This window comes from Holdemania sp. Marseille-P2844 (assembly GCF_900120005.1).
In the GTDB taxonomy this organism is placed as follows: Bacteria; Bacillota_I; Bacilli_A; order Erysipelotrichales; family Erysipelotrichaceae; genus Holdemania.
Window position 1 is genome coordinate 403,700 of the sequence record NZ_LT635453.1, and the last position, 49,030, is coordinate 452,729.

Genomic DNA, 49,030 nt, shown 5'->3' on the forward strand with positions numbered 1-49,030 from the left:
TTCCCGGTTGAAGTCCAGGTCGGAGGGGCCACAATCTTCGTGCTAGATGTTGAGAAATTCCTGAAACTGTAATCCTGAATCAAAGAACGGAGGCAACAAGCTTCCGTTTTTTCATTTGGTTGATTCAAAAGACAGGCATTGAAAAAGAAGGCTTGGGAATGCAGTAAAATCCGGAAGATCAAGAGTGGGGAAAAGTTCTCGGGAAACTCTGTTTAAAACAGAAGAAAACGATCCATCCTGAAAGCAGGAGGACGGATCAAAATGAAAAAATGTATGGTGATGTACTCGTCATCGACCGGCAATACAGAACAGATGGCTCAGGCGATTGCGGAACAGGCGCGAAAAGAAGGCGCGGAGGTGGTTCTGTGTCCGGCCTCGGCGTTGCCTGCTGCGGAGCTGCCGACGATCACACATTGGGCGCTGGGCTGTTCGGCCCATGGCGTCGAGGAACTGGATGGCGACGAGTTTCTGCCGGCACTGGCCCAGATAGAACCGTATTTACGGGGCAAACCGGTGTTGTTGTTCGGTTCTTACGGCTGGGGTGCGGGTGCGTACATGAAACCCTGGGAAGAACGGACAAGGCTGACGGGCGGCGAGCTGTGCGGCGAGGGTTTTGTGTTTGAGGGCGCACCGGCGGAAGCGGCGTTGGAAGAAGGAAAGCAACGGGCGAAGATCCTGCTGGCGCAGTGAATCTTCGCTTTTCTTATGGTGTCAGCCCGCTGCGTTTTGTGATACACTGAAAGCATGAACGGAGGGATCAGCCATGCGCACGATGACGAAAGAACAAGCCTTGCGCCATCAGCGGCACGCTCATCATTTAGATGAGAAACTGCCGCGGGCACAAAGACTTGAAGCGGTTTCGGCCTGCGGAATCGTCAACAGTCCGCCCGGCAGCTGGGAACTGGCGATGGCGGTGCGGGTTGCGGAACTTGAGCGCAGCGATCTGCGGCAGGATTTGATCGAAACGAAATGTCTGATGCAGACGTGGAGTCTGCGCGGTGCGCCGACGATATTTCCGCTTGCGGAAGCGGGAACGTTTTTAAGCGCGCTGGCGGCGCAGCCGGAGGAAGTGCCGATCTACGCGCAGCCGCTGTCCTATACCGCGCAGGCGTTAGGCGCTGACCGCAATGTCTTGCTGGAAGCGCTGCGCCGGGCCTGCGCGGTGCTGGAGCACAACCGGATCGTAAGCAAAGCCCGGCTTGATCATGTTTTAGCCGAAGCCATGAAGCCGTATTTGCCGGATCCCATCCGTGAACGGGCGGATGCACCGTCGCTGGTAGCGGAAAAACAGACGCTGCTGGAAGCGGCCGTGTCGTATTTGCTTCGACAATGTGCTTTGGAAGGCCGCGTGATGATGGGAGAACGTCAGGGGAATCAGCCGTCGTTTACCAGTCCTGCTGCCGAGCTTGGACAAGCTTTGGATTTACAGGCGCAGCCTTCGCGGATTGTGGAAAAGTTTCTGCATTGTTATGGCCCGGCGACGGTGCAGGATTTTGCCCGCTGGAGCGGATGCGGCCTGCCTCATGCAAAACGACTGTGGGCTTTAACTGAAGAGGAGCGGGTGGAAATCGAAGTGGAAGGGCAGCGCGGATGGATGCTGGAAGCGGATCTTGATCTGTTGGTAAGTCTGCCGCCGGAGGAATCCAAGATTCAGCTGCTCGGTCCGCACGATCCGTTTCTGGATCTGCCTCAGCGCAGCTGGATTCTGCCGGACAAAGCGGCGCAGAAGAAAGTCTGGCGGACAGTCGGCAGTCCCGGCGTCCTCCTCAAAGATACGCGGATTGTCGGATTCTGGAATGCGCGCGTTCAACGGGAGAAGGCAGCGGTGCAGGTTACATTGTGGGAATCCCTGAACGAAGCGGAGCATTCCTGCATTCACAGGGAAATGGCCCGGCTGCAGGAGTTTCTCGGCCGGACGCTGGAAACCTGCCGGTTTCTGGAATAAGCCAGACATGCCGGGGAATGGCTGGCTGATACAGCCCGGTTTCCCGGCTCGAAAACAAAGCATATCCAATAGGAGAAAAGGGGGAATCACGATGAGATTCAGGGTGACGAAAGAAGAAGATCTGCCGGCGGTCATGACGATTCTGCATCAAGCTCAGGCATATTTTAAAGCCCACGGAATTGATCAGTGGCAGGATGGCTATCCTGACGAAGCGACCCTGCGTCGGGATATTCAAAACGGAACCGCCTATGTCGCCGAGCTTGACGGCGCGGTAGCTGCCTGCGCGACGATCGCTTTTGCGCCGGACGAAAATTACACGACGATGGTCAGCGGCCAATGGCTGACCGAGAGGCCGTATGCCGTAATCCACCGGATTGCGGTTGACGATAAGCTCAAAGGTCAGGGGATTGCCGGCTGGATTCTGGAACAGGCGGAACAGATGTGCCGGCAGCGTGGGGTAGAGAGTTTGAAAATCGACACGCATCAGGACAATACTTCGATGCGGCGGCTGTTGGAAAAACACCATTATCAATATTGCGGCGTCATTCAGCTGCATCGCGATCTGAGTCTGAGGGTCGCTTATGAAAAGAGGTTAGATGAGAAATGAGCACAACGCAATGGGAATTACTTCAAAAGATCGGCTTTGTAAGAGTCAGCGGCACGGCAGAGGAAAAACGGGCGGCGGAGATTCTGCGGGATGAAATTGAGGAACGCGGGGAAAAAGCCCGGCTGGAAATGTTTGAGGTTCCCGGCTGGAAGATCGAACAAGTCCGCTGCGCTACCGAAAAGAACAGCTATCCGGTCACAGCCTATGGCAACTGCGGGGAAACCGACGAAAGCGGCCTGACCGCGCCGTTCTATTATATGGAAATCCCCGGGCCTGTCAGTCTCCAGCAGGCCAGCGGGAAGATCGTGCTGGTCAACGGTTATCTGAACTATAAGCTGTATCAGGCGTTGATTGAAAGCGGCGCGGTGGGGTTTATCACTTATAACGGCGAAGCCCGCGATGAGGAGGAAGCCACGGATATCGCCCATCGCGAGCTGCGGGAAAAGCTGGCACAGCTGGGGAAACTGCCGGGCGTGAACATGTCGATACACGACGCGATGCGGCTGGTTCAGGAAAACCCGAAAATGGTCACGCTGGTCGTGCGTCAGAAATCTGCACCGGCGGTTTCGCAGAACGTCATTGCGGAGATTCAGGGCTTAACCCGGCCGGAGGATGTGATCGTGCTGACGGCGCATTATGATTCAGTCGAATACAGCACCGGCGTGTACGACAACGGGGCGGGCAGCGTGATCCTGATGGCGCTGCTTCAGCACTACCACGACCATCATCCCAACCGCACGCTGCGCTTTATCTGGTGCGGCAGCGAGGAACGCGGGCTGTTAGGCTCGCATGCTTATGTCGACACCCATGAGGAAGATTTAAAAGCGATCCGCTTCAATCTGAACGTCGACGTGGCCGGTGCAATTCTGGGTCATGACAGCGCCTGGTGCTTAGGCCCGCAGTCGTTGGAAGCGATGGTGCAAACCTATGCCGCCCAGACCGGGATTCAGCTGGAAGTCAAAAGCGACGTGTATTCCAGCGACGAAGTGCCGTTTTCCGATCAGGGCATTCCGTCGGTCAGCTTTATGCGTTTTGGCGAAAAGGGAGCCAATTATATCCACAACCGTCACGACGTCCTGCGCTATCTCAGCGCTGAAAGTCTGGAAAAAACGACGGAGCTGGTGCTGAATTTTCTGGATCAGCTTGATCAAAGCGCCGTCTTCCCGATTGAACGGACGATCCCGGAGGATCAGAAAAAGAAGATCGACGCGTATCTGAACAAGAAATCGGAAAAGCAATAACAGGATCTGAAAGCGGCTGCCGCAAAGCGCCGCTTTTTCATACGAAGTGGATACCACGTGCTATGCGCGTGGTGCCAGAGCTTAAAGTGTTAAAAAAACAAATACCCTCCGATATAATGAAGAAGGTCTGACAGCCAACAACAAAATAAAGGAGGGTATTTGTCAAATGAATGACAAAAACAGTTTATCACACACAACATGGCGATGCAAATATCACATCATCATCGTTCCAAAATATCGAAGAATGGTGATCTATAACAAATTGAGGTTGGACATCGGAAAGATTTTGAGAATGTTGATCGAAAGAAAACCGGGATGCAAGCTATTGGAAGCGGAAGCGTGTCCAGATCATGTGCATATGTTGATCGAAATACCACCGAAGTATGGCATCTCAGAGTTTATGGGATATTTGAAAAGTAAATCAACATTAATGATCTTTGAACGACATGCCAACATGAAGTACAAATTCGGGAACAGAAAATTCTGGGCAAGAGGGTACTATGTGGATACGGTAGGAAAGAATGAAAAAGTAATCAAAGAGTATATTCAAAACCAGTTGCAGGAAGACAAACTGGCAGATCAAATGAGCATGAAGGAATTTATCGACCCGTTTACGGGTGAGCCGGTGAAATAAAGCAATAGGGAAGCCTCTTTGAGAGGCAGCTGGAGAAAGTGTTGCAGCTGTCAGGCCTCAATGGGCGAAGGCCCAGTGCAACAAAAGGCCCTTATAGGGCCAGAGGATACCACCCGTTTTACGGGTGGTTTTGATGNGACATGCCAACATGAAGTACAAATTCGGGAACAGAAAATTCTGGGCAAGAGGGTACTATGTGGATACGGTAGGAAAGAATGAAAAAGTAATCAAAGAGTATATTCAAAACCAGTTGCAGGAAGACAAACTGGCAGATCAAATGAGCATGAAGGAATTTATCGACCCGTTTACGGGTGAGCCGGTGAAATAAAGCAATAGGGAAGCCTCTTTGAGAGGCAGCTGGAGAAAGTGTTGCAGCTGTCAAGCCTCAATGGGCGAAGGCCCAGTGCAACAAAAGGCCCTTATAGGGCCAGAGGATACCACCCGTTTTACGGGTGGTTTTGATATAAAAACAGCAGTGATGCATCACTTTCCATGAAGACAAAAAGCTCTTCCCGTTTACGCAATTCCTGCCGTGCGGCTGTCGATTTATGGTAAAATAAAGAAAATAAAGGGGACGGGAAGCGCGATGAAGTTCAGCATCCGGCATAAAATCATTTTCTTTTTTTCGCTGGCCAGCCTGCTGGTCTTTTCCGCGCTGGGGGCGTATATCGGCTTTGCGGTGCGTCCCCGGACGATGACCCAGACCCGCTTCGCAATCAGCCAGATGGTCGAATCAAAGGCTAACGAGGTCAGCATGTGGGTGAAGCGCATGGCGGTGGAATACCGCACGATCGCCGCGATTCCGGCATTCAGCTCAATGGACGTGCGCGAGATTACGCCGTTGATCGACCGCTTCACCGAGCTTTACAAGAAGAATGGGGAAACGATGGAAACCTTCTCTTATATCGGAAAAAACGGCTTCTGCTGGATCAACTCCAGCGCTGTGGAAAACCTGATGGATCACACCGACTACCAACAAGCCTATCAGAATGACCGTGAATTTATTCTGTCGCTGCCGGTGACCAATCCTGAACACCGGCAGGTGATGCTGTTTTACTATCCGATTTTAGGCAGCACGGGGATCAAGGAAGCGCTGATCTGCGCCGCGATCCCGACAGTGCGCTTAAAGGAAATCGTCAATCCGGTTCAGATCTACGAAGGCCGCAGCTGGGTCATGACGCGCAACAAAGATCTGATCACGACCGACGAGGAATATTTCGTTGAAAATGTTCTTTCCCGCAGCGCGTTGGATCAGCTGGATATGCGCTCGATTACCAGCTCCGACCAGTTCCGTGTCCGCGACGCCCGGGGAAAGCAGGCGACGTTGTTTGTTTCGCCGGTTACGGAATATGACGACTGGGTATTCTGCACGCTGGTGCAGGACTCCGTGATCGGCCGCTCAACCCATCAGATTTTAATCGGCGTGCTGATTCTGTTCTGCGTGCTGTTGTTGATCAACATCGTGATGGGCGCTTCGTTAGTGCAGTGGGTGCTCAAGCCGATCCGCTCGCTGCAGGGACGGATGAAAAAGGTCGAGGAAGGTACGCTGGACGCCTACTACACGCTGCCGGGCACGCATGATGAAATCGACTCGCTGGGTCAATCCTACAACGCGATGCTTGACGAGATCATTTCGCTGATCGATCGGATTTATCAGGAACAGGCGGAAAAACGCCAGGCTGAGCTGAAGGTGCTGCAGGCGCAGATCAAACCGCATTTCCTCTACAACACGCTGGATAATCTCAAGTGGATGGCGAAGGCTCAGGGCGCCGACGAGGTGGCCAAAGCGATCACCTCGCTGTCGACCTACTTCCGGATCTTTTTAAGTAATGGTCAGGAAAAAATCACGCTGGCGCAGGAATTTAAACATACCGAGGCCTATTTGACGATGCAGAAAATCCGCTATGGTCAGAAGCTGAATTCCACGCTGGAGCTGGCGGAGGACGCACGCGATTTGCCAATGCTGAAAATCCTGATTCAGCCGTTAGTGGAAAACGCAATTAATCACGGGCTGAAACCGAAGGAGAACGGCGGAACAATACAGGTCAGCGCCCGCTTGATCGGGGATCAGCTGGAAATTCAGGTGCGGGACGACGGCGTAGGGATGGATGAAGCCACGCTGACGGCGCTGCGCGAAGCGCTGCAAAAGGAACAGATGGAAGGCCATTACGGATTGCAGAACGTCTTGCGCCGCTGCCGGATTGAATACGGCGAAAAAGCTCGTCTGAGCATTGACAGCACCCCTGGCGTCGGCACGTGCGTGACGCTGACGCTGCCGGTGAAAGGAAAGGAGGAATCGGTATGATCCGCGCTTTGGTCGGGGACGATGAAGAAAATATCCGCAAGGGCTTAATCCGTCAGATCGAATCGCTGGATCTGGGAATTCAGGTGGTCGCGGCTGCGGAAAACGGCCGGCAGGTCATGGAATACTATGAGAAGATGACGCCCGATCTGCTCGTTCTGGATATCAACATGCCGCTGATGAGCGGGCTGGAGTGTATCGAACAAATCCGCGCGCAGGATCCCGACTGCGTGATTCTGATTCTTTCCGGCTACGATCATTTCAGCTATGCCCAGAAAGCGATCCAGCATCACGTCGATTTCTATTTGTTGAAGCCGGTGGAGGATGAGGAGCTGGAAGACGCGCTGCGTCAGTCCGTGGCGCGCTTTCAGCAGCGGATGGAACAACGCAAGCTGATCCGCCAGGCAAAGGAGGCCGAGCCGGAGCCGGCGTCCCTGATCCGTTATTTATATGAACACTTTACCGATCCGGATCTTAACGCCGAGAAGCTGCAGGAACAATTTTCGATCAGCCATTCGACGCTGTTCAAGCTTGTGAAAACCGCGACGGGCAAGACGCTGGTGGAATTGATCACCGACCTGCGGATGGAGCTGGCGCAGAAGCTGTTAGCCCAAAAGGAACTGCCGGTCAAGGAAATTGCCGGACGGTGCGGGTACAGCGATCAGTTTTATTTCTCCCGGATTTTTAAGAAGCAAACCGGTCTTTCGCCCAAAGAATACCGCGGCGAAGTGACGAAGGGGGATTCTGAATGAAGCGGGCATTGACCGCGCTGGCCTTGTGTCTGGCGCTTTCCGGTTGCACTGCCTCCTCAGCCGCAAAGGGGAAGATGGATGAACAGGGCCGCATCAGCGGGACATTTACCGGTACGGGTCAGGGGAAGCAGGGCGAGATCAAGGTCGATGTGATGATCGACCGCAACCAGATCCAGCACATCGAGATTCTCTCGCATAATGAAATCCCGGGCTTCGATACGGCGATGGTGCAGATGAGCGATGAAATTCTGTCGAAGAATTCCCTGCAGGTCGAAGTCGTCAGCGGCGCGACGTACACGTCAAAAGGTTTTCTGGAAGCCGTGCAGGATGCGCTCGATCAGGCCGGGATCCGCGAGGATCAGCTGGGCTGGAGCGACGAGGAAAACGAGGAACAGGAAATTGCATGCGACGTGCTGATCGTCGGCGGCGGGGGCGCGGGTTTCGCAGCGGCAATCGAAGCGCTGACGCAAAGCCATGATGAAGTTTGCATTGTGGAAAAAATGTCCTTTGGCGGCGGCAATACGCGGATGTCGGGCGGGGAATTTGCCGCGCCGGGCAACTGGGTGCAGCTTCAGGAGGGCATCGACAACGACAGTCCTGAATTGTTTTATGAGGATTTAATGAAGGGTGGAAAAAATCTCGGCAATCCGGAGCTGGTGCGGATTCTGGCAGACAATGCTTTAAGCAACGCCGAGTGGCTGCGCGATACCGTCGGCGTGCAGTACCGCGATCATCAGTCGTGGTATGGCGGGCATACCGTAGCGCGCACGCTGTGGCCCATCGGCGATGGTCCGCAGTATGTGGAAACGTTGATCCGCAAAGCGGAATCGTCAGGCGTAAAGGTGGAGTACAACACGCGCGTAGAGCGTTTCCTGCAGGATGAAACAGGCCGGGTGATCGGCGTGGAGGCTACCCGCGGCGGCCGGCCGCTGCGCTTTTACGCGCGCAAAGGCGTCATTTTGACGACCGGCGGCTTCGGCGCGAATGTGGAAATGCGGATGCAGTATGACACGCATTGGAACAAGCTCGACGCGAGCATCCCGACGACCAACTCCCCGGCAATCACCGGGGACGGGCTGCGGATGGCGGAAGCGATCGGCGCGAATCTGGTGGGGATGGAATACATTCAGCTCTATCCGGTCAACAATCCGGCTACCGGCAACTATTATTTTCTTGATTACGCCCGCCTGACCGCCAACGCGCTGTTAGTCAATAAGGAAGGGCAGCGGTTTGTCGACGAAAAGGAAACGCGCGATAATTTATCCGAAGCTGCGCTGAACCAGACCGGTGCGATGATCTACGAACTGATCGAACAGTCGGTTGTCGACGAGATGCAGCTGGATGAAACGATTGAAGCGGAGGTGCAGCGCTGTTATGACCAGGGCGTGTTGGCGATGGGGACGCTGGAAGAATGCGCGGCGTTCTTCGACATTCCGGTTAAGACGCTGCAAGCGACGGTGGATCGCTACAATCAATACGCCGCAGCCGGTCAGGATCCGGATTTCGGCCGGACCGATCAGCTGCAGCCGTTAGGGGAAGGTCCGTATATGATGTTCTCCGCCGTCGTGTCCGTCCATCACACGATGGGCGGTGTGCAGATTGACACCGAAGCCCGCGTCCTTGATACCGAAGGCCACCCGATTCCGGGTCTGTATGCGGCTGGGGAAGTGACGGGCGGGATCCACGGCGCAAACCGTTTGGGCTCCTGTTCAATTCCCGATACCGTGACATTCGGCCGGATCGCAGCCCGCAGCGCGCTGGCGATGAAATAGATCGTTAGCATTGAAAATCAACCCGGCTTTCCGCTACAATAAAGACATTGATTTGAATGAAGGATACAGGAGGAAATCCATGATATTTTTATGCTACCCGAAATGCAGTACATGCATGAAAGCGAAGAAACATCTGAATCAGCTGGGGCTGTCGTTTGAAGAACGGGATATTTCCCGGGAAAATCCGACCGCGGAAGAACTGGAACGGTGGATCGCGCTCAGCCACCTGCCGGTAAAGAAATTCTTCAATACGTCCGGCCGGCTGTATCAGTCGCTGCAGCTGAAGGAAAAACTGCCGCAAATGAGCGAACATGAGATGATTGCGCTGTTGGCCAGCGACGGGATGCTTGTGAAACGTCCGCTGTTAATTAAGGAAGACAAGGTGTTAGTCGGCTATCAGGCCGAGGCCTACGCCGCGTTAATATGAAGATTCTGTTATCGCCAGCCAAAACCTTCCGCAGGCAGCCGCTGCCGGATGTGCCTGCCGGGCAGACTCCGCAGTACATGGAAACGACAGAGCTGCTTCATGAGGAACTGAAAAAACTGACCGTCGATCAATGGCAAAAGCAGTTTAAGCTTTCGGAAAAAGCAGCGCTGGAAAACAGAGCGCGGATGAATCAGCCGCAGCCGGCGGCCGCCGCGCTGGCCGCTTTTCATGGGGAAGCATTCCGCAATTTCCAGGCAGAAACCTTGAGCGCGGAGGACTGGCGCTATTGCGAGGAACACCTGCGGATTTTATCCGCGTATTACGGCTTGTTAAGACCGCTGGATTTCATTCGGCCGTACCGGCTGGATCCGGTCGATAAAGCCGGCACGCTGACACCGTTAACCTTGTGGAAGCCGCTTTTAAGGCAGGCATTAGACGGCGAGGAGGTGCTGATTCTGGCGTCGCAGGAGTACGCCCGGATGGTCGATGTTTCCGATGCGGTGACGGTACAGTTTGTGAAGAACGGCCGGAAGGCGCCGTCGATGGAAGCGAAGAAGCTGCGCGGCAGGATGGCGCGTCAGATCGTCGATCAGCGGATCACGCGGCGCGCGGACGTGCGTTCGCTGGACGTGGCGGGCTATCGTTACCAGAGGGAGCTTTCCACAGCGGAGGTCTGGGTGTTTGCAGAGGGGGAACAGGAATGAAAAACAAAGGGGTTCAGTTTATTTTATTGTCCGCATTTTTCTTCGCGGTCATGAATTTGTTCGTCAAATTATCCGGCGATCTGCCGTCGATTCAGAAAAGCTTTTTCCGCAATCTGGTGGCGGCCGGGGTTGCGGCGGCGATCTTGATCCGCAGTCATCAGGGGTTTGGATTCCAGAAAAAGAATCTGCCGCTGCTGATCCTGCGCTCGACGCTCGGTACGATCGGCATTCTGTGCAATTTTTATGCGGTCGATCATCTGGTGATGTCCGACGCGTCGATGTTAAGCAAGCTTTCGCCGTTTTTTGTGATCATCTTTTCGGCGCTGTTCCTGAAGGAAAAAGCCGATAACGTGCAGAAGCTGAGCGTTGTGGCGGCGTTTGTCGGCAGTCTGTTTATCATTAAACCGGGCTTGCGGATCGAACAGATCGTGCCGTCGTTAGTCGGTTTTGCGGGAGCGATGGCCGCCGGCAGTGCGTATACCTGTGTGCGCGGTTTAAGTCAGCGCGGCGAGCGCGGACCGCTGATCGTCTTCTTCTTTTCCGCTTTTTCCTGTCTGGTGACGCTGCCGTATCTGGTGTTCAGCTTCGCGCCGATGACGCTGTTTCAGCTGATCTCGCTGTTGTTAGCGGGGGTGGCCGCGGCCTGCGCCCAGTTCAGCGTGACGGCGGCATACAGCTATGCCCCGGCCAAGGAAATTTCAGTGTTCGATTATTCCCAGGTCGTCTTCTCGGCAATCCTGGGCTGGATTGTTTTTGGTCAGATCCCGGACGCGCTGTCGTTTGTCGGCTACGCACTGATCATCGCCGTTGCGGTGCTGTTGTACCGGCATAATCAGAAGGTCGGCGGATGATTAAAGAAGGTGCGCTTTATCCCGTGTATATCAGTTCTTTTCCACAATGGCTGCGTCCGTGGATGGAAATCCCCGCAATGAAGCGGCTGAAAGACATTGGCATGAACTGCGGGCTGGAATATACCCGGTACCCGATCTATCGCCATCTGACGAAACCCTATTTCCGTTATGAACACAGCGTTGGAACCGCGTTGATCGTCTGGCATTTCACGCAGGATCGGGCTCAGACAATCGCGGCGCTGCTTCATGATATCAGCACGCCGGTGTTCGCGCATGTGATCGACTTCCTCAACGAGGATCATCTGACGCAGGAATCGACGGAAGGGCCGACGCGCCGGGTGATTGAACAGTCGCCGGAATTGCAGCGGCTGTTAACTCGCGCCGGACTGAGTACGGAACAGGTGTGCGATTATCATCACTATCCGATTGCGGATAACGATTCGCCGCAGCTGTCGGCAGACCGGCTGGAATATACGCTGGGCAACGCGCTGGCGTTTCAAGCCTATCCTTTGGATCGGCTGCGGGCGATCTATGCGGATCTGATCGCCGCTCATGATGAACACGGTCAGCCGGAGCTGGTGTTTCGCTCCTTCAGGCGGGCACGGGAATTCGCTCGGCTGGCTTTGATCAATTCCTGGATTTATGTCGCGGATGAGGATCGCTATGCCATGCAGCGGCTGGCGGATTTAATCCGGTCTGCACTGCATCGCCGCGTGTTGTCGCTGGAGGACTTGATGACGAGTGAACCGCAGGTCATTGCCAGGCTGAAACAAGAGGATCAAAGCTGTAAGGCATGGGACGCCTATTGCCAGCTGCATCAGCTGCGCCGGGCGGTCGTACCGGGGCAAAAGGAAGGTTGGCTGCAGGTCAAAGCGAAGCGGCGCTGGATCGATCCGCTGGTGCTGAATCAGGGGCGGTTAAGCAAGCTTGATCCGTTTTATAAGGCGGAGATCGAAGCGTTTCTGCATCAGGATCAAACGATCTGGCTGAAAGAAATTTCCAACGAAAAATAACGGCAGAAAAAAATCTGCCTTTTTTGTTGACAGAACAGTTATCCTGTGGTAACATTTAATCATAAGTTAGATAATACTAACTTAAATGCAGCTAAAATCTCCTCTTTCCTGCATGTGTATCAAGTTCGCTGCGGTCCCGGATTTTCACTTTCAAAGGAAAGGTGAAAATTCCGCAGCCTCCTCTTATTGATCATCCTCACCCCCTGTATTGCCTAACAATTTCCCCCAGGAAAATCAATCAGGATGATCAAAATCTTAGCTCTCTTTCGCTGGCGGCAGAGAGCTTCTTTTACTTTTGCTTCCCCCTTGCCTGCGGGCAACTTACAACACTGAAGTTGCCTTACGCTAATAAAGTTAGTTAATCTTAACTAAATGCGTTGACATGGCTGGGGACCATGCTAAAATTGTACTGGAACAGTTAGAAAGAAGGAATGGCATGACCTTATTTGATTGTCAGGTCGGCGAAAAAGCGGAGGTTCTCGGCGTCAGCGGGGAACGGGCGATCCGCAAACGTTTGATCGATATGGGAATTACCACAGGCACTGTCCTGTTTATCAGAAAAGTAGCGCCGCTGGGCGATCCGATTGAGATTCGCTGCCGCGGTTATGAATTATCGCTGCGCAAAGACGAGGCGAAAACGATAGAAGTCAGGAGGGTCGGTTAATGAATTTTAAAGTCGCCCTCGCAGGCAATCCGAATTCCGGAAAAACGACGCTGTTTAACCGGCTGACCGGTTCCAGGCAGCATGTCGGCAACTGGCCGGGCGTTACGATTGAGAAAAAAGAAGGTTCCTTTCAGATTGAGGAGCATGAAATCACGCTGGTCGATCTGCCGGGAATTTATTCGATGTCCGTTTACAGCATGGAGGAAATCGTCGCGCGTGATTTCATCATGGACGAACATCCGGATTTGATTTTAAACATCGTTGACGGCACCAACATCGAGCGCAACCTGTACCTGAGCTTACAGCTGAAGGAGCTGGGCATCCCGATGGTCATCGCGGTGAACATGCTTGACGAGCTGAAGGGCAAAGGCATAACGATAGATTTGAAAAAACTGGCAGCGCTGTTAGATACGCCGGTTGTCGCAATCAGCGCGAAAAACGGCAGCGGCATGGAAGAACTGATTCATGAGCTGGTTCACAACACACACAGCTCGGTATTGGACTACGATCCGGCGACAGAAGCGATCCTGAAACAGATCAGCGTGATCCGCGAAGCCTGCCGGCACGATCATGTCCACGACAAGTTCTATGCGATGAAAATGCTGGAAAACGACGAGGTGATCGTCCGCGATCTGCGGATGTCCAAAGCGCAGCTGAACGAACTGGAGTCGCTGCAGAAGCAATTCTGCGCTCAGCGGGGACAACGGGAAATCGACATGGCGGTCGCAGACATGCGCTACGCATTGATCGAAGCGATGATGAAGCAATGCGTAAAAAAGAGCGACAGCGAGACGTCGGTTTCCGACCGCATCGACATGATCGTCACCAACAAGTATTTGGGGATTCCGGTTTTCTTTCTGATCTTATTTTTAATGTTCATCGTGACCTTCGGCCCGATCGGCGAAGGGCTGAAGGGCTGGGTTGAAACGTTGATCAACGACGTGCTCGCAGCAAATCTGTTAGTGGCGCTGACTTCGATGGCCGTGGCGCCGTGGGCGCTGGATCTGGTCAACACGGTGATCGGCGGGGTGGGCAGCGTGCTGTCGTTCATGCCGCAGATCATGCTTCTGTTCTTATTTCTGTCAGTGCTGGAAGACAGCGGTTATATGTCCCGGGCGGCGTTTCTGATGGATGGGATGCTGCGCAAGATCGGTCTGAATGGCAAGGCGTTCATTCCGATGCTGATGGGGTTTGGCTGTACAGTGCCGGCCGTCATGGCTTCGCGGGTGCTGGAACATGAACAGGACCGCAAGATGACGATCCTGTTGATTCCGTTTATGTCCTGCGGCGCGAAGCTGCCGGTCTATGCCCTGTTTGCCGGGATTTTCTTTCCGGAACATTCCGGCGTGGCGATCTTCAGCATGTATGTGCTGGGCATTCTGGTTGCGATTGGCTGCGGCTTCCTGCTTCGCCATACGGTGTTTAAAGAGAATGAATCCACATTTATTTTAGAGCTGCCGCCGTATCGGATTCCGTCGTTTCAGGTCACGATGATCCACATGTGGCAGAAGGCCAAGGGGTTCCTGATCAAAGCCGGAACGATCATCTTCTCGATGACGGTGCTGCTGTGGGTGCTGACCAATTTCAGCTTCACACTGCAGATGGTGGCGGATCCGACTTCGAGTATTCTGGGGACGATCGGCCGGTTGATCGCGCCGCTGCTGATCCCGCTGGGCTTTGGCCACTGGCAGTCGGCGATCGCGCTGATTTCCGGGCTGATCGCGAAGGAGAGCGTCGTCTCGTCGATGGCGGTCATGTACAACGTCGGCAATGTTTCGCAGCTTTCAGGCGTTTTGACCCGCGTCTTCACGCCGGCCTCGGCGATCGCGTTCATGACGTTTGTGCTGCTTTACGCGCCATGCGTCGCGGCCATTTCAGCGATTCACTCGGAGGCGGGCAGCTGGAAATATACGCTCAAGTCGATGGGCTTTCAAATCAGCGTGGCCTATTGCGTTTCCTTTGTCGTGTACCATGTCGTTTCCTTATTTATATAAGTCGATAATTTCTGCTGCCAAGACAATCTCAAAAAAGGGCTGAGGAATCCGATTCGGATTCCTTTTTGCGAGGGGGAATAGCCTGATGAAAACGTTCTGTTTCCATCATAAGAAAAATAAGCACGACGCAGAATGCACTGCGGGCTGCTTACAGCTGATATTGTGGGGGGTTCAGGATCTGAGACCGCCGGACGCAGTTTAACCTGTCCGTCTGGCCGACGCTGTACCCGCGCGAGCAAAGGCTGGGGCTGCCGGTTCAGTTTGGGATTCAAGCTTGGAATTTGCGAAGAAAGAAAGCGGTTTAGTTGTTCTGATTCAAAGGATTTGTTATAATAAAAAGCAGAAAGCGAGGGCAGGATCATTATGGAACGAATTAATGAATCATCAGAGAATTATCTGGAAAGCATATTGATTCTGGAACAGCGCAACCCGAGCGTCAGAATGAGCGACATCGCCGCCATGCTTCACGTCAGCAAGCCCAGCGTCAATAAGGCGATGGGCGTCCTGAAGGATGCCGGCTACATTCATCAGGAAATTTACGGTACGATCCACCTGACCGAATCCGGCCGCCAATATGCCGAAAAAGTTTACAGCCGGCACATTTTGTTTAAACGATTTCTGACGGAAGTGCTGGAAGTCGACGAACCGACAGCGGAGGAAGATGCCTGTCATATGGAACATTGTGTCAGCGATGAAACCATGGACAAACTGCGGATCTTCCTGACTGAGGCGCTGGAACGCAACGCACAGAAAAACAAGTAATTCACGAAAGCGGCGAAGGCCGCTTTTCTGATGGTGCCGCGCAAGATCGGTCGCCGCAAAAAGGCCGCCGCAAAACATTCGGGAGGTCAAATTCAGCCGGGATTGCGCGAACATTGCCGATGACAGAGCAGGCATGTGTCCGATCCTTTTCTGCGGTCCTTTTGTTTTGGATCGTTGAAGGTAAAAACAAAAAACGTCGTTTCTGATAATAGAACGACGTTTTTCGATGAAACATCCGCAATCACTGAGATTGCGATGCGTCTGTTTCGCTGATTCTTATAGAACAGCGGTGCAGGGAAGCTTATTTCACTTCCTGGATTGAAGAAGCGACATGCTGAGCCGCGATTCTTCCAAACGTGATCGCGTTGGAAATGGTATAACCGTTGGAATTGGTCACGGTGGTCACTTCACCCGCGGCATACAAGCCGTCAATGACGCTGCCGTCAATCCGCGTAACCTGAGCGCTGCTGTTTTTCGTGATCCCGCCATGACAAACGCTGGAGAAGAACGTCGTCTTTAACGCATAGTACGGGCCCGTTGAGATCGGGAACCAGAACTGCGCGGTGCGGCCATAATCTTCATCTTCCATCTTTGCCGCAAAGGAGTTCCAGCGATCAACGGTGGCTTTTAACGTTTCCGCGTCGATTCCGGTTTTCTGCGCCAGCTCATCCAGCGTATCCGCAACGACGACGCCTTCATGATCCTTAGCCGCGTCTGCGATCTGCATCATTTCCAGCGATGCTTCGTCGGCAAGACTCCAGAAATAATCGACGCCGGTTCTTCCATACAGATCAACGACGTCATCTTTGATTTCCTGATTCCAGGTCTGCGCCGTTCTTTTCTCATCCATAAAGCGGCGGCCATCCTGACCGACAAAGATCGTAAACATATATGGGAACTGGCTCGTACGGTTTTCAACCTCGCGCAGATAGACCTGAATCTGATCAAGATTCTGAACGCCTGCGCCCACCGCAGCAGCCATCACCAGACCATCGCCGGTCTGATAAGCTAAATTCGACGTCTGAAAATAGCGGTTCTGCTCGGCCACGGCAGCCATCAAATCCCCGTTGGCGCTGTATCCGCCGGTAGCCATGAGCGTCGCCCTGGCTTTAATCCGGATTGTTTCGCCGTTTTCGTTCACACATTCCGCGCCGATGACACGGCCTTCCTCCATGATTAAGGCTTTGGCTTCCGTATTCAGCCGCACGTCGATGGAACGATCCGCAACAGCTTTTTCAAACGGTTCGCGCAAGCCGGAACCTTCGCCTTCGACCAGATGGATGGTCGGGAACGTACCGTAACCGTCTTTAACGATGACCTCCGGCTGAAACGGAACGCCCAGCGTATTGATCATCCAGTCGATCGTTTTGCCGGCGCTTTCAATCGTTAGCCGGGTTAATTCTTCATCCAGAATGTAGTGCTTTTCCCGCTGCTGCTCCGCAATCACATCCTCAACATTCACGTGCAGATCCAGCGCTTTGGTGACTTCCGTTTCCACGCCGCCGAAGATTCCGCCGGAGTAAACGGCCGCGCCGCCCAGCATTCCGGTTTTTTCAACGATCATGATGTTTTCAACGCCCTGATCCGCAGCTTCAACCGCGCTGGCAATGCCTGCCGCGCCGCCGCCGATGATCAGGTAGTCGACTTCCGCATCAAATTTTACAGTTGGGGTCTGCGCTTCTGGCGCTGCGCTGCATCCTGCGAACAGGAGCGCTGCCAGAAGGGGCAGGAAGAACTTCTTCATTCGCATTTCTTTTTCCTCTTTTAACTCATGTTATGATGAGTCTTTCTTTCTGATTTTTAGAATACAACATCCGTCACCGGGACAGTCAAGCCGGATTTTTACTGTCTTTTTTTCGCTTATTTCCGCAACTTGTCCTCATTTCTGAACATTTAATTATTATTTTCACATTCTTCCTTGAAAAAACTGTCCTGTACGGGTATGCTTTGACTGAGGTGATTTTTCATGCGCGTTCATGAAGCCTGCAAGAAAACGGGATTAAGCCGCAAGGCAGTGCATTTTTACATTCAGGAAGGACTGGTCTGTCCGGCCAAAAATGAAAATGGTTATTATGATTTAAGTGAAGTTGATCTGAAAACGCTCAAGATTATTCAGCGGCTGCGCCGGCTGGGACTGCCGATCGAAGTGATCCATGAAGCGTTCCGGTATCCCATTTCGTTAAATTTTTTCCTGCATCGCCATGTTTATCAACAAAAGCAGAAAATCAATGAAATGGCGGCCCAGCTGGAAGTGATCCGTTATCTTCTGGAGAGCATTCCCTGCAACGCGACGCCGGAGCTTCTTTTGAAACTGCCGCGTCAGCACTTTGACGAGCTGCCCAAAAATCGCCTGGCGGATTCGCTGGGGATGGTTTCCGACGCGCGGATGATCGCAATTTTATTATTAGCGCCGTTTCTGGATATCGAGGTTGATCCCTACCGGCAATTTTTGTGGGATCGGATTTCTTCTGAACTGAAGGTGCAGTTTAAAGAAAATCTGACCGTCCTGCAGCAGTTGATTTATCATCTGAGCGCGCAGCAGATTCAGCGGTCGACAGAAGCACAGTACGCGTTGTTTCTGCGGCTGTCGCAGGGGGATTCGCTGGAACCCTTTGAAGCAGAGCTGTTAAACCAGTGTCAGCTTTTAAGTGAAGACGAACATCTGCAGGCGGTCTGGCTGCTGCTGTATGAGCTGATTCTGCGTCCGACTCTGGAATTTTATCAAAGCGCGCTGCTGGGATTGATGATGGAGTTCAGCGATCGTTTCACGCTGTGCATGCAGCGGTTGGAAACGATTCTGGAAAATGTCCGGAAAAATCCGAAGTCGCTGCCGTTAATCGAACGCCTGACGACAACGCTGCATGGAAAATTTCAAATAGGGCAAGGTCTGGACTCCGATTTGTTTCTGGTCTATACCTTCAGCTGCAGCCTGTTTTCTTCCTGCCCGGTCGAACAGCTGCGGGAGTGGCTGAAGCCTTCGCTATATTAAGCAGTTTGCTTTGCGATGGGAAAAGTATGCGAAAGAGTAACCTCGTCTTGGCCGAAGACCGCGGCGCAGCGATTTTTGATAAGCAAAAAGAACGATTGGAATAATAACTTTCAATCGCTTAGACCGGCAAGGAAAACAACGAACGCAGAACAACGCAAACAAAGAAATGTTTGAGGCTCTGGGGGGGGGTTAAAGACTGGGAAATAATTGGGAATCTTCTGGAATTCGTGTCTATCAAAGTATAAAAGAGGGGATTCAGGGTATACAAAAAGAGCTGGAAAACGAAGAAAACCGCAAAATGCAACGCCTGAAACAGTGGATTGCGCGGGAAACCGGAAAAGAAATGCGAAATTTCTAAAAAGGTTGTTCTTTTCTCGTTGACAATTCATTGAATATCCGCTAGAATTAACCTCGCTTAGCTACGAATAAGGGTTTCCTGCGTGGAAACTTATATTTATGCCAAGGAATGGCACGCTTGGAAGTGTGTGCTTGAAAAGATCGAAAGGAGAAAAACCATGCCAACGATTAATCAGTTAGTCCGCAAGGGCCGTGAGAACAAGGTTTGGAAATCGAAGTCCCCGGCTTTAAACAGAGGTTACAACAGCCTGCAGCGTCAGGCCACCACCATCGCATCTCCACAGAAGAGAGGCGTCTGCACCCGTGTCGGTACCATGACACCGAAAAAGCCGAACTCGGCGCTGCGTAAATACGCGCGTGTTCGTCTGAGCAACGGAATGGAAGTTACAGCTTATATCCCAGGAATCGGTCACAACCTGCAGGAGCACAGTGTTGTTCTGATCCGCGGCGGCCGTGTTAAGGACCTCCCAGGTGTCCGTTACCACATCATCCGCGGAACTCTGGACTGCGCCGGCGTTGCCAACCGGAATCAGAGCCGTTCTCTGTACGGGGCAAAGAAGCCGAAAGCTAAGAAATAAGGAGGGAATAACACATGCCAAGAAAAGGTTATATTGCGAAGAGAGATGTATTGGTCGATCCAATTTACAATTCGAAACTGGTCACTCGCTTAATCAACAAGCTGATGCTGGATGGCAAGAAGAACGTCGCTCAGGATATCCTGTACAACGCTTTCGATATCGTCGAAGCGAAGACCGGACGTCAGCCGATGGAAGTCTTTGAACAGGCTCTGTCCAACATCATGCCGCTGCTGGAACTGAAGGTTCGCCGTGTCGGCGGCGCCAACTACCAGGTCCCAATCGAAGTTTCTTCTGAAAGAAGACTGACGCTGGGTCTGCGCTGGCTGGTTAATTACAGCCGTCTGCGCCATGAAAAAACCATGGAACAGCGTCTGGCTGCGGAAATCATGGATGCGGCCAACGGCACCGGGGCTTCCGTCAAGAAGAAGGAAGATACCCACAAGATGGCCGAAGCCAACAAGGCTTTCGCTCATTACCGCTGGTAAGCGGCTGCAGAATCTGCAGAGTTACGAAAGGAGAAATTTATGGCTCGTGAATTTTCGCTAGAAAATACCCGTAATATCGGAATCATGGCTCACATTGATGCTGGCAAGACCACCACAACGGAACGTATCCTTTATTACACCGGAAAAACTCATAAACTGGGAGAAACCCATGACGGCGCCTCTCAGATGGACTGGATGGCGCAGGAACAGGAACGTGGCATCACGATCACTTCTGCGGCCACAACCGCTTCCTGGAAAGGCCACCGCATCAATATCATTGATACTCCGGGTCACGTCGACTTCACGGTTGAAGTTGAACGTTCCCTGCGTGTCTTAGACGGCGCGGTTACCGTTCTGGATGCCAAAGCCGGCGTTGAGCCGCAGACGGAAACTGTCTGGCGTCAGGCGTCGACCTATAAAGTTCCGCGGATCGTTTTCTGTAATAAAATGGATGCGACCGGCGCAGACTTCATGATGTCGGTGCGCAGCATCGGCGATCGCTTAGGCGCGAAAGCGGCGGCGATCCAGCTGCCGATCGGCGCGGAAAACACATTCCGCGGCATCATCGACCTGCTGGAAATGAATGCGATCTTCTACGCTGACGATCTGGGAACCAAGATGGAAGTCAAGGAAATCCCGGCGGATATGCTGGAACAGGCGCAGCAGCTGCGGGCGGAGCTGATCGAAAAAGCAGCCGATTACGATGATGAACTGATGATGAAGGTATTGGAAGGCGAAGAGCCAACGATTCCTGAAATCAAAGCGGCGATCCGTAAGGGCGTCTGCTCGTCGGAATTCTTCCCGGTTCTGTGCGGTTCCGCTTATAAGAACAAAGGCGTACAGCTGATGCTGGATGCTGTTATCGACTACCTGCCGTCCCCGCTGGATATCCCGTCCATCCAGGGTCACCTGGAAGACGGCACGCAGGAAGCCCGTCATGCCAACGACAGCGAACCGTTTGCGGCGCTGGCGTTCAAGGTCATGACCGACCCGTTTGTCGGCCGTCTGACTTACTTCCGCGTTTACTCCGGAACGGCAACGGCAGGCTCTTACGTCCTGAATGCGACGAAGGATACGCGCGAACGTTTCGGCCGTATCGTTCAGATGCACGCGAATCACCGTGCGGAAATCACGGAAGTCTTCGCCGGTGATATTGCGGCGGCGGTCGGCTTAAAGGCCACGACGACCGGCGATACGCTGTGCGATGAAAAAGCCCCGATCATCCTTGAATCGATGGTCTTCCCGGAACCGGTTATCCAGATGTCCGTTGAGCCGAAGACCAAAGCGGACTCCGATAAGATGGGCCTGGCGTTAGCGAAGCTGGCGGAAGAAGACCCGACGTTCAAGACGTACACGGATGAAGAAACAGGCCAGACGATCATCGCCGGTATGGGCGAATTGCATCTGGACATCATCGTCGATCGGATGCGCCGTGAATTTAAGGTTGAATGCAACGTCGGCGCGCCGCAGGTTGCTTATCGTGAAACGATTCGCCAGGCGGCCGAGTGCGAAGGCAAGTTTGTCCGTCAGTCCGGCGGTCGCGGTCAGTATGGCCACGTCTGGATCAAATTTGAACCCAACGAAGAAGGCAAGGGCTTCGAATTTATCGACGCTGTTGTCGGCGGCACCGTTCCGCGCGAATACATCAAGCCGACTCAGGAAGGCCTGGAGGCAGCGCTGAACAACGGTTTAGTCGCAGGCTATCCGGTTGTCGATATCAAGGCTACGCTGTTCGACGGTTCCTACCATGAAGTCGACTCGTCTGAAATGGCGTTTAAGATTGCGGCTTCGATGGCCTTGAAAGAAGCGGCTAAGAAATGTAAGCCGGTGCTGCTGGAACCGATCATGTCGGTTGAAGTCACAGCGCCAAACGAATACCTCGGCAGCGTGATGGGCGACATCACCAAGCGCCGCGGTCAGATCCGCGATCAGGAAGAACGTGCCAACGCAATCGTTGTCCGCGCTTTCGTACCGCTGTCTGAAATGTTCGGTTATTCCACGGATCTGCGTTCGTTTACCCAGGGCCGCGGCAACTATGTAATGCAGATGGACCACTATTCAGAAGTTCCGAAGAGCATTGCTGAAAAAATCGCCAAGAAAAACGCTTCCGCTGAGTAATCTGACCTTGATTTCTTCGGACGTTTATCTTAAAATAGACTTGGCTAATTGAATGGAAAATTAGGAGGAATTTGCAAAATGGCAAAAGCAAAATTTGACAGATCTAAAGAGCATGTCAATATCGGTACCATCGGTCACGTTGACCATGGTAAAACTACACTGACAGCCGCTATTACAAACCACCTGGCAAAGAACGGTATGGCGGAAGCGAAAGCTTACGACCAGATCGACGGTGCACCGGAAGAGAAGCAGCGCGGTATTACAATCAACACAGCTCACGTTGAATACCAGACGGCTACTCGCCACTACGCTCACGTTGACTGCCCGGGCCACGCTGACTACATCAAGAACATGATCACTGGTGCAGCTCAGATGGACGGCGCGATCCTGGTTGTTGCGGCAACTGACGGACCGATGCCTCAGACACGTGAACACATCCTGCTGGCTCGCCAGGTAGGCGTTCCTGCAATCGTTGTATTCCTGAACAAGTGCGACATGGTCGACGATGAAGAACTGATCGACCTGGTTGAAATGGAAGTTCGCGAACTGCTGAGCGAATATGGCTTTGACGGCGAAAACGCTCCGGTTATCCGCGGTTCCGCATTAAAGGCTCTGGAAGGCGATCCGGCTTGGGAAGGCAAGATCGACGAACTGATGGATGCTGTTGACAGCTACATCCCGACTCCGGCACGTGACGCTGACAAGCCGTTCCTGATGGCTGTCGAAGACGTCTTCACCATCACAGGCCGTGGTACTGTTGCGACAGGCCGTGTTGAACGTGGTATCTTGAAGCTGGGCGAAGAAGTTGAAATCGTCGGTATCCATGATTCCAAGAAGACCGTTGTTACCGGTATCGAAATGTTCCGTAAACTGCTGGACTACGCTGAAGCAGGCGATAACATCGGTGCGCTGCTGCGTGGCGTTAACCGTGATGAAGTACAGCGTGGACAGGTCCTGGCGAAGCCGGGAAGCGTTCATCCGCACACGGAATTCAAGGCTCAGGTTTACGTTCTGACGAAGGAAGAAGGCGGACGTCATACACCGTTCGTTTCCAACTACCGTCCTCAGTTCTACTTCCGTACAACGGACGTTACAGGCGTTATCAAACTGCCGGAAGGCGTTGAAATGTGCATGCCGGGCGACAACGTTGAAATGACGGTTGAACTGATCGCTCCGATCGCTGTTGAACAGGGAACAAAGTTCTCTATCCGTGAAGGCGGCCGTACCGTCGGTTCCGGAAACGTTATCGAAATCATTAAATAAGTTTCGGTCATCGTTAAAAAATTCTGAAAAGAGATCCTCTGCGGATCTCTTTTTTGCGTTTGGACAGGGGGAATGCTATAATAAAAAACAGGAGAAAATCGCATGAAACCATTCCGACATGATTACATTACCTCTCAAGTTCTGCGCTTTCATCAGACGGCGCTGCGTTATTCCGACTCCGCTTTGAGTGTTGTCGCCCTTCTGGAGGGTCAGGCCCAGGTGAAGCGGTTCAGCCGGCTGAGTGAAATGAACGCCGGGGATGTTTTTTTTGTCAATGCCGGGGAAGTGTGGGCCATGACATCGCGCGAAGGCTGCACGGCATTGTGTGTGGAGATTGAAACGGCGCTGCTGCCGCAGGTCAGCTATCCCTATGCCGAGCGTCTTCAGCTGGTGGATTCGTTAGTCGATCCCGATCAAACCCGCGAGGTATCGCTGGTTTACCGCGATTGTATTTTTCTGAAGGATATCCTGGAAACCTACGCGTTGTTCAATCAGGAAGAAAAAGTGGCTCAGCGGCCGCTGATGGAAGAAAAGCTGGGCCTGACGCTGGTTATGGAATATAATGTGCAGAACGAAGTTAACCGGCAGTTCCGGGCGGTCAGTGAAGATAAATTCGTGCGGTATTACCGGATCATTGATTATATTGTAACGCATCTGCAAGCGAAGCTGACGCTGCAGCAGGCTGCGGATGCGGAGAAAATGCAGAAGAGCTATTTTGCCCAGCTGTGGAAACAGAATGAACATATGACGTTTCTGGAGTGCGTCAGCCGCTGCCGGCTGCGGGAGGCGGAGCGGCAGCTGTTGTTTACACCGGAAAGCAACGCCGGTATCTGCAAGGCGTGCGGCTTTTCCGATTCCAAGTATTTTTACCGCAATTTCCAGCAGGAGTTTCAGATGACGCCAAGTCAGTGGAAAAGTCAGTGGACGCAGGGGCGCTGTCCGGATGAAGTGGTTCTGCCTGTGGAAGAAGGACTGCGTTATGTCGCGGCGCAGCAATGTCAGCTGGACTATGTGAAGACGGATACCCGTCTGTATCAGCAGTATCTGTGGCTGCGCGAGTGTCCGGCAATGAAATCGTCAACATTGGAGCTGAATCTCGATCTGTATCATCCTGATAATGTGCTGATGCTCGCTCAGCAGCGGGTTTTGACGTGGTATGGCTTCGATCTGCTGATGAACATCGTGCGCCAGCGCCAGCTGCCGGTCACGCTGCAGCTGCGGATGGACTGTCTGCTTGACCTGCAGGATCGGCAGGAATTTGAGGAATTGATCGCTCAGGTCTATGCCCGTCTGGGAACCCGGGTTACGAAAAACTGGAAATTTGAACTGATCTGCCGCTCGGCTCAGGAACTGGATCATGCGGAAAAACTCTGCAGCTGGCTGCAAAAGAAACTGCCTGCCTGCAAGGCGGTCTGTGTTCTTGCGTGAATGGTCAATATATCAAAAAATAAAATGATAAAAATATAAATATACGCTATACAAATCTCAGGCGACTTGTTATAATAATCTCACAAAGGAGAAACGGGGTATGAAGATAGGAATTGCCGAGATCATTGTGATCTGTGTGATCGCGCTGGTGGTCTTAGGACCGGAGAAGCTTCCGATCTATGCTAAAAAGCTGGGGGCGTCGCTGAAAGAAGTCAAGAAAGTGACGGGCGATCTGTCCAAGGACATCCGCGAGAATATCGTCGAACCGCTCGATGAAGCGAGCGCGCCGTTAAAGGAAGCGATCGAACCGATCGTGTCGCTGAAGGAAGACGTCAACAAGTCGATCGACGATGTGACGAAGTCATTCAAGACGATTGGCAAGCCGGCGAAGAAGGAAGAGGCCAAGCCGGAGGTCATCGAAGCGGAAGTGACGGAAACCGCCGCTGCAAAAGCAAAGACAGAAGCGGAAATGCAGCCGGAAGTTTCGGCTGAAGAAAAGCCGACGTTAGCGGAGGCATATACGGGCCGCAAAGCACCGCGCCGTCAGCGTCCAGCAGCTAAAACCGCAGGCCGCCGCTCGCATAACGCGTAATTGATCAATAAAATCAGGAGGGAAAAATTATGTTTGGAAAATTGGGAACTACGGAATTATTAGTCATCTTAGTTATCGTCATCATCGTCTTCGGACCAAAGCAGCTGCCGAAGTTAAGCAAGATGTTTGGCAAGACGATCAAGAACTTCAAGGAAGGCATGTCCGATAATAAGGATTCCGACAAGTCTGACGACGAAGAATAAGCAGTATGGCGAAGCATAAACAGAAACAGGAACAAGAGAATGATGAAGCGGTCATGTCGCTGACCGGTCATCTGAAAGAACTGCGCAACCGGATCCTGGTTGTGATCGCAGTTCTGTTCGCTGGCTTACTGATCTGTTTCAACTACGCGGGGCCGATTGTCAACCTGTTGACCCAACAGGGGACCGAGCTGGGCTATCAGTTCGTTTACCTTTCGCCGCAGGCGCTGTTCATGCAGTATATCAAGGTCGCGCTGATCGGCGCCGTCTGCCTCGGTTCACCGGTGATTCTGTATGAAATCTGGGCGTTTATCCGTCCGGGGCTGGAACGAAAGGAAAACTTCGTGTTCTTCTTCGCGATGGTAGCCGGTTTGTTTTTCTTCATTCTCGGCGCGGGGTTCGCGTATAAGATCGCGCTGCCGTTCATGTTGTATTTCTTCATTCATGTCAACGCGTCGGCGTCGATCATCGCGTCGATTTCGATTGAAAGTTATCTCAGCTTTATCATGACGATCTTTATCACCTTCGGCACGGTGTTTGAAATGCCGGTTGCGACGGTAATTCTGACTCAGCTGGGGCTGATGCGGCCGGAATGGATGGTCAAAGGCCGCTCGGTGGTAATCGTTGTGATCTTCATTGTCGCCGCGATCATTACGCCGCCGGACGTTGTCTCGCAGATCATGATCGCCCTGCCGATGCTGCTGCTGTATCAGCTGAGCATCTGGCTGTGCCGGGTTTTCCGCAAACGCAAAATTGCCGGCAATGAGGACGAAGAGGAAGACTAAGAAGAGGAAAAAGCGAAGGCTAAGGATGAGCCGAAACAGTCATAAGCATGGATTCTCAAACCAGGTCAGGAGCGATCCTGATCTTTTTTTGTTCTCTATTGAACAGTTGTCTGCTTTCTTTCTGGGATTTTTCACAGTCTTCGTGTAAAATGAAATTGGAATGGGGGAGATTATTATGTTTGTACGCGCAGAATTAAAAAGCCGGGCCAAGGCGGTATTGAGCCGAAAGTATTTAAAACTGTTTGTGGCGTGTTTGTTTTTGTACTGGCTGGGGAATGGCGTTGGAAATTTCAAGATCTTTTCGATCAACTTCAACTTCAGCGGGCCGACGACGCAATGGCTGGATGCCATGACGATCACGCTGTTTGGCAAGACGTTTGTTGGATTGAGTTCCTTAATGGGGCTGTTTGGTCCGCTGGTTTTGATGTATACGCTGTTGTCGGCGGCAGTTGCGGTGCTGATCCGGCTGATCGTACTGAATCCGCTGAGCTTCGGTTTGATGAATTATATGAAAAAAGCGTCCACGGATGAGGAAAACGCCAACGATGTGTTTCGCTGCTTCAATCAATGGGAAGAATTGAAACGGGTAGCGCTGACCGGATTCTGGCGGGATCTGATCGTATCTTTGTATTCACTGTTGTTCGTCATTCCGGGGATTGTGAAATCATACAGCTATCGGTTTGTGCCGTATTTGACTGAGGATGAACCGGATCTTGATCCGCAGCAGATTCTGGCGCTTTCCCAGGAAATGACGCAGGGAATCAAACTGGATTTGTTTGTGCTGGATCTTTCCTTCTTTTTATGGTATTTATTAGGGGCGGTGACATTCAATATCGGCACTTATTTCATTCGTCCATACGTCAATCAGACGGATGCAGAGTGCTATTTGGAAGTCAGAAATCAATATTATGGAGGAACGCATGAGGACTGGGATTAAAGGAATTTTGTTTGATTTGGATAATACGCTGATCGACCGGCAGGCGGCGGCGGACGCCAAGATCAGGAAGTTGGTCGACGCACTGTTTCCGCAGCTGCGGGAAGAGCCGGTGGAGCGGGAAAACGTCGTTCAGAAGCTGCTGACCTGGGACGAATATGGCTCGATCGAGAAAATCCACATGTACTCGATGCTGGCAAAGGAATACGGCTTAAGCCAGGAACAGGTCGACGCATTGTGCAAGGACTGGTATGAAACCTTCGGCGATTATACGGTAGTTTTTCCGCAGGCTCGTTCCGTGGTGGAACAGCTGAAGAAAAAATATAAGGTTGGGATTGTGACCAACGGGAATTCACGGATGCAGCGGCGTAAGCTGGAATTGTGCGGCCTGGCGGATCTGTTTGAAGTGATCGTCATTTCCGGAGAATTCAAAGCGCACAAACCGGATGTGGAAATCTTTTTGGAAGGCGCGCGCCAGCTGGAGCTGCCGCCGGAAGAAATCGCGTTTGTCGGCGATACGTTCTTCACCGACATTATCGGGGCTTACCGGGCAGGCATGCAGCCGATCTGGATTTTTGCGAATCCGGGACAGCAGTGTCAGGCGGATTTGCCGCGGATTTACCGGATTGAGGAATTGCTCGATCTGTTGTAGGAGATGAATAAAACAGGCGGGGGAAAGCGGATTCGGAATACAGGAATCAAGGCTGGAACCTGGCCTTTTTCTTTTTTGGGAAAGCTAAAGAGCAAAACCACAGCTCAGGCCATGAAGTAAAAAGCATTTGTCAAGCTGAATGCTCAGAAAAAAGGAAAATCCTTCAAAAAAAGATTGACATAATTGTTAGTCTAAGATAACATATAACCTGTAAGTTAGCTAAAGCTAATTAAACTGATCTTTTTACTTCAAGGAGGGGGGAGGTTGATGCCGTTAACATTCGCACAGGCTGGACAGATCAACGCTGTAAAACGAATCGGCGGGAAGGAAGAAGTTCGGTGTTTCTTAAATTCACTCGGTTTTACCGAAGGCAGCGAGGTCATGCTCGTTTCGCAGAACCAGGGCAACGTCATCGTCAAGGTGAAGGGGTGCCGTGTGGCCATCAGTAAGGAAATGGCCAATAAGATCATGATATAAAAGGGGGGATAGAATGAAAACGTTAAAGGATATCCGGGTCGGAGACACCGTTTCCGTCAAGAAGCTTCATGGCGAAGGCGCGGTTAAGCGCCGAATCATGGACATGGGCATTACGAAGGGTGTCGAAGTCTATGTGCGCAAGGTTGCGCCGCTGGGCGATCCGGTGGAGATCAACGTCCGCGGTTATGAATTATCGCTGCGCAAAGCCGACGCCCAGATGATCGAAGTGGATTAAAGGCCGGAGGGCCTGTCTTTTTTGGGTATATAGTTAGCTTAAGCTAATTTTTAGGAGGGATAGAACATGGCAGTTAAAATTGCGCTGGCCGGCAATCCGAACAGCGGAAAAACAACACTTTTCAACGCTCTGACGGGTTCCAATCAATTTGTGGGCAACTGGCCGGGCGTCACGGTCGAAAAGAAGGAAGGCAGGTTGAAGGATCGGAAGGAAGTCACGATCACCGATCTTCCGGGGATTTATTCCCTTTCCCCATATACGCTGGAAGAAGTCGTCGCCCGGAATTATCTGATTCACGAACGTCCGGAAGCGATTCTGAACATTGTCGACGGCACGAATCTGGAACGCAATCTGTACTTAACCACACAGCTGCTGGAGCTGGGCATTCCGGTCGTCGTTGCCATCAATATGATCGACGTCGTCAACAAGAACGGCGATCAGATCAACACGCAGCTGCTCGCCAGGGCACTGGGATGCGAAGTCGTCACGATTTCGGCGCTGAAACAAACAGGTATTCAGGAAGCCGCAGCGCTGGCCGTCAAATTGGCGAAGCAAGGGCAAGTCTTGCCGCCAGTGCATCGCTTTAGTCCGAAAGTGGAACAGGTGCTCGACGCGATCCTCTCCCAGCTGCCCGCAGAAGTCCCTTCGGCGATGCGGCGTTTCTACGCGATCAAGCTGTTTGAGCGCGACGATAAAATTGCGGCGATGATAAGCGGCGTCCCAGATGTCGAAGCGCTGATTCAAAAAGCGGAAGACGAGCTGGATGACGACGCGGAAAGCATCATCACTAACGAACGATATAATGATATCAGTTCGATCATTCGCACATGTTATACAAAGAAAAATCAATCCCGGATGTCGGTTTCTGATAAAATCGACACGATCGTGACCAACCGCTGGCTGGCGCTGCCGATTTTCATTCTCGTCATGGCGCTGGTCTACGCGATTTCGATGGGCGGTTGGTCAATCTCGATCGGCACGCTGGGTACAGACTGGGCCAACGACGTGTTGTTCGGCGAGTGGGTGCCGGGCACAGTCGACGCTTTCTTACAGATGATGGGCGTCGGCGGCTGGCTCGCCAGTCTGATTCAGGACGGAATTGTCGCGGGGGTCGGCGCGGTCTTGGGCTTCGTGCCGCAGATGCTCGTGTTGTTCTTCCTGCTTTGCATTCTTGAAGATATCGGCTACATGGCGCGAATTGCGTTCATTATGGACCGGATCTTCCGTCGGTTCGGTTTAAGCGGCAAGAGTTTTATCCCGATGTTGGTGGCGACCGGCTGCGGCGTGCCGGGAATTATGGCTTCGCGGACGATCGAACAGGATCGCGACCGGAAAATGACGATCATGACAACCGGTTTCATTCCCTGCGGTGCGAAAATGCCGATCATCGGTCTGTTTGCCGGGGCGTTGTTCAACAATTCCGCCGCAGTTGCGGCATCAGCGTATTTCATCGGCGTGGCCGCGGTGATTATAAGCGGAATCATCCTGAAGAAGTTTAAGATGTTTGCGGGCGATCCGGCGCCATTTGTCATGGAATTGCCGGCCTACCATATTCCCTCGGCATCCAATGTGCTGCGGGGAACATGGGAACGCGGTTGGTCGTTTATCAAGCGGGCCGGTACGGTTATTCTGTTAAGCTCGATTGTCTTGTGGTTCTTACAGGGCTATGGCTTTGTGGACGGCGTCTTCCAGGCGGTTGAAGATAACAACAGCTCGCTGCTGGCGCTGATCGGCAATGCGGTATCCTGGATTTTCTATCCGCTGGGCTGGATCGGCGATATGGCGTGGAAAGCAACAGTGGCAACGGTAACCGGCCTGATCGCCAAGGAAGAAGTTGTCAATACCTTCGGTGTCCTTTACCATTACAGCGGGGAACTGAGCGAAGCGGGCAATGAGATTTGGACGCTGATCGCGGCGGATTTCACAGCCCTCTCGGCGTACAGCTTCATGATTTTCAACCTGTTGTGCGCGCCATGCTTCGCGGCGATGGGTGCGATCAAACGGGAGATGAACAATCCGAAATGGACGCTTGGGGCGATTGGCTACATGTGTGGTTTTGCTTACGCCGCCGCCATGATCGTCTACCAGATCGGCGGCCTGATCACAGGCGAAACGCCGTTTACCGTGTTTACTGGGATCGCGATTGTCCTGCTTGCGGCTTTAGTTTATCTGTTAATCCGGCCATATAAAGAAAGTCGGACACTGGAAGTCGATCTGAAGGAAACCACAAAAATTTAAAAGCCGGAATCGGCGGAAAGGAGAACGAATGCTCGCTGCTATTCAAAGTTATTTTGGCGAAGGCGTTGTATTGTTGATCGTGATCGACGCCTGCCTGTTGGCGATCCGCAGTCTGCGGCGGCAACATCGTCAAGAAGGCTCCTCCTGCGCAGGCGGCTGCGCGGGCTGCGGCATGACGGGAATCTGTCACAGTGAAGGGCCGCAGAACCCGCTGCTCAGCGCTTACCGGCACGATCATCCTTCGGGGCAATCACCGCAATACCCTGGCTCATTTTCCGGCGGCGATTCAGCGTCAGAGCACGGCTGCGAAATTGGAAAACGATAGCTCAGCGTCCAACCTTCCGGTCATTTCCATTCATGCCCTGTTAAAATCCTGATATAATAAAAAAAAGAAAGGCGGGGATGAACAATGGCGACGTTGCTTGTAATATTGATCATCGGAGGCTGGACGGCCTACTGCCTGATCCGGCTGCGCTCCAAAAAGAACCGGGGCTGCGCGGCCTGCGCCAGCTATCAAGCGGGCAGCTGCCGGATGAAATCGGCATTGTGCGATTACCGCAAGGATCACCCGCGTTGCGATCAATAAGAAAATCCCGTCTGTCGCCTGTGACAAACGGGATTCGTTTATTTTTTCGGTGTGTTGAACAACCTCATCTTGCGTTTTAACACCGCCAGATTTTCCTGCAGCGCTTCAATCTGATGCTCAATCTGAGCTTGGTGACGCTCAAATAAGGCAGTTCGCTGTTCCAACGTCGCATCGCCCTTGCGGATCAGCTCGACGAACTCGCGGATTTCTTCGACCGGCATGCCGGTTCGTTTTAAGCACTGGATGATCTGCAGCAGCCGGAGATCGTCTTCGGTAAAGATGCGGACCTGGCCCGCACCGCGCCGCAGCGGACCGATTAACCCGCGCTTTTCATAATACCGCAGCGTGGAAGCGGGGATGCGGAGCCGCTCAGAAATTTCTTTGATCGAATAATCCATACCATTTCTCCTTTTCGGCTTGACTTCAACCTGGGTTTAACTTGTATTATAGAGAAGTCATAAGGGGGATGCAAGCATGACAAAAAAGAAATCAGTGTTCAGAATGCTGGTGATCACGGTCTTGTTGGGAATCGGCATGAATTTCCATCATCCGGTGACGCCGACCTTATATACGGCGATGGGACTGCCGTCGCGGATTTTCGGAACGTCGATGGCGGTGATGTGCTTCTTTTCATTTCTAACGTCTGTATTCTGGGGCGAGTTCAGCAATCATCTCGGCCGCGTGAAGGTCTTTACGATCTCCTGCGTCTGTTATGGGCTGGCGCAGCTGAGTCTGGGCTTCTCATCGAGTGAGCTGATGGTGCTGATCTCACGCGGGGCGGCCGGGGCTTTTTCCGGCGGCGCGATCGTGGCGACGATGGCGTATGTGATCGACGTCAGTGAGCCTGCAAAACAGGCTTCCAATCTGGCGGTCTATACGGCGATGCAGTCCGCTTCGCTGGCGGTGGGCTATCTGCTGGGCGGCGTTCTGGGAACGATTCACTTCCAGCTGGCGTTCAACGTTCAGGCGGTCTGGATGATCGTGCTGGGCGTGGGCGCAATGTTCTTTGTCGAAGATTCGATTGTGGATCCGCAGACTGTTCGTCCGCGCGTGCTGCTGAAAACCGTCAATCCGTTCAACTCCTTTGCCAGCGCCCGCAGTCTGATGAGCACCGTCATGATCCTGTTTCTGACCGTCGTCTTTCTGACCGGCTTCGCCAGCAACTGCCATGAAAATGCGTTTAACTATTTCTTGAAGGCCGAGCTGGATTTTAAACCGGTTTATAATGGATTAATCAAAGCGGTCATCGGTCTTATCGGCCTGATCGCAAATTTCTCCATCAATCTGTGGATCATCCGCCGCACTGAGGTGAAGAAATCACTGATCGCCGTGCTGGCGCTGTGCGCGCTGAGTGCAGCGGGAGCACTGATTCCGGGCAATCTGACGCTGTTCATTGCGATGAACCTGATTTTCTTTACCGCCAATGCCGTTTATCAGCCGATCACGCAGGCTTTATCCGTGGAGGGGCGAAAAAACAGCGAAGTCGGCATCATCACCGGTCTGTTCAACGCGATCAAGTCGATGGGCAATGTGCTCGGCTCACTGGCTGCGGGGATCGTCTACGACCTGAATATGTTGTTTCCGTTTGTGCTGAGCGCCGGAGCGTTCGCACTGTCGGCTGCTGCGGCGCTGGCGTACTGGCGCAGCGCGAAGCGGCCGTCTTGAAATAGAATAAGATCATAAAAAAGCTGTAACGTTTGAAGATAAAAATCAGAAGCGCTGCAGCTTTCCTTTATATAAAGGAAGAACAGAAAAGAACAGAACCGGAAAGGATCAGGTTAAGCAGTCTTGGCCGGTCAGAGCACAAGAACTCCTGGAATGATCAAAAATGGAACTGATCGGCGATGAACGCGGCGATGGTGTTCAACGCCAGCGAAGCGTAGACCGGATCGTCCAGAATCGCATGGCCGACCCCTTCCAACATGATCAGTCCCTTCTGCGCGGCCGGAATTTTTTTGTAGATCTTGCGGCTGGATGAAACGGAAATGGTTTCGTCATCCGTACCGTGGAAGATCAGCACCGGACATTCCACCAGCGCGGCATCCTGCTTCAACAGATCGACGACGTTCATGAACACCGAAGTAAAATCAGCGGGCAGCGGCGGATACGGGTCAGGCTGTTCTTTTTTTCCGGGGCTGCTGAACCAGCCGGTGATGTAATCCGCGGCGTTGGCGACATTGATATAATTGAATGCCGGCGCCAGCAGAATCAACTTCTTTACCGGTTTGACAGCGGCCAGATGCGCGGCGATGACGCCGCCCATCGAGAAGCCGACCAGAATGACTTCCGCGTTCTGGGCTGCCAGCTGATCGACGACTTCCTCAGCCCGCTGGATCCATTTCTGCGGATCGACATCCTGCGGGTTGCGCGGATTAAATAACTCCGGCATGATCAGTTCGATGTTCTTGGCGGCGAGGAAATTTTTTAACGGCAGAAACTCATCGGTCCGCCGCCGTCCAAACCCATGCAGCGCGACAACGACCTGCCGGCGTTCCTGTTTTCTAAACTTCAGAAATTCAAACATGCGCTCACCTCCTGAAAGTATCCTTATTATAATATAAATCAGACCTGCATAGAAACGGAATCCTGCGAAATCTGTCAAAGATTCGTTAATCTTGCCAGATGTAAGCGCTGCCAGACGAAAAATATCGTGAAATTGGGCGAAAAACAGTGAAAATCGCCTGCGGATAGTACCTTATTTTGGGAAGAATTCGGTCAGGAAGATAATAATGGCACACTGATCTTCGTTGCCAGGGAATTGTTGAAATCATTGATTTTCGAAACTTGAAAAGAGCTTGATCTGAAGCCGTATTTCCAAGTTTTTAACTTTTTTGAAAAAAGTGTTGCATTGCCTGTTTTTGAGTGCTATAATAGCGAAGCATTCGCATGGACGTGGGAGGTTGCCGGCACGCTGATCGGCGTTGTCACGATAGCGCCAGCTAAGCGTGAAGACCGGGGAATTCACACCGAGCGAATCTGCCGAAACGGCGGATGAAATGAAGGAGGAAGATTTCATGGCAAAAAACAGCGTAAGAATTCGTTTAAAAGCTTACGAACACAGAATCCTGGATACAGCCAGCGAAAAGATCGTTAAGGCTGCTCAGGAACACGGCGCAAAGAAAGTCGTCGGACCTGTACCCCTGCCGACAGAGAAGCAGGTGGTAACCATTTTGAGAGCTGTTCACAAGTACAAAGATTCGCGTGAGCAGTTTGAAATCAGAACACATAAGCGTTTGATCGAGATCGTCGGACCGACTGCAGAAACCATTGACGCATTGAGCCGTCTGGAACTGCCGAGCGGCGTCGACATCGAGATCAAGCTGTAAGGACAGTGGAGGTGACATCATGAAAGGTATTTTAGGACGTAAACTTGGCATGACGCAGGTATTCACTACGGACGGCGTATTGATTCCTGTCACGGTCGTAGAAGCGCTGCCGAACGTAGTGCTGCAGAAGAAAACCCTGGAAAACGATGGCTACGAAGCTGTTCAGCTGGGATTTGAAGATCTGAGCGAAAAGGGTTCCAACAAAGCTGAAAAGGGTCATGCTGCCAAGGCATCGACCGCAGCGAAGCGTTTCGTCCGCGAAATCCGCGGCACGGAAATGACAAACCTGGAAGTCGGCAACGAAGTGAAGGTTGATCTGTTCGCCGCCGGCGAAATCGTCGACGTAACCGGCACCAGCAAGGGCCGCGGCTACAACGGCACGATCGTCAGAAACAACGCGACAATGGGCCCGAAGACCCACGGCGGATCCAAGAACATGCGGCATATCGGTTCTCTGGCTACAACCGGACGTAACAACGGCCGGATCGAAAAGGGAACGGCTGGCGCTGGCCAGGAAGGTGGATATACCACCACGACACAGAATCTGGAAATCATCAAGGTTGATGTTGAAAACAACTACATGCTGATCAAGGGCAATGTCCCGGGACCGAAGCGCGGACTGGTTGTTGTTAAGTCATCCGTCAAAGGAACAGCTGCTGTTTCGGCCAAGGATCTGATCAGCTATTCCGAAGAAGCAAAAGAGGAGGAATAACAGATGCCAAAGTTAAATGTATATAACCTGGAAGCTAAAGAGATTCGCGAAATCGAACTGGCTGAGGCTGTATTCGGCATTGAACCTAATCAGCAGGTCATGTTTGACGCGCTCATCATGCAGCGTGCGAATATGCGTCAGGGTACGCATGACACCAAGAGCCGTCACGAAGTCAGCGGCGGCGGCAAGAAGCCTTGGCGTCAGAAGGGCACAGGCCGTGCCCGTCAGGGTTCCATCCGCGCTCCGCAGTGGAGAGGCGGCGGCATCGCCTTCGGCCCGACGCCGCGCAGCTATGCTTACCGTCTGAACCGCAAGGTTCGCCGGTTGGCTTTAAGATCGCTGCTTTCTGAAAAGGTCATTGAAAACAACCTGGTTGTCGTCGATGCGCTGAAGTTCGACGCGATCAAGACAAAGGAATTTGTCAAGGTTATGGATGCGTTCAAGTTTGAAGGCAAAACGCTGTTTGTAGCGGATATCGCCGAGGACTTCGACAATGCCTTCATGTCCCTGCGCAACATTCCGAACGCTGCCTTATTGACAGTTGAAGAACTGAACGCCTTCGACATCGCCAACGCTCAGAAGCTGGTTATGACGGAAGCGGCTGCCAACAAAGCTGGGGAGGTATTCGCATAATGAGTAACGCAAGAGATATCATTATCCGCCCGATCATCACTGAAAAGACGATGAAGCTGATGGACACTGACAACAAGATCACTTTCGCGGTCGCAAAGGGCGCGAACAAGACGCAGGTCCGTCTGGCTGTTGAAGAAATTTTCGGCGTCAAGGTTGAACAGGTCAACATTCTGAACTGCAAGCCGAAGACGAAGAGAATGGGCAAATACGTCGGTAAGACGAGCGCTGTCCGCAAAGCAGTTGTCAAGCTGCCGGAAGGACAGGATATCAACTTATTCTCGGAATAAGCTGATCAACATATCGGAAGAACACGCTATTTCCGGAAAAATGCGTAAGGAGGACTAAATCCAATGGCGATTAAGAAATATAAACCAACGACTCCAGGTCGTCGCGGTATGTCAAGCCTGAGCTTCGAAGAAATCACATCGACTTCTCCAGAACGCTCGCTGCTTGAACCGCTGTCCAAAAAGGGCGGCCGCAACAACACCGGTCGGATCACAACCCGTCATCAGGGCGGCGGACACAAGCGTCAGTACCGCGTGATCGACTTCAAGCGTAATAAAGACAACATCCCGGCGAAGGTCGCGACGATCGAGTACGATCCGAACCGTTCCGCCAACATCGCGCTGCTGAATTATGCAGACGGTGAAAAGCGCTATATCCTGGCTCCGAAGGGAATGCAGGTCGGACAGACCATCGTTTCCGGCGAAGCGGTCGACATCAAGGTCGGCAACGCGATGGAGCTGCGCAACATCCCTGAAGGTACTTTCGTTCACAACGTTGAACTGAAGCCGGGCAAGGGCGGCCAGCTGGCACGTTCCGCTGGTGTTTCCGCACAGATCCTGGGTTCCGAAGGCCGCTACACGATTCTGCGTCTGGCCTCTGGCGAAGTCCGCAAGGTTCTGAGCAACTGCCGCGCTACCATCGGTACGGTCGGCAACGAAGATCACAGCCTGGTTAACCTGGGTAAGGCTGGACGTTCCCGCTGGCTGGGCATTCGTCCGACAGTCCGTGGTTCCGTCATGAACCCGAACGATCACCCGCATGGCGGTGGTGAAGGCAGAACTCCGGTTGGCCGTAAATCACCAATGACGCCGTGGGGTAAGAAAGCCATGGGCGTCAAGACCCGCAAAACCAAAAAGGCGTCTACGAAATTAATCACACGCCGCCGCAACGGTAAGTAAACGAAAGGAAGGAAGCTAAAATGAGTCGTAGTTTGAAAAAAGGACCGTTCTGTGATGACCATTTAATGAAAAAAGTGGAAAAGCTGAACGCGTCAGGCAAGAAAGAAGTCATCAAAACATGGTCTCGCCGTTCCACTATTTTCCCGCAGTTCGTTGAACATACGTTCGCGGTTTACAACGGTAAGGAACATGTCCCTGTCTATGTCACAGAAGATATGGTCGGCCATAAACTTGGCGAATTCGTCCCAACCCGCAAATTCGGCGGTCATGGCGACGACAAGAAAGCGTAGGAGGTGCCACAATGGAAGTCAAAGCAACAGCGAAAACTGTCCGCATCGCCCCTCGCAAAGTCAGACTTGTTCTGGATTTAGTCAGAGGCAAAGATGCGAAGGAAGCAGAAGCAATCCTGAAGTTCACACCGAACCACGCTGCCGAAGCGGTTGGGAAAGTGCTGAAATCAGCCGTTGCCAATGCGGTCAACAATCATCAGCTGGATGAATCAAAATTGTACGTTAAAGCGTGCTATGCCAACGAGGGAATCACCATGAAGCGTTTCATGCCTCGGGCAAAGGGCAACGCCGCTCAGATTTTAAAGCGCACCAGCCACATTACTGTTGTGGTTGAAGAACGGTAGGAGGTACTCTCATGGGTCAGAAAGTTAGTCCAATTGGAATGCGTGTCGGCGTCATCCGCGACTGGGAATCCAGATGGTATGCTGAAAAAGATTACGGCACCCTGTTGATGGAAGACGTCAAAATCCGTGAATTCCTGTTTAAGGAACTGCATGCGGCTTACGTTTCCAGAATCGAAATCGAACGCTCTAAGAACCGTGTTGAGATCATCATCCGTGCCGCTCGCCCGGGCGTGATCATCGGCAGCAACGGTGAAAGCATTGAAATCTTAAAGAAGAAGCTGCAGAAAATGTGCGCTGGCAAGCAGATTCACATCAAAGTGGTCGAAGTTGCCAATCCGGATCTGGATGCACATCTGGTCGCTCGCGCTATCGCTGAGCAGTTGGAACAGCGTGCTTCGTTCAGAACCTGCCAGAAGCGTCAGATTCAGAAGACGATGCGGGCGGGCGCCAAGGGTATCCGTACCCTGGTTTCCGGCCGTTTAGGCGGCGCGGATATCGCGCGCAGCGAAGGCTATTCCGAGGGCGTCGTTCCTCTGCATACGCTGCGTTCGGACATCGACTTCGCGATTGTCGAAGCGATGACGACTTACGGCAAGCTGGGCGTTAAAGTCTGGATCTGCCGCGGTGAAGTCCTGCCGGGCCAGATGGTTCAGGAACCGGAAGCACCGAAGATGCCTCAGGGCCGCGATCGCCGGCGTGGCGGACGGAATGACCGCCGCGGCAACCGCAGCAACAATAACAACAACCGCAATGCCGAAGCCAGGGAAGCTAAAGCAGCTGCACCAAAGGCTGAAGGAACCGTTGAAGGAGGTAATTAATCATGTTAATGCCTAATAGAACAAAATACAGAAGACCTCATCGCCAGAGTTACGAAGGTCGCTCGAAGGCTGGACGTGAGATCGTATTCGGTGAGTATGGATTAATTGCTTACTCCGGTGCGTACGTCAGCAACCGTCAGATCGAGGCGGCGCGTGTCGCCATGACTCGTTACATGAAGCGTGGCGGCCAGGTTTGGATCAAAATCTTCCCACATCTGGCAATTACGAAGAAACCGCTGGAAGTCCGAATGGGTTCCGGTAAAGGCGCACCTGAAGGATGGGTAGCCGTAGTTCAGCCAGGCCGCGTCCTGTTTGAAGTCGGCGGCGTCGATGAAGAAACCGCGCGTGAAGCTCTGCGCTTAGCAGCCCACAAGCTGCCGGTCAAGTGCAAATTCGTGCGCCGAGGCGAGGAGGAATAGGAAATGAACGTTAAGGAAATTCGTGATAAGAGCAATACTGAATTACTTCAGGAAATTGAATCTTTAAAAGAAGAGCTGTTCAACCTGCGTTTCCAGCAAGCTACCGGCCAGCTGGAGAATCCTTCCCGCATGAAGGAAATTCGCAAGACGATCGCTCGCATCAAAACTGTCATCACTGAGCGCGAACTCAGTGAGGCGAAATAAGGAGGATAACTGGTCATGGAAAGATCAAACCGTAAAGTATTACGCGGAAAAGTCGTTTCTGATAAGATGGACAAGACCATTACGGTTGAGGTAGCAACCAGCAAGAGTCATCCGCTTTATTCGAAGCGTATTAAATATTCAAAGAAATTCAAAGCACATGATGAGAACAATGAGGCGAAGATCGGTGATATCGTAGAAATCATGGAAACTCGTCCGTTATCCGCGACCAAGCGTTTCCGCCTGGTTAAGATCGTCGAAAAGGCTGTAATTCTTTAATAGCACAAGGAGGAACTGACAATGATTACGAATGAAAGTAGATTAAATGTCGCGGACAACACCGGTGCTAAGGAATTATTAGTCATCCGTTGCCTGGGCGGCAGCAAGCGCAAAAGAGCGAACATCGGCGATATCATCGTCTGCTCGGTCAAGACAGCAGCTCCTGGCGGAACTGTAAAGAAGGGCGACGTCGTCAAGGCGGTCATCGTCCGGACACGTTACGGCATCCGTCGTGAAAACGGCAGCTACATCAAGTTTGATGACAATGCAGCCGTTATCATCAAGGACGACAACACACCAAGAGGAACCCGTATTTTCGGTCCTGTTGCAAGAGAACTGCGTGACAAAGACTTCATGAAGATTGTTTCTTTGGCACCAGAAGTTTTATAGGAGGTGGCTTGAGATGAAAATTAAAAAAGGCGATAAAGTAAAAGTCATCACTGGACATTACAAGGGAACGATCGGCGAAGTTCTGGCCGTTATGCCGAAAGAGAACAAAGTCATCGTTGAGGGTGTCAATCTGATGAAGAAACACCTGAAGCCGACTCAGGCTAACCCGGACGGAGGCATCATTGAAAAGGAAGCTCCGATTCATGTATCCAATGTCATGGCGTATGATTCCAAAGCCAAAACAGCCAGCCGGATCGGCTTTAAGGTCGAAAAGGGCGAAAAGGTCCGCGTATTCAAGAAATCCGGCAACGTCGTCAAGGGAGGTAAGAAATAATGAACCGTCTTGTTGAAAAATACCAGAAGACAGTCATTGAATCTCTGATGAAGCAGTTCAATTACAGCTCTGTCATGCAGTGCCCGAAGATCGAGAAAGTCGTCATCAACATGGGTGTCGGCGATGCGATCGCCAACCCGAAGGCGCTGGACGAAGCAGTTGCCGAACTGACTCAGCTGGCAGGCCAGAAGCCGGTCATCACCAAGGCGAAGAAGTCCATCGCGAACTTCAAGCTGCGTGAAGGCATGCCGATCGGCTGCAAGGTCACCCTGCGCGGTGAACACATGTATGAATTCCTGGATAAGCTGTTCAACATTTCCCTGCCGCGTGTCCGCGACTTCCGCGGCGTCAGCACAACGGCGTTCGACGGTCGTGGCAACTACACGCTGGGCGTGAAGGAACAGATCATTTTCCCGGAAATCAACTTTGATAAAGTAAGCAAAGTACGCGGTATGGACATCGTTATCGTAACGACGGCCAATACTGATGAAGAAGCAAAGGCATTGCTGGCAGGTATGGGCATGCCGTTTGCGAAATAAGGAGGACAACAACCATGGCAAAGACATCAATGAAAATTAAGCAGCAGCGTCCTCAGAAGTACAAAGTCAGAGAGTACACGCGCTGCGAACGTTGTGGACGTCCGCACTCTGTCTTAAGCAAGTACAAAGTCTGCCGTATCTGCTTCCGCGAATTAGCCTATAAGGGCCAGATTCCGGGAGTCAAGAAGGCAAGCTGGTAAGGATACGGAAGGAGGAAAAAGCAATGATGAATATGACTGATCCTATCGCAGATATGCTGACCAGAATCCGTAACGGTGTTCAGGCGCGCCACGAAGCCGTTGAAATTCCGGCAAGCAAGCAGAAGGTTGAAATTGCGAAGATCCTGAAGAACGAAGGATTTATCCTGAATTACGCAGTCACAGGTGAAACCGCTGCAGAAAAGAAGATCACAGTCACTTTGAAATACGGCCCGAATAACGAAAAAGTTATCAGCGGCATCAAGCGTATCTCGAAGCCAGGCTTACGGGTATACGCCAAGAGCGGCTCGATCCCACGTGTCCTGAACGGTTTAGGCATCGCGATCATCTCTACCTCTCAGGGATTGATGACCGACAAAGAAGCAAGAGCGAAGCATACGGGCGGCGAAGTTATCGCCTACGTATGGTAAGCGTGTTAGAGAAAGGAATAGAAAACAATGTCACGTATCGGTAATAAAACGATTACCATTCCAGCCGGTGTTGAAGTCACGGTTGCGGCTGGCAATGAGGTGACGGTCAAAGGACCTAAGGGTACTTTAACACGTCAGTTTAACGAAAACATGCAGATCGATGTCAACGGCAATGAAATCAAAGTCGTTCGTCCGAACGATGAGAAGCATATCAAACAGCTGCACGGCACAACCCGCGCGCTGCTGCACAACATGGTCGTCGGCGTTTCTGAGGGCTTCACCCGTGAACTGGAAGTTGTCGGTATCGGCTTCCGTGCCGCGGTCAGCGGCAACAAGCTGACACTGAACGTCGGCTTCTCTCACCCGGTTGAATTCGAGGTTGAGGAAGGCCTGAAAGTTGAGTGCCCGTCCGCAACTGAAATTAAAGTTTCCGGCATCGACAAGCAGCGCGTCGGCGAATTCGCTGCGGTCGTCCGGGCAACAAAGAAACCTGAACCATACAAGGGTAAAGGTATTCGCTATAAAGGCGAACATGTCCGTCGTAAAGAAGGCAAGACGGCTGGTAAGAAATAGTGGGAAAGGAGAGAGTGAACAATGCTTAAGAAAGTATCTAAAAATGATGAAAGAATTCGTCGTCACATTCGCGTCCGTACAAAGATCAGCGGAACTCCGGAACGCCCACGCCTGAACGTCTTCCGTTCTAACAGCCATATCCACTGCCAGATCATCGACGATGTTAACGGCACGACGTTGGTTGCCTGCAGCAGCGTGGACATGAAGCTGGAAAACGGCGGAAATATCGAAGCCGCAAAGACAGTCGGAACCGAACTGGCGAAGCGTGCTTTAGCTAAGAACATCACTGAAGTTGTATTTGACCGTGGAGGTTATGTTTATCACGGACGTGTCCAGGCCCTGGCCGAAGCTGCCAGAGAGGCCGGACTGAAATTCTAGGAGGGCTCGCTGAATGGAACGTAAACCAAGAAGAGTTGAACGCGATAAAGAATTTGAAGAACGCGTTGTTGTCATCAACCGTGTAACCAAGGTTGTTAAAGGTGGACGTCGTTTCCGCTTTGCCGCCCTGGTTGTCATTGGTGACAAAAAAGGCCGCGTAGGCTACGGCACAGGAAAAGCTAACGAAGTTCCTGATGCAATTAAGAAGGCCAGTGAAAATGCCAAGAAGAATCTGTTCAGAGTTCCTCTGGTAAACAATGGCTCCACGATCCCACATGCTGTCACCGGCGTTTACGGCGCGGGTGAAGTGTTCCTGAAACCGGCTGCAGAAGGTACCGGCGTTATCGCCGGCGGCGCTGTCCGTGCGGTTCTGGAGCTGGCAGGCGTCAGCGACGTTCTGTCCAAGTGCATCGGTTCCCGCACGCCGATCAACATGGTTCATGCCACGGTTGCCGGTCTGAAAGAACTGAAAACGATCGAAAGCGTTAGCAAACTGCGTGAGAAGAAGCCGCAGGAAATTCGCTAAGTTAGACGGGAGGCAGCTACAATGAAATTAAACGAACTGAAATACACAGAAGGTGCACGTCGTAACTCGAAGAGAATCGGCCGCGGCCATGGCTCCGGATGGGGCAAAACTGCAGGCAAGGGTTCCAAGGGCCAGAACGCTCGTTCCGGCGGCGGAGTCGCACTGGGCTTTGAAGGCGGCCAGACACCGATCTGGCGTCGTCTGCCGAAGCGTGGTTTCACCAACTTCACCCGTAAGGAATACTCGATCGTCAACGTCGAACTGCTGAATCGGTTCGAAGATGGCGCTGAGATTACTCCGGAACTGTTAAAGCAGGCGGGTTTAGTCCGCAAGGAACTGGACGGCGTGAAGATCCTGGGCGTTGGCGAACTGGAAAAGAAGCTGACGGTCAAAGCCAATAAATTTTCCAAATCAGCAGTAGAAGCAATTGAAAAAGCAGGCGGAAAAGTAGAGGTGATCTAACATGATCCAGACCTTTACCAGCCTGTTCAAGAATAAAGAAATCCGGTCTAAGATTATCTTTACTCTGGCCATGCTGTTCATCTACCGACTCGGATCCGGCATTCCGGTTCCGGGCGTAGATGCGACGGCGCTGACCGCCGGCATCGCTGATAATTCCATTCTGGGAATGATGAACCTGCTGGGCGGCGGCGCATTACAGCGTCTGTCGGTCTTCGCCTTGGGCGTTACACCGTACATCACCGCTTCGATCATCATCCAGCTGATGTCGATGGACGTCATTCCGGCACTGACGGAAATGGCGAAATCAGGTCAGCAGGGTCGCATGAAAATGGATAAGATCACACGATATATGGGTGTGGTCTTAGCGTTTATTCAAGCCTTTACGATGGTCTATGCTTTTGATAAGAGCTATGGGATCCTCTCCGGCGCCGGCGTTTCCACTTACCTGTACGTGGCGACGGTGCTGACAGCGGGTACAATGTTCTTATTGTGGGTCGGCGATCAGATCTCGGCGAAGGGGATCGGAAACGGCGTTTCCATCATCATCTTCGCGGGTATCGTCGCAAACATCCCGTTCCAGTTTGTTCAGGTCTTCAATACCCTGGTTGATACGACAAACAACACGGCGATGTTTAACGGCATCCTGACGTTTATGCTGTATGTATTAATGTATCTTTTGATCATCGTGCTGGTTGTCTTCATGCAGCTGGCAACCCGAAAGATCCCGGTACAGTACACATCCAGCTCCATGACCAAGGGCCGCAACGATATGACCTACTTACCGTTAAAAATCAACTCCGCCAGCGTCATCCCGGTTATCTTCGCTTCGGCGATCATGACGGCGCCGCTGACGATCATGAGCTTCTTTGAAGCCAACAGCTTCACAACCACTCTGAATAACATCTTGTCGCTGCAGAAGCCGTTGGGCCTTTGCATCTATGCGGTACTGATCGTTCTGTTTACCTTCTTCTACACTAATTTACAGGTGGATCCGGAGAAGATTGCAGAAAATCTCGGCAAGTCCGGAACCTATATTCCCGGCATTCGTCCGGGTACAGAAACCAGGGAATACTTATCCAAGGTGCTGAACCGGATCACGGTGCTGGGCGCGATCTTCCTCGTGTTTATCGCGCTGCTTCCGTACATCCTGCCAATGGTGACAAACCTGCCGTCCTCTGTTTCAATGGGCGGAACCGGAATCATCATCGTTGTCGGCGTTGCCATGGAGACGATGAGTCAGCTGAAAGGGCAGCTGACCCAGAAATCATACCGCGGTTTTATTCAAAAATAAGAGGTGAGTGAGAATGAACATTCTGATCATGGGACCTGCCGGAAGCGGCAAGGGGACAATGTCGGCAAAAATTCTGGAAAGCTTTAAAATTCCGCACATCTCCACAGGAGATATGTTCCGCGCCAACATCAAAGAAGGCACGGAGCTGGGGAAAAAAGCGCAGGAATACATGAACGCCGGCAAGCTCGTACCGGATGAAATTACGGTCGCAATGGTCGCAGATCGGCTGAAACAGCCGGACTGTCAAGCTGGTTATCTGTTGGATGGCTATCCAAGAACGCTGGTTCAGGCAAAATCTTTCGAAAATTTATCAAAAGAAATTGCCAAACCGGTGGAAGTTGTTATAAACTTAGTAGTGGAGTTTGAAGCTCTGGCCGATCGCATCACGGGCCGCCGCATGTGTAAGAACTGCGGTGCGATCTATCATGTCCGTAATCACCCAAGTCAGGTGGAGGGCATTTGTGATGTCTGCGGTTCTCCGCTCATTCAGCGCGCTGATGATACAGAGGAACAGCTTCGTGTTCGTCTTGACGAGCATGAAAAGAATACCAAGCCGGTTCTTGATTACTACCGTGAAAAAGGACTGGTCGTCGACATCAATGCCACGCGTTCGATTGACGAAGTGTGGAATGATGTCGCCGCGGCATTGGAGAACGTGAAATGATCTCTGCCAAATCGCCGCGAGAAATCGCAACGATGAAGCAAGCCGGAAAGATCGTAGCCCTGGCCCGCGCGGCTGTGGCGGCTGCGATCGCTCCGGGAGTAACTACTAAACAGCTGGACAGGATTGCTGAGAAAGTGATCCGGCAACAGGGAGCCTCGCCGTCCTTTAAAGGGTACGGGGGCTTTCCTGCGTCTATCTGTACTTCGATCAATTCAGTGCTGGTTCATGGCATTCCGGATCAGACTGTGTTGAAAGACGGAGATCTCATTTCCATTGACATCGGAGCTTGTTATAAAGGCTATCATGGGGACGCCGCGTGGACGTTCGCCGTCGGCCGCGTCAGCGAGGAAGCGGTGCGATTGATGGAAGTTACACGCCAATCTCTTTTTATAGGTTTAGAACAGGCAAAACCTGGGAATCGTTTAAGTGATATTTCGCACGCGATCGGCGAGTTTGTCGAAGCGCACGGGTATTCAGTGCCAATCGATTATACAGGTCATGGAATCGGCACGCACCTGCACGAAGAACCTGCGATTCCGAATTTTGGTTCACCGGGCAAAGGCATTCTGTTAAGGGAAGGCATGACGTTCGCAATCGAACCGATGGTTCACGCAGGCAAGCCGCACACACGGGTGTTGGCTGATGACTGGACAGTCGTTACCAAAGACGGCTCTCTGGCAGCACATTACGAACATACCATCGTCATTACCAAAGACGGGTATGAAATTCTGACAATCAATCCAGATGAGGAGGAAGATTCAGTTTATGGGCAAACAGGATGTCATTGAAATTGACGGGATAGTAGAAGATACACTTCCCAATGCGATGTTTAAGGTGAAGCTCGCCAACGGTCACACCATTTTAGCTCACGTTTCTGGTAAAATCCGTATGCATTACATTCGCATTTTACCGGGAGATCGGGTTACCGTTGAAATTTCACCGTATGATTTAACACGTGGGCGTATTACATTTAGACACAAATAGTCTACAGGAGGAAAAACGCATGAAAGTAAGACCATCTGTCAAACCAATATGCGATAAGTGCCGCATCATCAAGCGCAAAGGCCGCGTTATGGTTATTTGTGAAAACCCTAAGCACAAGCAGCGTCAAGGAAACTAGGAGGAATTAGAGAGATATGGCTCGTATTGCAGGAATCGATATCCCACGCGACAAGCGCGTCGTGGTATCCTTAACTTATATCTACGGAATCGGCAGCTCTACAGCGAAGACCATTCTGAAGAAATGCGGAATCAGCGAAGATATCCGTGTTAAAGATCTGACAGACGAACAGGTCAACGCAATCCGTCAGGAAGTTGACCAGATCAAAGTTGAAGGCGATTTGCGCCGTGAAACCCAGCTGAACATCAAGCGCTTGATGGAAATCGGCTGCTACCGCGGTGTTCGTCATCGTAAGGGACTGCCTGTCCGCGGACAGCGCACCAAGACCAACGCTCGTACACGCAAAGGACCGCGTCGTACGGTAGCGAATAAGAAGAAATAAGCGGGAGGATAGTAGTCAATGGCAAAAGTGAAACAGACAAGCCGCAAGCGTCGTGTCCGCAAGAATGTCGCTAAAGGCGTTGCACATATTCATTCAACATTTAACAATACAATCGTAACGATTACCGATGAAAGCGGAAATGCCATCGCATGGTCCAGCGCGGGTGCATTAGGCTTCAAGGGTTCTCGTAAATCTACACCGTTTGCCGCTCAGATGGCAGGCGAAGCTGCCGGCAAGGCTGCTGTCGATCACGGCATGAAGGTTGTCGAAGTCAACGTTAAGGGTCCGGGACCTGGACGTGAAGCGGCTGTCCGTTCTTTACAGACGGCTGGCTTGGAAATCACAGTCATCAACGACGTTACTCCGATTCCGCACAATGGATGCCGTCCACCGAAGCGGCCACGTGGTTAATAACCTAATTGAGGAGGGAAATGGTTATGCAAAAATTTGAACGCGCAAAGTTTGAAGTCAAAGAATATGTTGAATCTGACCATTATGGAAAATTCGTTGTAGAACCTCTTGAAAGAGGCTTCGGCACTACCCTTGGTAATGCCCTCAGACGTGTTTTACTCTCCTCTTTACCGGGAGCTGCGGTTTACTCGATTAAGGTCGAAGGTGTTTACCACGAGTTTACATCCATTCCTGGCGTTGAAGAAGACGTCACGATGATGATTCTGAACATCAAGAATCTGATCATGAAGATTGATGACGATGAATCCTATACCTTAAGAATTGCCGCAAAAGGCCCAATGACCGTGACCGCGGGCGATATTATCTGCCCGACGGGTGTGGAAGTATTGAACAAAGATCTGGAAATCGCGCACCTGGAAGAAGGCGCCACGCTGGAAATGGAACTGAAGGCCCGCAACGGTCGCGGCTACATCAGCGCTGATGGCAACAAAGCCTTGTACCAGGGATCTTCTCAGGGGATTGGAACGGTGTATACCGATTCCATCTATACCCCGATCGACCGTATTTCGTATAATGTGGAACCGACTCGTGTCGGCCAGGATGCGAAATACGACCGCCTGATTTTTGAAATCTGGACTAACGGTTCGATCACGCCGCAGATGTCGCTGGCGCTGGGCTCCAAGATTCTGATCGATCATCTCGATCTCTTGACCCATGTCAACGAATCCGTCGCGGATATGGAATCCGTCATGAAGGATGTCAACGGCGAATCGCCGAAGAACATGCAGTCCATGGCGATCGAAGATCTGGATCTGTCTGTCCGTTCTTACAACTGTTTGAAACGGGCCGGTATCCAGACGGTCGAAGAACTGACTCAGCGTTCTGAAGAAGAAATGATGAGAGTCCGGAATCTGGGTAAAAAATCGTTAAAAGAAGTCAAAGACAAGATTTACGAATTGGGTCTGAGCTTCAAATCATACGACTAATCGCAAGTAAAGGAGGAACCCCCTATGTGGAATCGTAAATTAGGACGCACTGCTGACCACCGGAAAGCGATGCTTCGCAATATGGCTACCAGCCTGATCCTGAACGGCAAAATTGAAACAACTGAAATGAAGGCGAAAGAACTGCGCTCTGTTGTCGACGAACTGATCACGTTGGCCAAGCGCGGAGATCTGCATGCCCGCCGTCAGGCTGCTGCTTATGTCCGCAATGTCGTTGCGGATGAAAAGACAGGCGAAACGGTACTGAAGAAGCTGTTTGACGAAATCGGTCCGAAATATGCCGACCGCAACGGCGGATATACCCGCGTCTTAAAGACCGGCTTCCGTCGCGGCGACAGCGCACCGATGGCGATCATCGAACTGGTTTAATTATCCAATGAAAAGCATGGCTTTGGCTGTGCTTTTTTTTCGTGTGCCGGGCATGGCATACATCTAGTTGGTGAAAATCCAACCACGGGTATTTACCGCCAAGTGTAGTGAACCACAAGTCGTTAGCAGTGATGTTAAGGGTGAAGGAAGTGGTGTAGCAAAATCTTC

The 49,030-nt window shown here is 52.1% G+C and carries 65 protein-coding genes and 1 pseudogene (1 of these 66 only partly in view); 63 read left to right on the plus strand and 3 right to left on the minus strand.

Annotated elements, in window-relative coordinates:
- The 17 genes and pseudogenes from BQ7364_RS14505 to BQ7364_RS14585 form a co-directional block, all read left to right on the plus strand.
- On the plus strand, positions 1-72 hold the 3' portion of the coding sequence (locus tag BQ7364_RS14505) for a cyclic-di-AMP receptor (RefSeq protein ID WP_006058515.1). The gene continues 252 nt to the left of window position 1, outside the view; only the last 72 of its 324 coding nucleotides appear in the window; the start codon falls outside the window, past its left edge; its stop codon occupies positions 70-72.
- A gap of 189 nt (positions 73-261) precedes the next feature.
- Entirely contained in the window at positions 262-690 is a 429-nt protein-coding gene (locus tag BQ7364_RS14510; protein WP_072685374.1) for a flavodoxin domain-containing protein, read from the plus strand.
- Positions 691-763: 73 nt separating this feature from the next.
- Positions 764-1,945: a DNA glycosylase AlkZ-like family protein gene (locus BQ7364_RS14515; RefSeq protein ID WP_083538630.1), complete on the plus strand. Its 1,182-nt coding sequence runs from the start codon at positions 764-766 to the stop codon at positions 1,943-1,945.
- 91 nt (positions 1,946-2,036) lie between these two features.
- The gene (locus BQ7364_RS14520; protein WP_072685375.1) at positions 2,037-2,552 is read left to right on the plus strand and encodes a GNAT family N-acetyltransferase; all 516 of its coding nucleotides are present in this window, start codon (positions 2,037-2,039) and stop codon (positions 2,550-2,552) included.
- A complete protein-coding gene (locus BQ7364_RS14525) occupies positions 2,549-3,793 on the plus strand; it encodes a M28 family metallopeptidase (RefSeq protein ID WP_072685376.1) in 1,245 nt (414 codons plus the stop codon). Before BQ7364_RS14520 ends, BQ7364_RS14525 begins: the two co-directional genes overlap by 4 nt.
- 166 nt (positions 3,794-3,959) lie before the next feature.
- A complete protein-coding gene (tnpA, locus tag BQ7364_RS14530) occupies positions 3,960-4,427 on the plus strand; it encodes an IS200/IS605 family transposase (RefSeq protein WP_072683757.1) in 468 nt (155 codons plus the stop codon).
- A 139-nt stretch (positions 4,428-4,566) separates the two neighbouring features.
- Positions 4,567-4,755: pseudogene (locus BQ7364_RS14535) on the plus strand (transposase); the annotation flags it as partial.
- A gap of 204 nt (positions 4,756-4,959) precedes the next feature.
- Positions 4,960-6,732 (plus strand): sensor histidine kinase, encoded by a 1,773-nt coding sequence (locus BQ7364_RS14540; RefSeq protein ID WP_234973197.1) that lies wholly within the window; start codon positions 4,960-4,962, stop codon positions 6,730-6,732.
- Positions 6,729-7,481 (plus strand): response regulator transcription factor, encoded by a 753-nt coding sequence (locus tag BQ7364_RS14545; protein ID WP_072685378.1) that lies wholly within the window; start codon positions 6,729-6,731, stop codon positions 7,479-7,481. The genes BQ7364_RS14540 and BQ7364_RS14545 overlap by 4 nt, the downstream gene beginning before the upstream one ends.
- Positions 7,478-9,253 carry a flavocytochrome c gene (locus tag BQ7364_RS14550; protein ID WP_072685379.1) on the plus strand — a complete coding sequence of 592 codons (1,776 nt, stop codon included), beginning with the start codon at positions 7,478-7,480 and terminating at the stop codon, positions 9,251-9,253. Before BQ7364_RS14545 ends, BQ7364_RS14550 begins: the two co-directional genes overlap by 4 nt.
- 79 nt (positions 9,254-9,332) lie before the next feature.
- On the plus strand, positions 9,333-9,680 hold the full coding sequence (locus BQ7364_RS14555) for an arsenate reductase family protein (RefSeq protein ID WP_072685380.1): 348 nt from the start codon (positions 9,333-9,335) through the stop codon (positions 9,678-9,680).
- On the plus strand, positions 9,677-10,384 hold the full coding sequence (locus BQ7364_RS14560) for a YaaA family protein (RefSeq protein WP_072685381.1): 708 nt from the start codon (positions 9,677-9,679) through the stop codon (positions 10,382-10,384). The genes BQ7364_RS14555 and BQ7364_RS14560 overlap by 4 nt, the downstream gene beginning before the upstream one ends.
- Complete coding sequence (locus BQ7364_RS14565) at positions 10,381-11,235, plus strand: DMT family transporter (protein ID WP_072685382.1); 855 nt, start codon at positions 10,381-10,383, stop codon at positions 11,233-11,235. The genes BQ7364_RS14560 and BQ7364_RS14565 overlap by 4 nt, the downstream gene beginning before the upstream one ends.
- Complete coding sequence (locus BQ7364_RS14570) at positions 11,232-12,248, plus strand: HD domain-containing protein (RefSeq protein WP_072685383.1); 1,017 nt, start codon at positions 11,232-11,234, stop codon at positions 12,246-12,248. The genes BQ7364_RS14565 and BQ7364_RS14570 overlap by 4 nt, the downstream gene beginning before the upstream one ends.
- 436 nt (positions 12,249-12,684) lie before the next feature.
- Entirely contained in the window at positions 12,685-12,912 is a 228-nt protein-coding gene (locus BQ7364_RS14575) for a FeoA family protein (RefSeq protein ID WP_072685384.1), read from the plus strand.
- A complete protein-coding gene (gene feoB, locus BQ7364_RS14580; protein WP_072685385.1) occupies positions 12,912-14,906 on the plus strand; it encodes a ferrous iron transport protein B in 1,995 nt (664 codons plus the stop codon). Before BQ7364_RS14575 ends, feoB (BQ7364_RS14580) begins: the two co-directional genes overlap by 1 nt.
- A gap of 363 nt (positions 14,907-15,269) precedes the next feature.
- Entirely contained in the window at positions 15,270-15,668 is a 399-nt protein-coding gene (locus BQ7364_RS14585; RefSeq protein ID WP_072685386.1) for a metal-dependent transcriptional regulator, read from the plus strand.
- A 301-nt stretch (positions 15,669-15,969) separates the two neighbouring features.
- Here the strand turns inward: BQ7364_RS14585 and BQ7364_RS14590 are convergent, their stop codons facing one another.
- The gene (locus BQ7364_RS14590; RefSeq protein ID WP_072685387.1) at positions 15,970-17,418 is read right to left on the minus strand and encodes an FAD-dependent oxidoreductase; all 1,449 of its coding nucleotides are present in this window, start codon (positions 17,416-17,418) and stop codon (positions 15,970-15,972) included.
- Positions 17,419-17,634: 216 nt separating this feature from the next.
- Between BQ7364_RS14590 and BQ7364_RS14595 the strand changes: the two genes are divergently transcribed.
- The 16 genes from BQ7364_RS14595 (at position 17,635) to BQ7364_RS18060 (ending at position 31,585) form a co-directional block, all read left to right on the plus strand.
- The gene (locus tag BQ7364_RS14595; RefSeq protein WP_072685388.1) at positions 17,635-18,657 is read left to right on the plus strand and encodes a MerR family transcriptional regulator; all 1,023 of its coding nucleotides are present in this window, start codon (positions 17,635-17,637) and stop codon (positions 18,655-18,657) included.
- Between the two features lie 515 nt (positions 18,658-19,172).
- Complete coding sequence (gene rpsL, locus BQ7364_RS14600; RefSeq protein WP_039864122.1) at positions 19,173-19,592, plus strand: 30S ribosomal protein S12; 420 nt, start codon at positions 19,173-19,175, stop codon at positions 19,590-19,592.
- Between the two features lie 14 nt (positions 19,593-19,606).
- The gene (gene rpsG, locus BQ7364_RS14605; RefSeq protein ID WP_006058545.1) at positions 19,607-20,077 is read left to right on the plus strand and encodes a 30S ribosomal protein S7; all 471 of its coding nucleotides are present in this window, start codon (positions 19,607-19,609) and stop codon (positions 20,075-20,077) included.
- A 39-nt stretch (positions 20,078-20,116) separates the two neighbouring features.
- On the plus strand, positions 20,117-22,195 hold the full coding sequence (gene fusA / locus BQ7364_RS14610; protein ID WP_072685389.1) for an elongation factor G: 2,079 nt from the start codon (positions 20,117-20,119) through the stop codon (positions 22,193-22,195).
- A gap of 78 nt (positions 22,196-22,273) precedes the next feature.
- Positions 22,274-23,458, plus strand: a complete 1,185-nt coding sequence (gene tuf, locus BQ7364_RS14615; protein WP_072685390.1) for an elongation factor Tu — start codon at positions 22,274-22,276, stop codon at positions 23,456-23,458.
- A 102-nt stretch (positions 23,459-23,560) separates the two neighbouring features.
- On the plus strand, positions 23,561-24,886 hold the full coding sequence (locus tag BQ7364_RS14620) for a helix-turn-helix transcriptional regulator (protein ID WP_072685391.1): 1,326 nt from the start codon (positions 23,561-23,563) through the stop codon (positions 24,884-24,886).
- Positions 24,887-24,986: 100 nt separating this feature from the next.
- Positions 24,987-25,478, plus strand: a complete 492-nt coding sequence (locus tag BQ7364_RS14625) for a Sec-independent protein translocase subunit TatA/TatB (protein ID WP_072685392.1) — start codon at positions 24,987-24,989, stop codon at positions 25,476-25,478.
- A 29-nt stretch (positions 25,479-25,507) separates the two neighbouring features.
- Positions 25,508-25,681 carry a twin-arginine translocase TatA/TatE family subunit gene (gene tatA / locus BQ7364_RS14630; protein ID WP_072685393.1) on the plus strand — a complete coding sequence of 58 codons (174 nt, stop codon included), beginning with the start codon at positions 25,508-25,510 and terminating at the stop codon, positions 25,679-25,681.
- 5 nt (positions 25,682-25,686) lie between these two features.
- Positions 25,687-26,463, plus strand: a complete 777-nt coding sequence (tatC, locus tag BQ7364_RS14635; RefSeq protein WP_072685394.1) for a twin-arginine translocase subunit TatC — start codon at positions 25,687-25,689, stop codon at positions 26,461-26,463.
- A 175-nt stretch (positions 26,464-26,638) separates the two neighbouring features.
- Positions 26,639-27,400: a DUF975 family protein gene (locus tag BQ7364_RS14640; RefSeq protein ID WP_072685395.1), complete on the plus strand. Its 762-nt coding sequence runs from the start codon at positions 26,639-26,641 to the stop codon at positions 27,398-27,400.
- On the plus strand, positions 27,384-28,049 hold the full coding sequence (locus BQ7364_RS14645; RefSeq protein WP_072685396.1) for an HAD family hydrolase: 666 nt from the start codon (positions 27,384-27,386) through the stop codon (positions 28,047-28,049). The genes BQ7364_RS14640 and BQ7364_RS14645 overlap by 17 nt, the downstream gene beginning before the upstream one ends.
- A 267-nt stretch (positions 28,050-28,316) precedes the next feature.
- Positions 28,317-28,526, plus strand: a complete 210-nt coding sequence (locus BQ7364_RS14650) for a FeoA family protein (RefSeq protein WP_072685397.1) — start codon at positions 28,317-28,319, stop codon at positions 28,524-28,526.
- Between the two features lie 13 nt (positions 28,527-28,539).
- A complete protein-coding gene (locus tag BQ7364_RS14655; RefSeq protein ID WP_072685398.1) occupies positions 28,540-28,761 on the plus strand; it encodes a FeoA family protein in 222 nt (73 codons plus the stop codon).
- Positions 28,762-28,827: 66 nt separating this feature from the next.
- Positions 28,828-30,999 carry a ferrous iron transport protein B gene (gene feoB, locus BQ7364_RS14660; RefSeq protein WP_072685399.1) on the plus strand — a complete coding sequence of 724 codons (2,172 nt, stop codon included), beginning with the start codon at positions 28,828-28,830 and terminating at the stop codon, positions 30,997-30,999.
- Positions 31,000-31,027: 28 nt separating this feature from the next.
- Positions 31,028-31,324, plus strand: coding sequence for a FeoB-associated Cys-rich membrane protein (locus BQ7364_RS14665; protein WP_072685400.1), 297 nt, complete (start codon positions 31,028-31,030; stop codon positions 31,322-31,324).
- An 84-nt stretch (positions 31,325-31,408) separates the two neighbouring features.
- On the plus strand, positions 31,409-31,585 hold the full coding sequence (locus BQ7364_RS18060) for a FeoB-associated Cys-rich membrane protein (RefSeq protein ID WP_159432822.1): 177 nt from the start codon (positions 31,409-31,411) through the stop codon (positions 31,583-31,585).
- Positions 31,586-31,623: 38 nt separating this feature from the next.
- Here BQ7364_RS18060 and BQ7364_RS14670 read toward each other — a convergent pair whose 3' ends face one another.
- On the minus strand, positions 31,624-31,983 hold the full coding sequence (locus tag BQ7364_RS14670) for a MerR family transcriptional regulator (protein ID WP_072685401.1): 360 nt from the start codon (positions 31,981-31,983) through the stop codon (positions 31,624-31,626).
- Between the two features lie 76 nt (positions 31,984-32,059).
- On the opposite strand from BQ7364_RS14670, the gene BQ7364_RS14675 reads away from it, so the two are divergent.
- Complete coding sequence (locus BQ7364_RS14675) at positions 32,060-33,250, plus strand: MFS transporter (RefSeq protein ID WP_072685402.1); 1,191 nt, start codon at positions 32,060-32,062, stop codon at positions 33,248-33,250.
- Between the two features lie 157 nt (positions 33,251-33,407).
- Here BQ7364_RS14675 and BQ7364_RS14680 read toward each other — a convergent pair whose 3' ends face one another.
- Entirely contained in the window at positions 33,408-34,109 is a 702-nt protein-coding gene (locus BQ7364_RS14680; RefSeq protein ID WP_072685403.1) for an alpha/beta hydrolase, read from the minus strand.
- 490 nt (positions 34,110-34,599) lie between these two features.
- Between BQ7364_RS14680 and rpsJ the strand changes: the two genes are divergently transcribed.
- The 29 genes from rpsJ (at position 34,600) to rplQ (ending at position 48,862) form a co-directional block, all read left to right on the plus strand.
- Positions 34,600-34,911, plus strand: a complete 312-nt coding sequence (rpsJ, locus tag BQ7364_RS14685) for a 30S ribosomal protein S10 (RefSeq protein ID WP_020226047.1) — start codon at positions 34,600-34,602, stop codon at positions 34,909-34,911.
- 19 nt (positions 34,912-34,930) lie between these two features.
- The gene (gene rplC / locus BQ7364_RS14690) at positions 34,931-35,623 is read left to right on the plus strand and encodes a 50S ribosomal protein L3 (protein WP_006058565.1); all 693 of its coding nucleotides are present in this window, start codon (positions 34,931-34,933) and stop codon (positions 35,621-35,623) included.
- 3 nt (positions 35,624-35,626) lie between these two features.
- Positions 35,627-36,256: a 50S ribosomal protein L4 gene (gene rplD, locus BQ7364_RS14695; RefSeq protein ID WP_006058566.1), complete on the plus strand. Its 630-nt coding sequence runs from the start codon at positions 35,627-35,629 to the stop codon at positions 36,254-36,256.
- Entirely contained in the window at positions 36,256-36,543 is a 288-nt protein-coding gene (rplW, locus tag BQ7364_RS14700; protein WP_006058567.1) for a 50S ribosomal protein L23, read from the plus strand. The genes rplD and rplW overlap by 1 nt, the downstream gene beginning before the upstream one ends.
- 63 nt (positions 36,544-36,606) lie before the next feature.
- A complete protein-coding gene (rplB, locus tag BQ7364_RS14705) occupies positions 36,607-37,440 on the plus strand; it encodes a 50S ribosomal protein L2 (protein WP_072685404.1) in 834 nt (277 codons plus the stop codon).
- A 20-nt stretch (positions 37,441-37,460) separates the two neighbouring features.
- A complete protein-coding gene (gene rpsS, locus BQ7364_RS14710) occupies positions 37,461-37,730 on the plus strand; it encodes a 30S ribosomal protein S19 (RefSeq protein ID WP_006058569.1) in 270 nt (89 codons plus the stop codon).
- A gap of 11 nt (positions 37,731-37,741) precedes the next feature.
- Positions 37,742-38,074 (plus strand): 50S ribosomal protein L22, encoded by a 333-nt coding sequence (gene rplV, locus BQ7364_RS14715; RefSeq protein ID WP_006058570.1) that lies wholly within the window; start codon positions 37,742-37,744, stop codon positions 38,072-38,074.
- Between the two features lie 11 nt (positions 38,075-38,085).
- Positions 38,086-38,892, plus strand: coding sequence for a 30S ribosomal protein S3 (gene rpsC / locus BQ7364_RS14720; RefSeq protein ID WP_072685405.1), 807 nt, complete (start codon positions 38,086-38,088; stop codon positions 38,890-38,892).
- A gap of 2 nt (positions 38,893-38,894) precedes the next feature.
- Positions 38,895-39,311, plus strand: a complete 417-nt coding sequence (gene rplP / locus BQ7364_RS14725) for a 50S ribosomal protein L16 (RefSeq protein ID WP_006058572.1) — start codon at positions 38,895-38,897, stop codon at positions 39,309-39,311.
- A 3-nt stretch (positions 39,312-39,314) separates the two neighbouring features.
- Positions 39,315-39,515: a 50S ribosomal protein L29 gene (gene rpmC / locus BQ7364_RS14730; RefSeq protein ID WP_006058573.1), complete on the plus strand. Its 201-nt coding sequence runs from the start codon at positions 39,315-39,317 to the stop codon at positions 39,513-39,515.
- A gap of 15 nt (positions 39,516-39,530) precedes the next feature.
- Positions 39,531-39,791: a 30S ribosomal protein S17 gene (gene rpsQ, locus BQ7364_RS14735; RefSeq protein ID WP_020226055.1), complete on the plus strand. Its 261-nt coding sequence runs from the start codon at positions 39,531-39,533 to the stop codon at positions 39,789-39,791.
- Positions 39,792-39,812: 21 nt separating this feature from the next.
- Positions 39,813-40,181: a 50S ribosomal protein L14 gene (gene rplN, locus BQ7364_RS14740; RefSeq protein ID WP_020226056.1), complete on the plus strand. Its 369-nt coding sequence runs from the start codon at positions 39,813-39,815 to the stop codon at positions 40,179-40,181.
- Positions 40,182-40,194: 13 nt separating this feature from the next.
- Entirely contained in the window at positions 40,195-40,515 is a 321-nt protein-coding gene (rplX, locus tag BQ7364_RS14745; RefSeq protein ID WP_006058576.1) for a 50S ribosomal protein L24, read from the plus strand.
- Positions 40,512-41,054 carry a 50S ribosomal protein L5 gene (rplE, locus tag BQ7364_RS14750; protein ID WP_240281466.1) on the plus strand — a complete coding sequence of 181 codons (543 nt, stop codon included), beginning with the start codon at positions 40,512-40,514 and terminating at the stop codon, positions 41,052-41,054. Before rplX ends, rplE begins: the two co-directional genes overlap by 4 nt.
- 14 nt (positions 41,055-41,068) lie before the next feature.
- Positions 41,069-41,254 (plus strand): type Z 30S ribosomal protein S14, encoded by a 186-nt coding sequence (locus BQ7364_RS14755; RefSeq protein WP_006058578.1) that lies wholly within the window; start codon positions 41,069-41,071, stop codon positions 41,252-41,254.
- A gap of 26 nt (positions 41,255-41,280) precedes the next feature.
- Positions 41,281-41,682 carry a 30S ribosomal protein S8 gene (gene rpsH / locus BQ7364_RS14760; protein WP_039864159.1) on the plus strand — a complete coding sequence of 134 codons (402 nt, stop codon included), beginning with the start codon at positions 41,281-41,283 and terminating at the stop codon, positions 41,680-41,682.
- Between the two features lie 27 nt (positions 41,683-41,709).
- Complete coding sequence (gene rplF / locus BQ7364_RS14765) at positions 41,710-42,255, plus strand: 50S ribosomal protein L6 (protein WP_072685406.1); 546 nt, start codon at positions 41,710-41,712, stop codon at positions 42,253-42,255.
- 21 nt (positions 42,256-42,276) lie between these two features.
- Positions 42,277-42,633 carry a 50S ribosomal protein L18 gene (gene rplR / locus BQ7364_RS14770; RefSeq protein ID WP_072685407.1) on the plus strand — a complete coding sequence of 119 codons (357 nt, stop codon included), beginning with the start codon at positions 42,277-42,279 and terminating at the stop codon, positions 42,631-42,633.
- A 13-nt stretch (positions 42,634-42,646) separates the two neighbouring features.
- The gene (gene rpsE / locus BQ7364_RS14775) at positions 42,647-43,159 is read left to right on the plus strand and encodes a 30S ribosomal protein S5 (protein WP_006058582.1); all 513 of its coding nucleotides are present in this window, start codon (positions 42,647-42,649) and stop codon (positions 43,157-43,159) included.
- 21 nt (positions 43,160-43,180) lie between these two features.
- A complete protein-coding gene (rplO, locus tag BQ7364_RS14780) occupies positions 43,181-43,621 on the plus strand; it encodes a 50S ribosomal protein L15 (protein ID WP_006058583.1) in 441 nt (146 codons plus the stop codon).
- 1 nt (position 43,622) lies between these two features.
- Positions 43,623-44,912 carry a preprotein translocase subunit SecY gene (gene secY, locus BQ7364_RS14785; protein ID WP_072685408.1) on the plus strand — a complete coding sequence of 430 codons (1,290 nt, stop codon included), beginning with the start codon at positions 43,623-43,625 and terminating at the stop codon, positions 44,910-44,912.
- A 13-nt stretch (positions 44,913-44,925) separates the two neighbouring features.
- Positions 44,926-45,576, plus strand: coding sequence for an adenylate kinase (locus BQ7364_RS14790; RefSeq protein ID WP_072685409.1), 651 nt, complete (start codon positions 44,926-44,928; stop codon positions 45,574-45,576).
- Positions 45,573-46,364 carry a type I methionyl aminopeptidase gene (map, locus tag BQ7364_RS14795; RefSeq protein ID WP_072685410.1) on the plus strand — a complete coding sequence of 264 codons (792 nt, stop codon included), beginning with the start codon at positions 45,573-45,575 and terminating at the stop codon, positions 46,362-46,364. Before BQ7364_RS14790 ends, map begins: the two co-directional genes overlap by 4 nt.
- On the plus strand, positions 46,342-46,560 hold the full coding sequence (gene infA, locus BQ7364_RS14800) for a translation initiation factor IF-1 (protein ID WP_006058587.1): 219 nt from the start codon (positions 46,342-46,344) through the stop codon (positions 46,558-46,560). The genes map and infA overlap by 23 nt, the downstream gene beginning before the upstream one ends.
- A gap of 19 nt (positions 46,561-46,579) precedes the next feature.
- Positions 46,580-46,696 carry a 50S ribosomal protein L36 gene (rpmJ, locus tag BQ7364_RS14805; RefSeq protein WP_008979808.1) on the plus strand — a complete coding sequence of 39 codons (117 nt, stop codon included), beginning with the start codon at positions 46,580-46,582 and terminating at the stop codon, positions 46,694-46,696.
- 16 nt (positions 46,697-46,712) lie between these two features.
- Positions 46,713-47,078, plus strand: a complete 366-nt coding sequence (gene rpsM, locus BQ7364_RS14810; RefSeq protein WP_072685411.1) for a 30S ribosomal protein S13 — start codon at positions 46,713-46,715, stop codon at positions 47,076-47,078.
- Positions 47,079-47,096: 18 nt separating this feature from the next.
- The gene (gene rpsK / locus BQ7364_RS14815) at positions 47,097-47,489 is read left to right on the plus strand and encodes a 30S ribosomal protein S11 (protein WP_072685412.1); all 393 of its coding nucleotides are present in this window, start codon (positions 47,097-47,099) and stop codon (positions 47,487-47,489) included.
- A gap of 26 nt (positions 47,490-47,515) precedes the next feature.
- On the plus strand, positions 47,516-48,475 hold the full coding sequence (locus BQ7364_RS14820; RefSeq protein ID WP_020226066.1) for a DNA-directed RNA polymerase subunit alpha: 960 nt from the start codon (positions 47,516-47,518) through the stop codon (positions 48,473-48,475).
- A gap of 24 nt (positions 48,476-48,499) precedes the next feature.
- Entirely contained in the window at positions 48,500-48,862 is a 363-nt protein-coding gene (gene rplQ / locus BQ7364_RS14825) for a 50S ribosomal protein L17 (protein WP_072685413.1), read from the plus strand.
- Positions 48,863-49,030 lie beyond the last annotated feature (168 nt).

Excerpts from the sequence above, each read along its gene's own strand:
- BQ7364_RS14510 (WP_072685374.1), top strand. The coding sequence starts at position 262 with ATGAAAAAATGTATGGTGATGTACTCGTCATCGACCGGCAATACAGAA.
- BQ7364_RS14515 (WP_083538630.1), top strand. The coding sequence starts at position 764 with ATGCGCACGATGACGAAAGAACAAGCCTTGCGCCATCAGCGGCACGCT.
- BQ7364_RS14520 (WP_072685375.1), top strand. The coding sequence starts at position 2,037 with ATGAGATTCAGGGTGACGAAAGAAGAAGATCTGCCGGCGGTCATGACG.
- BQ7364_RS14525 (WP_072685376.1), top strand. The coding sequence starts at position 2,549 with ATGAGCACAACGCAATGGGAATTACTTCAAAAGATCGGCTTTGTAAGA.
- tnpA (WP_072683757.1), top strand. The coding sequence starts at position 3,960 with ATGAATGACAAAAACAGTTTATCACACACAACATGGCGATGCAAATAT.
- BQ7364_RS14545 (WP_072685378.1), top strand. The coding sequence starts at position 6,729 with ATGATCCGCGCTTTGGTCGGGGACGATGAAGAAAATATCCGCAAGGGC.
- BQ7364_RS14550 (WP_072685379.1), top strand. The coding sequence starts at position 7,478 with ATGAAGCGGGCATTGACCGCGCTGGCCTTGTGTCTGGCGCTTTCCGGT.
- BQ7364_RS14555 (WP_072685380.1), top strand. The coding sequence starts at position 9,333 with ATGATATTTTTATGCTACCCGAAATGCAGTACATGCATGAAAGCGAAG.
- BQ7364_RS14560 (WP_072685381.1), top strand. The coding sequence starts at position 9,677 with ATGAAGATTCTGTTATCGCCAGCCAAAACCTTCCGCAGGCAGCCGCTG.
- BQ7364_RS14565 (WP_072685382.1), top strand. The coding sequence starts at position 10,381 with ATGAAAAACAAAGGGGTTCAGTTTATTTTATTGTCCGCATTTTTCTTC.
- BQ7364_RS14570 (WP_072685383.1), top strand. The coding sequence starts at position 11,232 with ATGATTAAAGAAGGTGCGCTTTATCCCGTGTATATCAGTTCTTTTCCA.
- BQ7364_RS14575 (WP_072685384.1), top strand. The coding sequence starts at position 12,685 with ATGACCTTATTTGATTGTCAGGTCGGCGAAAAAGCGGAGGTTCTCGGC.
- feoB (WP_072685385.1), top strand. The coding sequence starts at position 12,912 with ATGAATTTTAAAGTCGCCCTCGCAGGCAATCCGAATTCCGGAAAAACG.
- BQ7364_RS14585 (WP_072685386.1), top strand. The coding sequence starts at position 15,270 with ATGGAACGAATTAATGAATCATCAGAGAATTATCTGGAAAGCATATTG.
- BQ7364_RS14590 (WP_072685387.1), bottom strand. The coding sequence starts at position 17,418 with ATGCGAATGAAGAAGTTCTTCCTGCCCCTTCTGGCAGCGCTCCTGTTC.
- BQ7364_RS14595 (WP_072685388.1), top strand. The coding sequence starts at position 17,635 with ATGCGCGTTCATGAAGCCTGCAAGAAAACGGGATTAAGCCGCAAGGCA.
- rpsL (WP_039864122.1), top strand. The coding sequence starts at position 19,173 with ATGCCAACGATTAATCAGTTAGTCCGCAAGGGCCGTGAGAACAAGGTT.
- rpsG (WP_006058545.1), top strand. The coding sequence starts at position 19,607 with ATGCCAAGAAAAGGTTATATTGCGAAGAGAGATGTATTGGTCGATCCA.
- fusA (WP_072685389.1), top strand. The coding sequence starts at position 20,117 with ATGGCTCGTGAATTTTCGCTAGAAAATACCCGTAATATCGGAATCATG.
- tuf (WP_072685390.1), top strand. The coding sequence starts at position 22,274 with ATGGCAAAAGCAAAATTTGACAGATCTAAAGAGCATGTCAATATCGGT.
- BQ7364_RS14620 (WP_072685391.1), top strand. The coding sequence starts at position 23,561 with ATGAAACCATTCCGACATGATTACATTACCTCTCAAGTTCTGCGCTTT.
- BQ7364_RS14625 (WP_072685392.1), top strand. The coding sequence starts at position 24,987 with ATGAAGATAGGAATTGCCGAGATCATTGTGATCTGTGTGATCGCGCTG.
- tatA (WP_072685393.1), top strand. The coding sequence starts at position 25,508 with ATGTTTGGAAAATTGGGAACTACGGAATTATTAGTCATCTTAGTTATC.
- tatC (WP_072685394.1), top strand. The coding sequence starts at position 25,687 with ATGGCGAAGCATAAACAGAAACAGGAACAAGAGAATGATGAAGCGGTC.
- BQ7364_RS14640 (WP_072685395.1), top strand. The coding sequence starts at position 26,639 with ATGTTTGTACGCGCAGAATTAAAAAGCCGGGCCAAGGCGGTATTGAGC.
- BQ7364_RS14645 (WP_072685396.1), top strand. The coding sequence starts at position 27,384 with ATGAGGACTGGGATTAAAGGAATTTTGTTTGATTTGGATAATACGCTG.
- BQ7364_RS14650 (WP_072685397.1), top strand. The coding sequence starts at position 28,317 with ATGCCGTTAACATTCGCACAGGCTGGACAGATCAACGCTGTAAAACGA.
- BQ7364_RS14655 (WP_072685398.1), top strand. The coding sequence starts at position 28,540 with ATGAAAACGTTAAAGGATATCCGGGTCGGAGACACCGTTTCCGTCAAG.
- feoB (WP_072685399.1), top strand. The coding sequence starts at position 28,828 with ATGGCAGTTAAAATTGCGCTGGCCGGCAATCCGAACAGCGGAAAAACA.
- BQ7364_RS14665 (WP_072685400.1), top strand. The coding sequence starts at position 31,028 with ATGCTCGCTGCTATTCAAAGTTATTTTGGCGAAGGCGTTGTATTGTTG.
- BQ7364_RS18060 (WP_159432822.1), top strand. The coding sequence starts at position 31,409 with ATGGCGACGTTGCTTGTAATATTGATCATCGGAGGCTGGACGGCCTAC.
- BQ7364_RS14670 (WP_072685401.1), bottom strand. The coding sequence starts at position 31,983 with ATGGATTATTCGATCAAAGAAATTTCTGAGCGGCTCCGCATCCCCGCT.
- BQ7364_RS14675 (WP_072685402.1), top strand. The coding sequence starts at position 32,060 with ATGACAAAAAAGAAATCAGTGTTCAGAATGCTGGTGATCACGGTCTTG.
- BQ7364_RS14680 (WP_072685403.1), bottom strand. The coding sequence starts at position 34,109 with ATGTTTGAATTTCTGAAGTTTAGAAAACAGGAACGCCGGCAGGTCGTT.
- rpsJ (WP_020226047.1), top strand. The coding sequence starts at position 34,600 with ATGGCAAAAAACAGCGTAAGAATTCGTTTAAAAGCTTACGAACACAGA.
- rplC (WP_006058565.1), top strand. The coding sequence starts at position 34,931 with ATGAAAGGTATTTTAGGACGTAAACTTGGCATGACGCAGGTATTCACT.
- rplD (WP_006058566.1), top strand. The coding sequence starts at position 35,627 with ATGCCAAAGTTAAATGTATATAACCTGGAAGCTAAAGAGATTCGCGAA.
- rplW (WP_006058567.1), top strand. The coding sequence starts at position 36,256 with ATGAGTAACGCAAGAGATATCATTATCCGCCCGATCATCACTGAAAAG.
- rplB (WP_072685404.1), top strand. The coding sequence starts at position 36,607 with ATGGCGATTAAGAAATATAAACCAACGACTCCAGGTCGTCGCGGTATG.
- rpsS (WP_006058569.1), top strand. The coding sequence starts at position 37,461 with ATGAGTCGTAGTTTGAAAAAAGGACCGTTCTGTGATGACCATTTAATG.
- rplV (WP_006058570.1), top strand. The coding sequence starts at position 37,742 with ATGGAAGTCAAAGCAACAGCGAAAACTGTCCGCATCGCCCCTCGCAAA.
- rpsC (WP_072685405.1), top strand. The coding sequence starts at position 38,086 with ATGGGTCAGAAAGTTAGTCCAATTGGAATGCGTGTCGGCGTCATCCGC.
- rplP (WP_006058572.1), top strand. The coding sequence starts at position 38,895 with ATGTTAATGCCTAATAGAACAAAATACAGAAGACCTCATCGCCAGAGT.
- rpmC (WP_006058573.1), top strand. The coding sequence starts at position 39,315 with ATGAACGTTAAGGAAATTCGTGATAAGAGCAATACTGAATTACTTCAG.
- rpsQ (WP_020226055.1), top strand. The coding sequence starts at position 39,531 with ATGGAAAGATCAAACCGTAAAGTATTACGCGGAAAAGTCGTTTCTGAT.
- rplN (WP_020226056.1), top strand. The coding sequence starts at position 39,813 with ATGATTACGAATGAAAGTAGATTAAATGTCGCGGACAACACCGGTGCT.
- rplX (WP_006058576.1), top strand. The coding sequence starts at position 40,195 with ATGAAAATTAAAAAAGGCGATAAAGTAAAAGTCATCACTGGACATTAC.
- BQ7364_RS14755 (WP_006058578.1), top strand. The coding sequence starts at position 41,069 with ATGGCAAAGACATCAATGAAAATTAAGCAGCAGCGTCCTCAGAAGTAC.
- rpsH (WP_039864159.1), top strand. The coding sequence starts at position 41,281 with ATGAATATGACTGATCCTATCGCAGATATGCTGACCAGAATCCGTAAC.
- rplF (WP_072685406.1), top strand. The coding sequence starts at position 41,710 with ATGTCACGTATCGGTAATAAAACGATTACCATTCCAGCCGGTGTTGAA.
- rplR (WP_072685407.1), top strand. The coding sequence starts at position 42,277 with ATGCTTAAGAAAGTATCTAAAAATGATGAAAGAATTCGTCGTCACATT.
- rpsE (WP_006058582.1), top strand. The coding sequence starts at position 42,647 with ATGGAACGTAAACCAAGAAGAGTTGAACGCGATAAAGAATTTGAAGAA.
- rplO (WP_006058583.1), top strand. The coding sequence starts at position 43,181 with ATGAAATTAAACGAACTGAAATACACAGAAGGTGCACGTCGTAACTCG.
- secY (WP_072685408.1), top strand. The coding sequence starts at position 43,623 with ATGATCCAGACCTTTACCAGCCTGTTCAAGAATAAAGAAATCCGGTCT.
- BQ7364_RS14790 (WP_072685409.1), top strand. The coding sequence starts at position 44,926 with ATGAACATTCTGATCATGGGACCTGCCGGAAGCGGCAAGGGGACAATG.
- map (WP_072685410.1), top strand. The coding sequence starts at position 45,573 with ATGATCTCTGCCAAATCGCCGCGAGAAATCGCAACGATGAAGCAAGCC.
- infA (WP_006058587.1), top strand. The coding sequence starts at position 46,342 with ATGGGCAAACAGGATGTCATTGAAATTGACGGGATAGTAGAAGATACA.
- rpmJ (WP_008979808.1), top strand. The coding sequence starts at position 46,580 with ATGAAAGTAAGACCATCTGTCAAACCAATATGCGATAAGTGCCGCATC.
- rpsM (WP_072685411.1), top strand. The coding sequence starts at position 46,713 with ATGGCTCGTATTGCAGGAATCGATATCCCACGCGACAAGCGCGTCGTG.
- rpsK (WP_072685412.1), top strand. The coding sequence starts at position 47,097 with ATGGCAAAAGTGAAACAGACAAGCCGCAAGCGTCGTGTCCGCAAGAAT.
- BQ7364_RS14820 (WP_020226066.1), top strand. The coding sequence starts at position 47,516 with ATGCAAAAATTTGAACGCGCAAAGTTTGAAGTCAAAGAATATGTTGAA.
- rplQ (WP_072685413.1), top strand. The coding sequence starts at position 48,500 with ATGTGGAATCGTAAATTAGGACGCACTGCTGACCACCGGAAAGCGATG.